The sequence below is a fragment of the Edaphobacter sp. genome (genome assembly GCF_035763405.1).
Classification (GTDB): Bacteria; Acidobacteriota; Terriglobia; order Terriglobales; family Acidobacteriaceae; genus Edaphobacter.
Genome location: NZ_DASUBE010000067.1, coordinates 1 through 57,671, shown reverse-complemented (window position 1 = coordinate 57,671; position 57,671 = coordinate 1). Strand labels below are relative to the sequence as shown.

General features: G+C 58.5%; 46 protein-coding genes, 1 tRNA gene and 2 pseudogenes (1 of these 49 running past the window's edge). 32 read left to right on the top strand and 17 right to left on the bottom strand.

What is annotated here, in order from left to right; translation table 11 throughout:
* A protein-coding gene (locus VFU66_RS06910; protein WP_326445510.1) for a glycosyltransferase family 4 protein crosses the window boundary here: on the bottom strand, positions 1-264 show its 5' end (the start). Its footprint begins 2,091 nt before the window's first position; the window shows 264 of its 2,355 coding nt (coding positions 1-264); its start codon is at positions 262-264; its stop codon lies beyond the left edge, outside the window.
* Between the two features lie 690 nt (positions 265-954).
* Between VFU66_RS06910 and gnd the strand changes: the two genes are divergently transcribed.
* The 5 genes from gnd (at position 955) to VFU66_RS06890 (ending at position 2,891) form a co-directional block, all read left to right on the top strand.
* Positions 955-1,983, top strand: coding sequence for a phosphogluconate dehydrogenase (NAD(+)-dependent, decarboxylating) (gene gnd, locus VFU66_RS06905; RefSeq protein WP_326445509.1), 1,029 nt, complete (start codon positions 955-957; stop codon positions 1,981-1,983).
* Positions 1,983-2,342: a hypothetical protein gene (locus VFU66_RS06900; RefSeq protein WP_326445508.1), complete on the top strand. Its 360-nt coding sequence runs from the start codon at positions 1,983-1,985 to the stop codon at positions 2,340-2,342. The genes gnd and VFU66_RS06900 overlap by 1 nt, the downstream gene beginning before the upstream one ends.
* The gene (locus VFU66_RS15765) at positions 2,339-2,452 is read left to right on the top strand and encodes a hypothetical protein (RefSeq protein WP_414649389.1); all 114 of its coding nucleotides are present in this window, start codon (positions 2,339-2,341) and stop codon (positions 2,450-2,452) included. The genes VFU66_RS06900 and VFU66_RS15765 overlap by 4 nt, the downstream gene beginning before the upstream one ends.
* A gap of 123 nt (positions 2,453-2,575) precedes the next feature.
* Positions 2,576-2,779 (top strand): hypothetical protein, encoded by a 204-nt coding sequence (locus VFU66_RS06895; protein ID WP_326445507.1) that lies wholly within the window; start codon positions 2,576-2,578, stop codon positions 2,777-2,779.
* 37 nt (positions 2,780-2,816) lie between these two features.
* Positions 2,817-2,891: transfer RNA gene (locus tag VFU66_RS06890), tRNA-Asn, on the top strand.
* A gap of 7 nt (positions 2,892-2,898) precedes the next feature.
* Here the strand turns inward: VFU66_RS06890 and VFU66_RS15760 are convergent.
* Both VFU66_RS15760 and VFU66_RS06885 read right to left on the bottom strand, forming a co-directional pair.
* Positions 2,899-3,321: pseudogene (locus VFU66_RS15760) on the bottom strand (tyrosine-type recombinase/integrase); the annotation flags it as partial.
* 244 nt (positions 3,322-3,565) lie between these two features.
* Positions 3,566-4,051: a hypothetical protein gene (locus VFU66_RS06885; protein WP_326445506.1), complete on the bottom strand. Its 486-nt coding sequence runs from the start codon at positions 4,049-4,051 to the stop codon at positions 3,566-3,568.
* A gap of 59 nt (positions 4,052-4,110) precedes the next feature.
* Here VFU66_RS06885 and tnpA point away from each other — a divergent pair, with 59 nt between their 5' ends.
* The 4 genes from tnpA to VFU66_RS06870 all read left to right on the top strand — a co-directional run bounded on the left by tnpA (position 4,111) and on the right by VFU66_RS06870 (position 7,211).
* A complete protein-coding gene (tnpA, locus tag VFU66_RS15755) occupies positions 4,111-4,470 on the top strand; it encodes an IS66-like element accessory protein TnpA (protein WP_414649388.1) in 360 nt (119 codons plus the stop codon).
* Positions 4,467-4,814: an IS66 family insertion sequence element accessory protein TnpB gene (gene tnpB, locus VFU66_RS06880; protein ID WP_326445505.1), complete on the top strand. Its 348-nt coding sequence runs from the start codon at positions 4,467-4,469 to the stop codon at positions 4,812-4,814. Before tnpA ends, tnpB begins: the two co-directional genes overlap by 4 nt.
* A gap of 144 nt (positions 4,815-4,958) precedes the next feature.
* Complete coding sequence (gene tnpC, locus VFU66_RS06875; protein ID WP_414649390.1) at positions 4,959-6,506, top strand: IS66 family transposase; 1,548 nt, start codon at positions 4,959-4,961, stop codon at positions 6,504-6,506.
* An 87-nt stretch (positions 6,507-6,593) separates the two neighbouring features.
* Positions 6,594-7,211 carry a plasmid pRiA4b ORF-3 family protein gene (locus VFU66_RS06870; protein ID WP_326445503.1) on the top strand — a complete coding sequence of 206 codons (618 nt, stop codon included), beginning with the start codon at positions 6,594-6,596 and terminating at the stop codon, positions 7,209-7,211.
* Between the two features lie 431 nt (positions 7,212-7,642).
* Here VFU66_RS06870 and VFU66_RS06865 read toward each other — a convergent pair whose 3' ends face one another.
* Complete coding sequence (locus VFU66_RS06865) at positions 7,643-9,763, bottom strand: hypothetical protein (RefSeq protein ID WP_326445502.1); 2,121 nt, start codon at positions 9,761-9,763, stop codon at positions 7,643-7,645.
* Between the two features lie 805 nt (positions 9,764-10,568).
* On the opposite strand from VFU66_RS06865, the gene VFU66_RS06860 reads away from it, so the two are divergent.
* From VFU66_RS06860 to VFU66_RS06845, 5 genes and pseudogenes are all read left to right on the top strand, one after another.
* A complete protein-coding gene (locus VFU66_RS06860) occupies positions 10,569-11,039 on the top strand; it encodes a hypothetical protein (protein WP_326445501.1) in 471 nt (156 codons plus the stop codon).
* Positions 11,040-11,063: 24 nt separating this feature from the next.
* Positions 11,064-11,126, top strand: a pseudogene (locus tag VFU66_RS15750) (zinc-ribbon domain-containing protein); the annotation flags it as partial.
* A 66-nt stretch (positions 11,127-11,192) separates the two neighbouring features.
* Positions 11,193-12,683, top strand: a complete 1,491-nt coding sequence (locus tag VFU66_RS06855; protein WP_326445500.1) for a WG repeat-containing protein — start codon at positions 11,193-11,195, stop codon at positions 12,681-12,683.
* 121 nt (positions 12,684-12,804) lie between these two features.
* Positions 12,805-14,223, top strand: coding sequence for a tetratricopeptide repeat protein (locus VFU66_RS06850; RefSeq protein WP_326445499.1), 1,419 nt, complete (start codon positions 12,805-12,807; stop codon positions 14,221-14,223).
* A gap of 67 nt (positions 14,224-14,290) precedes the next feature.
* Positions 14,291-15,115 carry a TPM domain-containing protein gene (locus VFU66_RS06845; protein ID WP_326445498.1) on the top strand — a complete coding sequence of 275 codons (825 nt, stop codon included), beginning with the start codon at positions 14,291-14,293 and terminating at the stop codon, positions 15,113-15,115.
* Between the two features lie 191 nt (positions 15,116-15,306).
* Here the strand turns inward: VFU66_RS06845 and VFU66_RS06840 are convergent, their stop codons facing one another.
* Together VFU66_RS06840 and VFU66_RS06835 are read right to left on the bottom strand one after the other, a co-directional pair.
* Positions 15,307-15,579, bottom strand: a complete 273-nt coding sequence (locus tag VFU66_RS06840) for a tyrosine-type recombinase/integrase (protein ID WP_326445497.1) — start codon at positions 15,577-15,579, stop codon at positions 15,307-15,309.
* Between the two features lie 96 nt (positions 15,580-15,675).
* On the bottom strand, positions 15,676-16,083 hold the full coding sequence (locus VFU66_RS06835) for a hypothetical protein (RefSeq protein ID WP_326445496.1): 408 nt from the start codon (positions 16,081-16,083) through the stop codon (positions 15,676-15,678).
* A 360-nt stretch (positions 16,084-16,443) separates the two neighbouring features.
* Here VFU66_RS06835 and VFU66_RS06830 point away from each other — a divergent pair, with 360 nt between their 5' ends.
* From VFU66_RS06830 to VFU66_RS06810, 5 genes are all read left to right on the top strand, one after another.
* Entirely contained in the window at positions 16,444-18,432 is a 1,989-nt protein-coding gene (locus VFU66_RS06830; RefSeq protein WP_326445495.1) for an ulvan lysase-like protein, read from the top strand.
* A complete protein-coding gene (locus tag VFU66_RS06825; protein ID WP_326445494.1) occupies positions 18,433-19,143 on the top strand; it encodes a Crp/Fnr family transcriptional regulator in 711 nt (236 codons plus the stop codon).
* 13 nt (positions 19,144-19,156) lie between these two features.
* On the top strand, positions 19,157-21,724 hold the full coding sequence (locus VFU66_RS06820) for an AMP-binding protein (protein ID WP_326445493.1): 2,568 nt from the start codon (positions 19,157-19,159) through the stop codon (positions 21,722-21,724).
* 31 nt (positions 21,725-21,755) lie between these two features.
* A complete protein-coding gene (locus VFU66_RS06815) occupies positions 21,756-22,364 on the top strand; it encodes a glycerol-3-phosphate responsive antiterminator (RefSeq protein WP_326445492.1) in 609 nt (202 codons plus the stop codon).
* 189 nt (positions 22,365-22,553) lie between these two features.
* Entirely contained in the window at positions 22,554-24,119 is a 1,566-nt protein-coding gene (locus tag VFU66_RS06810; RefSeq protein WP_326445491.1) for a glycerol-3-phosphate dehydrogenase/oxidase, read from the top strand.
* A gap of 17 nt (positions 24,120-24,136) precedes the next feature.
* On the opposite strand, the gene VFU66_RS06805 is transcribed toward VFU66_RS06810, so the two are convergent.
* The 3 genes from VFU66_RS06805 to lpxB form a co-directional block, all read right to left on the bottom strand.
* On the bottom strand, positions 24,137-25,933 hold the full coding sequence (locus tag VFU66_RS06805; RefSeq protein ID WP_326445490.1) for an alpha-L-fucosidase: 1,797 nt from the start codon (positions 25,931-25,933) through the stop codon (positions 24,137-24,139).
* Positions 25,934-26,096: 163 nt separating this feature from the next.
* Complete coding sequence (locus VFU66_RS06800) at positions 26,097-28,088, bottom strand: M1 family aminopeptidase (protein ID WP_326445489.1); 1,992 nt, start codon at positions 28,086-28,088, stop codon at positions 26,097-26,099.
* 45 nt (positions 28,089-28,133) lie between these two features.
* On the bottom strand, positions 28,134-29,339 hold the full coding sequence (gene lpxB / locus VFU66_RS06795; RefSeq protein ID WP_326445515.1) for a lipid-A-disaccharide synthase: 1,206 nt from the start codon (positions 29,337-29,339) through the stop codon (positions 28,134-28,136).
* A 57-nt stretch (positions 29,340-29,396) separates the two neighbouring features.
* Here lpxB and VFU66_RS06790 point away from each other — a divergent pair, with 57 nt between their 5' ends.
* On the top strand, positions 29,397-30,062 hold the full coding sequence (locus VFU66_RS06790; RefSeq protein WP_326445488.1) for a YdeI/OmpD-associated family protein: 666 nt from the start codon (positions 29,397-29,399) through the stop codon (positions 30,060-30,062).
* Between the two features lie 113 nt (positions 30,063-30,175).
* Here VFU66_RS06790 and VFU66_RS06785 read toward each other — a convergent pair whose 3' ends face one another.
* On the bottom strand, positions 30,176-32,203 hold the full coding sequence (locus VFU66_RS06785) for an ABC transporter ATP-binding protein (RefSeq protein WP_326445487.1): 2,028 nt from the start codon (positions 32,201-32,203) through the stop codon (positions 30,176-30,178).
* Between the two features lie 60 nt (positions 32,204-32,263).
* Positions 32,264-33,049 carry a DUF1223 domain-containing protein gene (locus tag VFU66_RS06780; RefSeq protein ID WP_326445486.1) on the bottom strand — a complete coding sequence of 262 codons (786 nt, stop codon included), beginning with the start codon at positions 33,047-33,049 and terminating at the stop codon, positions 32,264-32,266.
* Positions 33,050-33,349: 300 nt separating this feature from the next.
* Here VFU66_RS06780 and hemW point away from each other — a divergent pair, with 300 nt between their 5' ends.
* Together hemW and ltaE are read left to right on the top strand one after the other, a co-directional pair.
* Positions 33,350-34,567 carry a radical SAM family heme chaperone HemW gene (gene hemW, locus VFU66_RS06775; protein ID WP_326445485.1) on the top strand — a complete coding sequence of 406 codons (1,218 nt, stop codon included), beginning with the start codon at positions 33,350-33,352 and terminating at the stop codon, positions 34,565-34,567.
* Positions 34,568-34,582: 15 nt separating this feature from the next.
* Positions 34,583-35,614, top strand: coding sequence for a low-specificity L-threonine aldolase (gene ltaE / locus VFU66_RS06770; protein WP_326445484.1), 1,032 nt, complete (start codon positions 34,583-34,585; stop codon positions 35,612-35,614).
* A gap of 9 nt (positions 35,615-35,623) precedes the next feature.
* On the opposite strand, the gene VFU66_RS06765 is transcribed toward ltaE, so the two are convergent.
* Together VFU66_RS06765 and VFU66_RS06760 are read right to left on the bottom strand one after the other, a co-directional pair.
* Positions 35,624-37,423: an ATP-binding protein gene (locus VFU66_RS06765; RefSeq protein WP_326445483.1), complete on the bottom strand. Its 1,800-nt coding sequence runs from the start codon at positions 37,421-37,423 to the stop codon at positions 35,624-35,626.
* Positions 37,401-37,820, bottom strand: a complete 420-nt coding sequence (locus VFU66_RS06760) for a response regulator (protein WP_326445482.1) — start codon at positions 37,818-37,820, stop codon at positions 37,401-37,403. Before VFU66_RS06760 ends, VFU66_RS06765 begins: the two co-directional genes overlap by 23 nt.
* Before the next feature lie 144 nt (positions 37,821-37,964).
* On the opposite strand from VFU66_RS06760, the gene VFU66_RS06755 reads away from it, so the two are divergent.
* The 6 genes from VFU66_RS06755 (at position 37,965) to phoU (ending at position 43,617) form a co-directional block, all read left to right on the top strand.
* Entirely contained in the window at positions 37,965-38,684 is a 720-nt protein-coding gene (locus tag VFU66_RS06755; RefSeq protein WP_326445481.1) for a winged helix-turn-helix domain-containing protein, read from the top strand.
* Between the two features lie 9 nt (positions 38,685-38,693).
* Positions 38,694-40,076 carry a sensor histidine kinase gene (locus VFU66_RS06750; protein ID WP_414649387.1) on the top strand — a complete coding sequence of 461 codons (1,383 nt, stop codon included), beginning with the start codon at positions 38,694-38,696 and terminating at the stop codon, positions 40,074-40,076.
* Between the two features lie 132 nt (positions 40,077-40,208).
* On the top strand, positions 40,209-41,270 hold the full coding sequence (pstC, locus tag VFU66_RS06745; RefSeq protein ID WP_326445479.1) for a phosphate ABC transporter permease subunit PstC: 1,062 nt from the start codon (positions 40,209-40,211) through the stop codon (positions 41,268-41,270).
* Between the two features lie 3 nt (positions 41,271-41,273).
* The gene (pstA, locus tag VFU66_RS06740; protein WP_326445478.1) at positions 41,274-42,179 is read left to right on the top strand and encodes a phosphate ABC transporter permease PstA; all 906 of its coding nucleotides are present in this window, start codon (positions 41,274-41,276) and stop codon (positions 42,177-42,179) included.
* The gene (gene pstB, locus VFU66_RS06735) at positions 42,179-42,937 is read left to right on the top strand and encodes a phosphate ABC transporter ATP-binding protein PstB (protein WP_326445477.1); all 759 of its coding nucleotides are present in this window, start codon (positions 42,179-42,181) and stop codon (positions 42,935-42,937) included. The genes pstA and pstB overlap by 1 nt, the downstream gene beginning before the upstream one ends.
* A complete protein-coding gene (gene phoU / locus VFU66_RS06730) occupies positions 42,937-43,617 on the top strand; it encodes a phosphate signaling complex protein PhoU (RefSeq protein WP_326445476.1) in 681 nt (226 codons plus the stop codon). Before pstB ends, phoU begins: the two co-directional genes overlap by 1 nt.
* Here phoU and VFU66_RS06725 read toward each other — a convergent pair.
* The 3 genes from VFU66_RS06725 to VFU66_RS06715 are packed head-to-tail and all read right to left on the bottom strand — an operon-like array spanning position 43,614 to position 51,085.
* A complete protein-coding gene (locus VFU66_RS06725; RefSeq protein WP_326445475.1) occupies positions 43,614-47,171 on the bottom strand; it encodes a UvrD-helicase domain-containing protein in 3,558 nt (1,185 codons plus the stop codon). The genes phoU and VFU66_RS06725 overlap by 4 nt on opposite strands.
* Entirely contained in the window at positions 47,164-49,869 is a 2,706-nt protein-coding gene (locus VFU66_RS06720) for a PD-(D/E)XK nuclease family protein (protein ID WP_326445474.1), read from the bottom strand. The genes VFU66_RS06725 and VFU66_RS06720 overlap by 8 nt, the downstream gene beginning before the upstream one ends.
* Positions 49,870-49,876: 7 nt before the next feature.
* A complete protein-coding gene (locus VFU66_RS06715; RefSeq protein WP_326445473.1) occupies positions 49,877-51,085 on the bottom strand; it encodes an MFS transporter in 1,209 nt (402 codons plus the stop codon).
* Positions 51,086-51,118: 33 nt separating this feature from the next.
* Between VFU66_RS06715 and VFU66_RS06710 the strand changes: the two genes are divergently transcribed.
* The 3 genes from VFU66_RS06710 to VFU66_RS06700 all read left to right on the top strand — a co-directional run bounded on the left by VFU66_RS06710 (position 51,119) and on the right by VFU66_RS06700 (position 54,538).
* A complete protein-coding gene (locus VFU66_RS06710) occupies positions 51,119-52,015 on the top strand; it encodes an SCO family protein (protein ID WP_326445472.1) in 897 nt (298 codons plus the stop codon).
* A 68-nt stretch (positions 52,016-52,083) separates the two neighbouring features.
* Complete coding sequence (locus VFU66_RS06705; protein WP_326445471.1) at positions 52,084-52,461, top strand: hypothetical protein; 378 nt, start codon at positions 52,084-52,086, stop codon at positions 52,459-52,461.
* Between the two features lie 208 nt (positions 52,462-52,669).
* Complete coding sequence (locus tag VFU66_RS06700; protein WP_326445470.1) at positions 52,670-54,538, top strand: ABC transporter ATP-binding protein; 1,869 nt, start codon at positions 52,670-52,672, stop codon at positions 54,536-54,538.
* On the opposite strand, the gene VFU66_RS06695 is transcribed toward VFU66_RS06700, so the two are convergent.
* A complete protein-coding gene (locus VFU66_RS06695; protein ID WP_326445469.1) occupies positions 54,535-56,619 on the bottom strand; it encodes a S9 family peptidase in 2,085 nt (694 codons plus the stop codon). The genes VFU66_RS06700 and VFU66_RS06695 overlap by 4 nt on opposite strands.
* Before the next feature lie 139 nt (positions 56,620-56,758).
* Here VFU66_RS06695 and VFU66_RS06690 point away from each other — a divergent pair, with 139 nt between their 5' ends.
* Positions 56,759-57,412, top strand: a complete 654-nt coding sequence (locus tag VFU66_RS06690; RefSeq protein ID WP_326445468.1) for a DUF4142 domain-containing protein — start codon at positions 56,759-56,761, stop codon at positions 57,410-57,412.
* Positions 57,413-57,671: the final 259 nt, after the last annotated feature.

The window sequence follows — 57,671 nt, the reverse complement described above, 5'->3', positions numbered from 1 at the left end:
TTCCTCCTGGGCAAGCTCGAGCCGCACTTGTTCGGGATATTGGTAGCTCGATTCCGGATCGTTGACCGCGATCGTGAAGAGACGGTCGTTGCCATATTCCGCTACGATCGCGGCGCTTAAGTCGGTCGTGAATGTGGCTATGCCGCATTGCCTGGGCAAGTGGTTGCCGATAAAGGCGATGCGCGTTGGCAACGGCAGCGAGTGACTTCCCACAGAGGAGAGGCTTTCGAACCCGTTGTTATGAGGTATTTCCGAGAGAGTCATAGATTCCCACCTTCATGCACGTTGTTTTCATCACCGGCGTATTGTGCGTTCACGATGAGTTTCTTGCCTTGGGATGTCAGCGCCGAAGTTCACCACATTTGGTCGGGCAAATCTGCGCTTGGATACTTTCCAGCAAGATGATCCGAGACGGGAATCATACTGAGCATCGAAGTTCTCCTGAGCCGCACTTGGAGTGCTGGAATCAGCTCGATCGCTGCCGTTTATCGGGACTCCTCCAACTAGTATCGGCGGAATAAAGCGTGGAGGATGGTCAGTATTGCTCAGCAGAGGTAAAAGGCTGGCGCATGAGACGGCCGTAACTACGGCTCTCCAGGGACATTGACTGACAGCACCCGGGAGGCAATGGGGTCTGGCTGTCAGCCGTCAGTACGTGCTGTCTGCAGATTAGAGATGAGCAAAACAAACCAGATTCTCGCTCGGGTTGTTGCGATGCTGTTGGAGCGTGCGAATGCAGGATATATTCCATTGGAGTATGGGCGACGGTTCAGCGTGATAGGCAGGCTCTTCGCGCAAATCCTCTTCTCAAAGGAAGGAGATCGCTCAACGAAATGGAGATCTTACGAGTGCAAAAGCGAGATGCGCCCTGCACACGAGCAGTTCCGGCTGTCTTCAACGTCGAGTGGAGAAATTGCGAGCGATTGAATAGCAGAACGAATGGGAAGGAACTCCATGGAACTGGGCATGATCGGACTGGGCAGGATGGGAACCAATATGGTGCGTCGGCTTCAGAAGGCCGGCCATCATTGTGTCGTTTACGACACCAAGCAGGAAGTCGTGCAGGCGCTCGCGAAAGAAGGCGCGGCCGGGTCGACTTCGCTCGAGGAATTTACCGGGAAGTTGAAAAAGCCTCGTGCTGTTTGGATGATGGTGCCCGCGGCTGCGGTCGATCCAACCTTGAAGACTCTCATCCCGCTCCTCGATCCTGAAGACATCGTCATCGACGGCGGCAATTCCTATTATCACGATGACATCCGTCGCGCCGCCGAGCTGAAACCGAACCGCATTCACTATGTGGATGTCGGTACCAGCGGCGGGGTCTGGGGATCGGCGCGAGGCTACTGCCTGATAATTGGCGGGGATGAAGCTATCGTTCGAGGCCTCGAACCGATCTTCGCAGCGCTGGCGCCGGGAATCGAAGAAGCCCCGCGCACGCCGGGCCGAGAGAAGGTCGGTGGTACCGCCGAACATGGCTATTTGCACTGTGGCCCCAACGGCGCCGGACACTTCGTCAAGATGGTTCACAACGGCATCGAGTACGGAATGATGGCTTCCTACGCGGAAGGCTTGAATATCCTGCGCCATGCCAACGCCGGCAAGCAGAAGAGTGAGGTCGACGCCGAGACCGCGCCGCTGCGTGATCCTGAATACTACGTCTACGATCTGAACTTGGGCGATATCACCGAGGTCTGGCGTCGCGGCAGCGTCATCGCCTCGTGGCTCCTCGATCTGGCCGCCATCTCGCTCCTCGATAGCCCGGATCTCGCCAAGTTTGCGGGCCGCGTATCGGATTCCGGCGAAGGCCGCTGGACCATCAGAGCAGCCATCGACGAGTCCGTGCCGGCACCCGTCCTTAGTGCCGCGCTCTACGAACGTTTCAGCTCGCGTGGCGAGGACGACTTCGCCGACAAGCTCTTGTCTGCCCTTCGCTATCAGTTCGGCGGCCACGAGGAAAAGGCAGCCGCCAAGGGGAGTGCCTGATGGCTCGATCCCAATCGGACGCGCTGGTTCTCTTCGGGGTGACGGACGATCTCGCCCATAAGATGACCTTCCCAGCTCTTGATGCCATGGCGAGACAAGGCACACCCAGGGAGCCAGTCATCGGTGTCGCCCTCCTGAAATGGAGTCTCGAGCGTTTACACAAACGAGTGACCGACAGTATCGAGCGATCGGGCGGAATCGACGACAAGCAAGCCCTTCACTCTCTCCTGGCCTTATTCAGGTATGTGAGCGGCGATTACAAAGCCCCGGCTACGTTCACGGCGATTCAGAAGGAGTTGCGCAGCGCCCGCCATTCGGCGCACACCTGGCTATTTCGCCCTCGCTCTTCGAGACAGTGATCCAGGGACTCAGTAAAGCGAACCCTGCCCAGAACACGCGCGTTATCGTCGAGAAGCAATTCGGACGTGACCTGTCCTCCGCGCGCGAACTCGGCCGGTGGGATAACTGACGGATCAAAACGGACCACACCAACTCACCCGCGTCGCCACTTGGCTGGCACTTCTGACCGCAGGCGCAGGCAACCCGCCTTTGCCGAAAGCCCCATGGTCTGACTTGCCGGGTGCTCATCGGCATGCGAAAGGCCCGCCAAAATCGTAGTGAAATTTGCCACCGCGGTTTTTTCAAAACCGATCATTATCGAGAGCATACCGATAGCAATCGACCGGGAGGGAAGAAGAATGAAGCGATGAACATGAATGCAGGCGGCAAGTCTGAAAGCCGCTTGTTTTCAGCGGTTAAATTGACCGATGCAACCGTCTTTGCTATAAATAGTTAACCGCAGCGCGTCGTCCGACGGGCTCCGTTTTAGGCGATCCTGAGTAGCTCAATGGCAGAGCATTCGGCTGTTAACCGAAGGGTTGTAGGTTCGAGTCCTACCTCAGGAGCCAATTTTCTTCAACTAGTTTGGGCGACTCTCCACAGAAGCAGCATCCGATACCGGGAATTTATGGGGGACTGCGCTGGAATTCCGGCGCTACTGATGCTTTCCATCGCTCTCCGCAACTCATCCAATGTGAAGTGACCGTAACGCGATGCCATACGAACCATCGTCGCGGTACTCGATCCCACGATCTTCGCTACCTTGGCCATCGGAACGCCAGCATTCAACATTCGGGAGACTGCTGTGTGTCGCAGATCGTGAAAACGGCAGGGAAGTGGCTTGATCGTTTCATCAGAGTCTTTCGCCTTTGAGTTTTCTTTGAGAATCTTGCCAGCCCGCCGCTTCCCATGCTTCCTTGATGCTGTCGATTGGCTTGGTTGGTCGGTGTGGTAAGCCTTGGGCGAAAATACGTCGCCAGCGGTCCCATAACGCTCCGAGGGGAAAACATAGTGCTGAGGGCCTGCGGTCGGGGAAGTGACCCGCCCAGAAGCCTAGAGCAGCCATTGCACGCTGGTTTAGAGGCACGATCTGACCTGTGCCGGATGCCGGCTTGTCCTTGCCCCAACGTAAGCAGCGATTCTCGAAATCGACACTCCCCCATTGCAGGTCCGGATGACTCCGAACCTGGCCCCTGTTCCGATTGCCAAAGTCACGAACGGAACCAGCGAACGTGAGCGGGACTTAGCGCAAGCCTGTAGCAGGGCAGTCCCCACGGTCGCTGATCTGCGCGAGCATCTGCCGGATGGCCGCGCTCTTGCCCGTGCCGCTGTCGCACACGATGAGGAAGTGCGTCGCCTCGCGATCGCGCGGGATACGCGCCCAGCAGCTAAGGGCTTTATGGAAGGTTCGGTCGTACCAGCCCTGCTCTTCGTTGATGAACGCAACCCCGTCCGGCAGATGCACCCGCAGCCCTTTTGCGCGGCCCAGCTTCGTGTTGAACTCCGCCGTCGTCGTCAGCTCCGGGCCGCGCAACCTGCGGCCATGTTTCCAGATCATCCGCCGCGCCCGGTCCTTCGGCACGGCCACGGACAAGGCCACCACGAAGAACGCCGGCGAGTAGCCGAACGGCCTCGCCACGTAGCCCCAGATGTCATCGTGGCGGAACACCCAGCGGCCCGTCAGAGCGTGCAACGTACGCTCGTTGTACATGCCCGTCGTCGATTGCAACGTAAGCGTCCAACGGCCCCCACTGGATTTTGTTAGGTGGTAGTACGGAAGATGGTTTTATGGAAGCGCGAGTACGTCGTTCGTTGTCGGAGAAGCGTCGGATAGTGGAGTTGACGTTGCAGCCAGGGATGAGCGTGGCGCGGGTGGCGCAGGCCGAGGGGGTGAACTCGCATCAAGTGTTTCAGTGGCGGCGCGCGTATCGAGAAGGGCGTATGGAAGAGGTGCGAAGCTGCGGTCTTGTCCCGCTTGTCATAGCTGACGCAGATGGACACGAAGGGATGCCCGCGGTTTCTTCAGCAGCGCAAGAGGCTCCAGGCGGCGCGATCCATATTGAGATTCCAGGCCGGGCCATGATTAGCATAGAGCGCAGTGCGGAGCCAGCACTGATACGCACTGTTCTGGAGATGCTGCGCAAGTGATTGAACTGCGGCAAGGCACTCGCATATGGCTTGCGGCAGGCGTAACTGATATGCGGCGAGGTTTTCCTGGATTGAGCGCGCAGGTGCAGACCGTGCTTTCCATGCAGCCATACTCCGGCCATGTATTTGTTTTCCGCGGACGTCGCGGCGACACGATCAAGATTTTATGGTTCGACGGAGATGGTTTGTGCTTGTTTCAGAAGCGACTGGAGCGTGGCCGTTTCATCTGGCCGCAGGCCACGAGCGGAACTGTATCTCTCACGCGCGCGCAGTTGTCGATGTTGCTCGAAGGCATCGACTGGCGCAGACCGGAACGTACATTTTCACCTCCGATGGCCGTATAGGCGAGGGCAATAATCGCCAGTATTCATGCGGCTATTCCTATCTATTTCCACGGCGCAACGTGCCATACTCAGGCCATGTCGGCTGCCATTCACGCAGATCTCGATTCGCTTGATCACGCAGCATTGAAGGTGCTGGCGGTTGAGTTGCAGAGCGCACTGGCCGCCCAAGAAGCAGAGCTGACATCACTGGAAACCGAGTTCTCAGAACTGCGCCAGCAACTCACCGAACAGAGCGACGAACTGCGCTCTCGCAGTGAACAGATCGAGCATCTGAAGCGATTAGTTGAGAAGTTGCGGCACAAGCTCTTTGGACGTAAGAGCGAGAAGATCACGGCACAACTGGAGCAGTTGGAGCTTCAACTGGAAGAGTTGGAGACCGAACAGGCAGCGGCAGAGATAGTCGCTGACGCTGTTGTCCAACAAGCTGGACCTGCTTCGCGCCCTGGGCGCAAGCCGCTTCCCGAGCACCTTCCACGCGAAGTGGTAACGCATGAGTGCCACAGCAACTGCTGTGCGGAGTGCGGCGGCGAATTGCGTAAGTTCGGCGAGGATGTGAGCGAACAGATTGAGTACATTCCAGAGAGCTTCAAGGTGATTCGTCATGTGCGGCCTAAGTTCACCTGCTCCAACTGCGATCGTATTGCGATGGCTCCCTTGCCAGGGCGAGCCATCGAACGCGGACTTGCCGGGCCTGCGATGCTGGCCCATGTACTGGTCTCTAAGTTCTGCGATCACTTGCCACTCTACCGGCAGTCGGAGATATATGCGCGGCAGGGCGTCGATCTTGGACGTTCCACGCTGGCTAACTGGGTTGGTGCTTGCGCGGAACTGCTCACGCCGCTGCTCGATGCGCTCGGCAGGCATGTCTTCAGCGGAACGAAGCTGCACGCCGATGACACGCCGATTCCAGTGTTGGAACCGGGCCGTGGCAAGACCCGCACTGGAAGACTGTGGACGTATGTGCGCGATGACCGGCCATGCGGTGATACCACGCCGCCCGCGGTGTGGTTTACTTACTCGGAAGATCGCAAGGGAGAACATCCACGCACGCATCTGAAGAACTTCAAGGGTGCCTTGCAGGCCGATGCCTATGCCGGTTTTAACCATCTCTATGGCGACGGCATTTACGAAGCGGCCTGCTGGGCGCACGCGCGGCGCAACCTGCACGACATCCACGTACTGCACGCTTCACCGACTACAACGGAAGCACTGAACAGGATCGGAGCGTTCTATGCCATCGAAGAAGATATCAGAGGCAAGCCGGTTGAAGTGCGTCGAGAAGTACGCCAGTCGCTCGCAAAACCGCTGCTCGATGATTTTCGGCAGTGGATGGAGAACACGCTGCGGCAGCTCTCGCCGAAGAGCCAGACCGCGGGCGCGATTCGCTATGCGCTCACGCGCTACGTTGACGATGGCCGGCTGGAGATAGACAACAACACGGCTGAGCGGGCGCTACGCGCCGTCGCTCTCGGACGGAAAAACTATTTATTCGCAGGTTCGGATGCAGGCGGAGAACGTGCCGCCGCAATGTACTCGCTCATCGGCTCGGCGAAGCTCAACGGATTTGATCCAGAACGCTATCTCCGCACCGTACTCGCGCGCATCAACGATCATCCAATTAACCGCATTAACGAACTGCTGCCTTGGGTGCTTTCCAACGAACTCGACGGAACTGCTCACAGGGCCGCGTGATCAGTCCTTATCGAAGTGTCCACCTAATTTTAAGTGGACACTTCGATACTTGAAAAATAAGCGCCACGGCACGGAGTCCAACTCGATATGGCTACCAGGAAGAACACGCCTGCGCTGACAACGAAGAAGAGCATCCACCAGCTCGAGGTTTCGCTGCTCGAAAGCGATCCGGTCATTTGGCGTCGGCTGCTCGTTCCCTCAGATCTGAGCCTGGCACGGTTGCATAAGGTGCTGCAGGCTGCGATGGGATGGGAAGATATGCACCTGCACGAGTTCCGCACCGATCAGAGACGCTTCGGCCTTCCTGAACCCGCGGACCCGTTTATGGAAATACCCGCGGTCGAAGATGAGCGCAGAGCACGCCTCTCCAACGTTCTTCCCACAGCGGGCGCAACGATGACTTACATCTATGACTTCGGAGATGACTGGGTGCATGAAGTCCTATTCGAGCAGCAACTGCTCGCCGATCCAGATGTCGTCTATCCTGCTTGCATCGACGGTCGGCGCGCCTGCCCGCCGGAGGACTGCGGTGGAATCCCAGGATATTACGATCTGCTCAAAGTGCTCGCGAAACCGTCGCATCGCCGCCACAAGGAACTCCGCGAATGGCTGGGCGACGACTTCCTGCCAGAGGCCTTCTCCCTCGAAGAAGTAAACCGCCGCCTCGCACCACCAAAACGCAGTAGAAAGTCCACTTTGGAGTAACCGCAAACGTCAAGTGGTGGCCGTTGGACGCTTACTCTTTAACAGTGAGCAGTTTGTTATTAATATCCTTCTTCATGTTTCATCTCTGAAGGGGATATACCGATTTCGCCTAGATACCCAGCCTGAGATCAACAAATTTCTTATGGAAAACTCAAAAAAAGGTACCCCAGGCTCCCTGGAGGCGGGTAGCTCAGAGGGAGCGATCTCCGGGCGTTAGGATGCGGTAGAAAACAACAATATTCTCCCGATACGGTGCCAGCAGGAATAGAGTTTCGTGACGTTTTCTCATTACTGATTTCAATACGAATGGTTTGCCGTAATGTCTTGAGGATGCCAGTCGATCGACAAGCCGCCTCACTCTGTTGGTATTTAGCACCAAAGTATCTTGGGCTTCGTGTTCTTCACCCATAGATTTCGAGACGACTGGCGAATTACTTGGCAATTAAATCCCAAGTGTAGATATCCTCGCTGGTCAAATCGTTAATGGCCAGCGGTGTGCCGTCCGGAGCGAATCCGATCCAGTTGCTCATGAAGAACGGGCCCTGTTCAACGCCAGCGAGGCTCGCGACTTTCTCCACCGTTCGATCCACCAGCGCCACGCGAAAGATTGCACGGCTTCCGGCGCTGGAAGATGAGAAGTAGACATACTTGCCATCCTGAGACCAGTTTGGATAGATACTTGGCATTTCGGCAAGACGCTGCCACTTCCCGGAACCAAATTCGAACAAGTATAAGTCTTGATCGCCAGCGTGGAGCGCAACTAGAAAACGGCCGTCCGGCGACCAGCGCGGTGAGAAGTAGCCAACGGATTCCGGCACCGTCGAAACCTTATTCGTGTGTATGTCCAGGATGTGGATTCCTCCCGGAGCTGAGACTGTCCATGCTTCGCCAAAGACCACCTTGTTCCCGTCCGGCGACCAGTCGGGATCACCTTCCGATTGGCTGCTGCTTGACAGGAGACGCGTCATCCCACCATCGGCAGGGACAACGAAGATTCGCCAAACCCCGCTAGCGCCGCGCCCCATAAAAGCTATCGTCTGGCCATCCGGCGACCAGCGGGGCATCATTGTTTGCCTGAAACCCTGCGTAAGTTGAAGGCATTCTTTTCCATCCGCGCGGCATCGCCATAGTTCGTTGTCGGCCAGACTTGTGTACGCAATCCATTTCGCGTCTTTGGAAAATGCAAGGGTTCGCGCAGGGATGTCAGGCAATATCGGGACGAATTTTCCAGAGTTGTGATCGTAGCGTACCAGCTTTGCTTTTATATCCTCGGCGCGCAGAAACAGCTTTCTGCCGTTCCTACTGACGAGCGGTCCCCGATAGTTCATCGCTCCGAAAACTAAACGGAAGGGCTGATTTTCCGTGGAAAGCAGAAATCGGGGGCGTTCTCGCTGTGCCCAAATCTGGTAAGCATCTCCTATCCAGGCTTGAAACAGGTAGAACTTCCCATCAGGCGTCCACGTCCCGCAGCATTGGCGGAAGGGCAACCGCGAAAAGAGCCGGTGAGGATTCGTGCCATCGACCGAAACCTCCCATATTGAAGTTTCCTCGGTCTTCGGATCGATTACGCTAAAGCGCAATGTCCTGCCATCCGGCGCCCACCGGAACCAATAGGCATTTCCGGGAACACTGAATAGCCGCTGCTGGGACACCCCTGCCGTATCACTTGAATAGACCCCGCCATTGGCAGAGTAGAGAATCCTTTTTGCATCGGGATACCAGGCAGCGTCGTAGGCCAGAATATTTCCAACCCTCCGTGCGGCGTCGTCTTTGGGCTGAATGTAAACCGGGGCATCTTCGTCGCGGGAGTGTCTGAGGCTTCGGAGAAGCATCGCTTGACCGTCCTGAGACAGGTCGCACAATTCCGGGTTGGGGACACCCGTCACGGCTGCTGTACTCTGACCACCCTTTGCCAGCACCTCCGCAACGCTGTAGCGGCTGTGGTCAAACTGGGGATAGAAGACTCGGGCACCGTCGGTCAGTAGAGGCGACAGGATGCGAGTCTGCGATTGGGTGACTCTGGTGGGATTTGCCACTGTCAGGTCCGACAAACTGGTTCGTAGAGCAAAAGCGGCGGACAGGCAGCAAACGACGATGACGGAAGCCAAGGCTGCCGTTCCGGTCAACCATTGAGATCTGGTTCCAGGGTTCAGTGCGATGAAGGGAGAGACGCCATGACTTTTCCCGACTATCTCCTCTTCTGAAATCCCGTCCGGCATGGATGGAGATTGGGCGGGAATGGCTTCGACCGCATCGCCGTTTGAGACGTCGCCGTTCCTTCGCCACCGGTCAATCTCGTGCGGATACGCAAAAACAGCCTTGCGCTGGCCGCCGGGGATGCGGTGAACAGGCAACCCTCTCTGCTTCTCCCAGCGGATGACGGTCCGGACATCGCGCCCTACATACAGGGCGATCTCTTTCCAGGAGTCCAGCCTGCCATTCTCCGAGCCGCCGTCCGACATGCCATCAAACCTAACCGAATGAAAGGGGTAGCACAACCTGAAAATAGCGGGGAGAGGACTTTGCGATAGGCGAATGTCAGTAAAAACCACCTTCTGTCACTTCCTGCCATGCGACAGTAGACGCCCACCTGGAGTGTACTCCGGAAAGGACACTAGCCAAAGGAGACATTTACTTTCAAAAGATCGTTGGCTGACGGAACTATACGTACATGGTGCTTTAACTCCCTCCCCATAACATCGCGTTCCAATCTTCGACAGGGAGATGGAGTCGTAAGAAAAGGGATTTCCATGAAGAGTAGTAGGATTCGTGGCTTAGTTGTCCTTGACGGCAGTGGCAACTTCTGGCTCTTTGGCGGCAGTAACGGTCTTCTTAACGATTTGTGGAAGTTCAAACAATGGGCGTGGATAAGCGGGACCAACCCCAATAATTGCGGGACCGGATCATTACCGCCCTGTTACCCCTCCGGCGTCTATGGCACACAAGGAGTTCCGCAGCCAGTAATGTTCCCGGAAGTCGCTTTCAGCCCAGTATCTGGTTCGACGCCAGCGTCAACTTTTGGCTCTTTGGAGGCCATGGGTTCAACGATCTATGGCGCTATCAGCCATAGATCGGCGGTTGAAGTGGGCCTGATCGGAAGTGTTTGCCTTTAGGTCGGAATGGGATTTGCCTAGGGGAACCACGATGTCGAAAGTCCCGCAATCTTAGAAAGAATACGTTGAAAGGAGACTGCTAATGATCTGTCTTACCTGTGATAAGCCAAATTCTGCCGGTGTCGCGTTTTGTGAGTTCTGTGGAACGGACTTGCGGCCTAAACTAAGTCCCAGCGGAGAGTCGGTCGCAGCTCGCACGACGCCCGCCCAGTCGACGCCCCCTTCGGCAGCAGAAGTTGCACAGATGGGCAAGTCACTCCTAAGTGCCTTGACGCTTGGAGAGAAGTTTGTCTGCGCTGGAGCAATTGCTGCGGCGTTGGGCTTCTTTCTGCCATGGGTCTCTTCGCCAGATCTCGGCCCGCTCTCAGGGTTGCTCGGCCAGGTGGGTGCCTTAGCACTTAATCACGTCACTCTCTCCGGTGTGGATTTAGCCAAGGTTGTGGGCGCAGTCTACTTCATTTTGTTGGCGGCCATTGCCTCCGGCGTGCTGTTCTACTTCTCGCGAAAGGCTGCCTCCGAGCAGAAACTGCTGATTGGCGGCTTTCAGGTGATGATTGGATCCCTCTTTGGACCGGGAGTTATCGGGGCTCTATTTTTTGTGCCGATGATTCAATCCGTATCTGGGACAGGCATTTGGCTGCTTGGACTGGGTTTCTGCTCCATCGCGGCTGGCGGGTTGATCACCATCGCAACTTTGGCAAAAAGAGTCGGTTGAAGCGACGAGAGAGCGAGGAGTTCGATGTTTTGTCCAGATTGTGGCAGTGAGGTTACGGAAGGACGCAGGTTCTGCGGAAAATGTGGCGGCCAATTGCGTGCGGGCACCGGCGGAAGCAGTGGGGCGACACAGGTCGTTCTGGAGAGTCATGTTGTGGCGGTGGCTCCGCCCCTCCGGCAACCGGCTTCGCCGCTCAGGAAGGCTGCCTATGCGCTGGGCGTTCTGTTGGTGATTCTCGCCAGCGTTGGGTGGTGGTGGTTTCATCGCCCACCGCCGCCGTACAAGGTGCAGGACCCAGGAATTTATCCCTTTCAGAGCGTGAGCGCGGATGGAAAAGCTGGAAAGTGGGGGTTCGTCGACGCCGATGGAAAAATTATGGTTCAGCCAGAATGGGATGCGGTTGCGTGGGAAATAGATATGGGCCATCCGATGGTCTTCAACGAAGGACTTTGCGGAGTCCAGAAGGATGGCAAATGGGGCTATATCGATACCGGCGGGCACTTGGTGATCCCCACCCAATTCGATTCTGTCAGCCCCTTTGTAGAAGGACTTGCGAAGGTCAACTTGGGGAAACAGGTTGGCTTTATCGACAAGACTGGCCACTATGCGATCAACCCGCAATTCGATGACGCCTATTCCTTTCATAATGGATTGGCAGTGGTGCGTGCGGATGGCGGGTGGGGCTTCATCGATAAAACAGGAGCCTATGCGATCAAGCCCAGTTTTCAAACGGTGGATCCGAACGGATTTTGGGACGGTCTTGCGATGGTTTGCCAAGGCAAGTGTGGCTATATCAATCGCGACGGCAAATTCGTAATCAAGGCGCAGTTCGATGGTGAAGGTCCGTTTTCGGAGGGAATGGCGTCGGTCCAGGTCGACAACAAGTGGGGCTATATCAATACGGCGGGAACGATTGTCGTCAATCCCCAGTTTGATCAAGCATCGGCCTTTTCCGGAGGACTTGCGGCCGTTTCCGCTTCCGGACACACAGGCACAATCGACAAACAGGGCAAGTACGTCGTCAATCCGGGGCAATACAATATGGTGCTCACAGAGGGAGGCCCCGAGATGGTCACTTCCAGCGATGGTGTTGGCCTCTTGGGCAGAGATGGCAAATGGATTGTAAAGCCATCCAAAGCGATTTCCTCCATTAGCGCCGTCTTCGAGAAGGTCTTCTATGGAGTGATCAATGGGCAGACTGTCCCAATATCCATGTCCGGCAAGGTGCTAGCCGGCTCCTACAAGGGAGCAATGCTGGATTCACTGGGGCAGGACATCGAGAACGAGAAAAGCGCGCTCGAATCGATCCATATGCTGACCGCGGCGGAAGCAAGCTATTCGAACTCGTACCCGACAAAGGGATTCACCGCTTCCCTTGAGAAGCTGGGACCGGCTCAAGGCACACCGGATGAGAATCGCGCAGGTCTCATTGATGCGGCGCTAGCGACCGGCACGAAAGACGGTTATCAGTTCACCGTACGAATTCCCGACGGGACATCAACCGGCGGGACAAACTTTAACTACTTCATTGAGGGCAAGCCTGCCACTGGTCATGTAGGTCGAATCTATTGCGCCGATTCTTCAGGCACTGTTAACTACGCCTTGCCAGGGAAGGAATGCACGACGACGCCTCCGACTCCGTGAACCCCGGCACTGTGAACAGTGGGGAGAGGGCACCAGCTTATCCCCTGCGGGAACTGTCCCGTCAGTCTCGGGGCAGTCAGTGTATCGGGATCACTATGCGTTGGAGTCCAGGAGGCTTTTCATGAACGTCGAGCACCATTCTCTTCGCCAGCGGATATTTCGTGGCCTTCTGGCCTCGCATTTTTTGCTCTTACTGGCTCTCGTGTTCATTCTTGGGCACCAGACTATTGTGGGGCAGCAGCCCGTTGTCCAGAAGCTCACCCTGAGTCAGATTGAAGGGCTGGTTTCACATGGCGTGCCGGACTCGACGATGAGCGCCCAGATCCAAAAACGCGGGTTGGCCTTCAGCCCCACTCCAGCCCTTATAGAATCTCTCCGCGCCAAGGGTTGCGGCCATTTGACTTTGGCTGTAATCGAGGCATCTGTTTCCAAGGCTTCCCAACCGGTTGACAAGCGTCGCGAAGGGAGGCGTCCTCGCGCCACGCTTGGTGTAGGGATAGTGGACGTCCGCACAGAGCCGGGAAGCGATCTGCTCCTCGACGGCAAGGGAGTTAGGGATGCTGGTCAGGTCAGCGGCGGCCTCGTTCGGCTTGAAGATGTGACTGAAGGCAACCATCTACTGACGGCGAGGAAGGCAGGCTTTCAGGATGCCCATGTAAGCTTCAATTTGCTCAATGGGGAAGACAAGCAAATCTCACTACCTTTGGTGTGGCTGGGAGGCTTTCTCACCGTATCTGCACAACCGACAGAGGCGCAGATACACATCAGAGGTCCGCGGGCCTTCGATGGCAGCATAGAGGACGCGCAATGTCAGGCTGGCAGTTACACCGTCACCTTTTCGGCAGATGGCTACCTAAATCAGACGCGCACCTTCCAGATTGCCGCAGGCGAACATCATGCCGAACATGCACAATTGGTAGTGAACCCCACTTTTATTGCTGGCAGCCTTGCCGATGCGAAGGCCCTGCTCGGCGCCGGCAATCCTGCTGGAGCGATCGAAGACGCTCGCAAGGTTCTCAAGTTGAGTCCAGCAGACCTGAAAGCAGAGGTAATACTTTCCGAAGCTTCCTTTCAAGCTGGAGACATGAATACCTTCGTCAATTCCGGTAGCGGTGCCATCCGTAAGGGGGAAGCAGTCACCGTAATGCTTATGCACGTCCATAACTTTCCGTATCACATGGTTCATGGCACAACGATGACCATATCGGGTTCTGGGATCAATGTGGTGGCTGTCCCCCAGATCAGCAGATGCAAGATACCACCATCGATTCTCTTCAGTCAGATCACACAAGTCGAAGTCCGGCATGATCAGACCGGGTCCATCGAGCTTCACATTTCATATCTTTCGAAACCCCCCGGCAAAAACAAAGGAATTGGTGTGCTCCACGATTTGGATTTTGTGGCAGATGGATCCTCGGTCCGCTCCCAACCCGGTACCACCGTCGTATTTGGCGGAGGAAATACGCAAATTCAATCAAGTGGAAATGCAGAACAGCTTCTCCAGGGTGTCGCGAATCTCATACTCACAATCAAGGGTTAGTCGCTTATGGCTTATTTCCCAGTCAAAGTCTCGTGATTGCCATGCGCGTAATACAGGAGGCTATTTCATGAAGATCGGGAGGTTTTTCCTTTCCCCGCATCGGCCTCTGTGCCTTGGTACAAAGCGTTTACTGGTTCTTCTGACGGTCGCAGTCATGCTTTGGCCCCAAACTACTGCGGGGCAGCAGCCGATCGTTCCGAAGCTCACTCTTAGTCAGCTTGAAAGCTTGGTGTCACACGGTGTGCCGGATTCGACTATGCACATGGAGATTCTCAGGCGTGGGCTGGCCTTCGCTCCCGGTCCCGGCTCGCTCGAATCGCTGCGTTCGAAAGGCGCTGGTTTACAGACATTAGAAGCAATCGAAACGTTCTTCCCAAACTCAACACCTAAGGGTTCCAAATCGCCCGGTTCAGCAGGTGAGGTTTTCCCAAGGAACTTTCCACTACCTACCGGCTATGTCAACGACTTTGGCCAGGTGTTGTCGGCAGAGGCGGTTGCGCGGTTGGATCGCGTTTGCGGCCAACTAGACCACTCCCAGACGAATGCACAGGTAGCTGTAGTGACCATATACACCTTGGATGGGGCGGACATAGCAGCCTTTGCGAAGGGACTGTTTAACAAGTGGAAAATCGGCCCCAAAGGTTCAGACCGTCGCGTCCTGGTGCTGTTGGCGGTGAACGATCGCAAGTATAGAATCGCGGTAGGTCATGGCTTAGAAAGTGCCGTAACAGACACCAAGGCAGCAGAGATTGGTCGTGAGGTTGCTCCTCTGCTCTATGTCAATAATTTTGACGGCAGTGTGACCTTGATTGTCAATCAAATAGCGCGGGTCATCGCCGATGAAGCCAAAGTGAAGCTGGATGATGCGCCGGGACAATTGCCTCAACGCTGAAGCAGATGGTGCAGCTTCGGCGTTTGTGATGTTTACCCTTATTGAAGACCACATCGCTCGCTGTTTATTTGATCGAAGCATGGCCCCAATTTTCTGACACAGGAGCAAGTAGTAAAAGCCATCGGAGGAGATCAGCACTTCCCCAGGTCGTGAGCGCGACCAGCAGGAGGGTCAGGCGCGACAGGGAATTGCTAAACAGCGGCGCGGCCCGAGTCGGGTTTTTTCTGAGCTTCAGCCTTTTCCTGTTCCTGGCAATACTCGGAAAGCCTATCCGCGGCGGCCAACTTATGCGCTGGCGCAAGATGAGCGTAACGAACGGTCATCTTGATGTCTTTGTGCCCGGCGAGCTCTTGCACCGTCCTCAGATAGACCCCGGCCATTACAAGACGCGAGATATAGGTGTACCGAAAGATGTGCCAGGTAATGTCTTTGAGCTTCTGATTCTTCTTTGCAGCTTTCGCCATCGCCAGTTCAAACCAGGCGGAGGTGAAACCGTTGGCTCACCGTAACAAGTGAGGCAGACCTTCGGGGAATTTGGGTTTCGGCGTTCACGCAGTTCCTCAAGTGCCGACACCGCAGCGCTCGTCAAAATGACTATCCAAATATGCCTTGATCGTTTGAGGGGTGACGTTGTCGAGAGGAACCTTGCCAAAGACTGGCAGGAGCTTCCCGACCGTCGAACGGTCGCCGGGGTATGACGCCTTATGCTCTTGGGAGTACACCAAAGCATCTGCCGCGATCTCCTCAAAAAGCACTGCGCGGCGAGCTCGGACCTCCGGCATTTTTGCGCCCATCCGAGCATCTGTCTTGCGACGTTGATAGAGAGCGACAGCGTCCGAACGCCGACCGACCTGCTCGAGGAACCGCTTGCCTTCGATGTAATAGTTGATCCACCAGATGCCGCTTCCGTCCGGCCTCTTGAAGATTCCTTTGATCGCTTTTGGCTTCTTGCCTTTCCCGTTTGCCATCGGCACTCGCCCCTCGTTTAGCTATACTTAACTATGACACCGAAAGCGGGTAGTGGTGGCTGCTGTGGTGGTTGTTCAGATTGAGAAAGTGTGCATCTCAGTGCGTTGCAGTGCAAAACCAAAACTTATAAGTCATTTGTTTACAACAAACGTGAGATCCGATGTGACGCTGTGCAAACAATGAAATTCCCCTGTTAACCGAAGGGTTGTAGGTTCGAGTCCTACCTCAGGAGCCAATTTCTTCCAACAAATTCCGGCATTTCGCTCTTAGGTGGAATATCTCGCGTGAAGTTATTTCCCCATAGGAAATCTCCGCGCGCAGTGTAGCCAGAGTTACGCCTTTCCACTAAGATTTCGCAGATGAGCAAATATAGTTCGGACAAACTACTTACTCGCCGCGATATGCTGCGGCTTTCGGCTGCAAGTGCGTCTGCACTTGGCGTAGGGCTTACGTTTCCAGGGGAGGCTGCGGCACAGCAGCCGGCGCACGGTGTTGGCCGACGGGCCGCGCAGGATCAGGACCTGTATGCGAACCTTTTGCAGACATGGTGCGACGGACTGCTCGCGCATCAGCAGACTGCCATGAAGGATTCCGCACTGTATGGAGGGCTTCTATGCCCGGCCTGCGCGCTGATTCATGGGCGCTGCGGCGATGCAGTCTATCCGCTGCTCCGCGTAGCGCATACGACAGGCGAGGCCAGGTATGTGCGTGCCGCGTTGCTGGTGCATGAGTGGTCTGAGCAGCAGGTGAGCCGTGCTGACGGCAGTTGGATCAACGACGTTACGCTCAGCTCATGGCAGGGCATCACCGTTTTTCATGCCATCTCGCTGGGCGAAGCACTTCATCATCACGGCTCAGTGCTTGATACCGCCACGCGACAACACTGGACAGACCGATTGGCTCGTGCTGCGAAGTTTCTCGACGGCTTCATTACCATCGAAACCGGAAACATCAATTACCCGGTTACGTCGTGCTTCTGCTTTGCGCTGTGCGGGCAGGTGCTGGGCGAGCCGCGCTATCTTGATCGCGCGCGAACTCTGGCCCATACGGTGCTCGATTACTTCACCCCAAACGGTTTTCTCTATGGCGAAGGGCACCCGCTTAAGGCGGTTACGCCTAAAGGATGTCACCCTGTCGATCTCGGCTACAACGTGGAGGAGTCGTTGCCGTCGCTAGCGCAGTACGCGTTGCTGACCGGAGACAAAGCGGTGCTCGAACAAACCGTCAAGGCCATGCGCACGCACATGGAGTTCATGCTGCCGGATGGGGCATGGGACAACAGTTGGGGCACGCGCAACTACAAGTGGAGTTGGTGGGGCAGCAGGACGAGCGACGGCTGCCATCCGGCATACGTATTGCTACGAGCGCACGATCCACAGTTTGCCGAAGTTGCACGGCGCAACCTTGAGCTGATGGCCGCCTGCACGCATGAAGGGTTGCTTTATGGAGGTCCGGACTACTTCGCGCACGGCGACCGTCCATGCATCCATCACACCTTTACTCATGCTAAGGCGCTGGCCGCGGTGCTGGATAGCGGCTTTAACGCTGTGGACGCTCCACATACGACGCTGCCGCGAGACGAGCCGTACGGCCTGCGCTCCTACCCGGAGATCGGCACGCATCTTGCCGCCATTGGAGACTGGCGCGCCACCGTGACTGAATACGACTGGGCCTACGTGGAACATGTTCAGGCAGGTGGCGCATCGGGTGGAGGCCACGTCTCCGGCGGCGCGCTGTCGCAGCTCTACCATCGCGTGCTTGGCCCCGTTCTCGTGGCTAGCATGACGGAGTACGAGATGATTGAGATCTCGAACCAACAGGCGTTCCGCGATGCTCCGCACATGCCGCTCACTCCACGCATGGAGTACGAGGTTGGTGAGACGCACAGCCCGTATACCAATTTGAACGATTTTAGTGCGGAAGTGACCGCAGCAAAAGTCACAGGAGGGATTGATTTCCACGCCAAAGGGAATTTATTGACTGCCGGACGAAAGGCGGTTCCGAGTGGTGATGCCCGATACAGCGTTTCGTATCATCTGACGGATGCAGATGTGAAGATCGTCGCCAGCGCAAGCGTGCCGCGGGTTGCGGGCGGCGAACTGAAGTTTATTTTGCCGGTGATCGCAAAGCGGGGTGAGGCAGTTACGCAGCCCGACAAGGGTACGGTACGCATTGCGAAACGACATGGGGTGCTCTTCATTCGTACGGACGCAGCGAGCGGCTTCGAGGCCGTGCCCAGCGCACGGACGTTCAATCTGGTGCCCGGATTTGAATGCGCTCCTCTGGTAATTCGAATGCAGCCCACGGAGGAGGTGCAAATTCGGTTAGAGTTTGAACAGGGAAGATAGATGAGCCTGACAGAGAACTGCGCGAAAAAGTCGGATGCACTGGAGCGGACCAGGCTGTTTGGCGGTTCAAACTGCCAGGAGCTTGCATGGGTTGCCGAGCGCGCGGTTGAGCAGCACTTGAAGGCGGGCGAGATGCTCTTCTTCTCAGGTGAAGAAGCGCGTGGCCTGTTTGTTGTGGTGAGCGGCAGAATTCGCGCCTTTCAGCATAATGAGGAAGGGCGCGAACAGGTAATGCACATCGATATCGCAGGCGCGACGCTCGCCGATGTTCCCGTGTTCGACGATGGCCCCTATCCCGCGTCGGCCATTGCGGAAGAGGACACGGAGGTGCTCTTCATCGAGAAGAAGGACATTCGCCAGCTCTGCCTGGAGCACCCGTCGTTTGCTCTGCGGGCCCTGAAAACAATGGCCGAGAGGGTACGCAAGCATGCAAAACTTGTTGAAGAGCTGTCATTCCGCGAGGTCGGTCAACGGCTTGCAATTTATCTGATTGGCGAAGCGCAAAAGAAAAGCCTGGATGAAGGCTGCTATGCCAAGTTCCGTCTCACCCTCTCCAATCACGAGATCGCCACGCGCATCGGCACGGTGCGGGATGTGGTTTCGCGCGCGCTGGCCCGTTTGCAAGGCAAGGGATTGGTTCGTGTCAAGGGGCGCGAGGTTGTCGTTCCTGATCTGAGTGCGCTGAAACGCTACGCGGAAAGAAGCCACTGAGGCGGCATATCATGTGGGCGTGCGTCCACACCTGGCAAGCCTCGTAGAAGAGTTCCGTCGGCACGCCGCCGAGACAGCGGTGGTGGAGCATCGAGGAAACAGGCGCTATCGCGTTTCTTACGGCGATTTGGCTCGAATGGCAGGGCGTTTCGCCGCTGAACTCGAACGGCGCGGCATCACGGTGGGCGACCGGGTTGCTCTGTTGGGAGAAAACTCTGCTGCGTGGATCGGCGTCTTCTTTGGTTGCCTGCTGCGCGGCGTCATCGCTGTGCCTCTGGATGCGGCTGGTTCGAACGAGTTTGCCGAACGAATCGTCCTCGATGTTTCGCCAAAGCTGATTGCGGGTGACGCCTCGCTGCTGCAGCAACTTGCGGTGTCCGTGCCGAAGGTGCCGTTTGCTGATTTAGATCGACAGCTACCCCCACAGCCCTTGTTGACTGTCAGCGATGCGGTCTCTGCTGAGACTCAGTTCCAAATCGTCTTCACTTCGGGCACGACCTCGGAGCCTCGCGGCATTGTCCACACGCATCGAAACGTCTTGGCTAGCCTTCAGCCCATTGAGGACGAGATTCGCAAGTATCGGCGCTATGAGCGGTGGGTGCATCCGCTGAGGTTTCTTGAGACGCTTCCGCTCAGTCATGTGTTTGGGCAGTTCATGGGACTCTGGATACCCGTGCTGCTGGGCGCAGAGGTGCATTTCTCCGGACAGCTTGTAGCCTCGCACGTGGTTGAACTGATTTACGACGAGCATATCTCGGTGTTGATCGCTGTGCCTCGTGTCGTTGAGCTTCTGCGTTTGCATCTGCTTGGGCGCATCGATTCACTGACCGGTCAGATGGAGCATGCTTCCGATCTCGCCATTTGGAAACGATGGTGGAGGTTCCGTCGCGTACATCGCACTCTCGGGTGGAAGTTCTGGGCGATCGTTTCAGGGGGCGCCACGCTTGCTCCTGATCTCGAAAAATTCTGGAGCGGTCTGGGGTTTGCGCTGATTCAGGGTTATGGTATGACCGAGACGGCCGCGCTGGTAACGCTGAATCATCCATTCCGCATCGGGCAGGGAACGATTGGACGGACGCTGCCAGGACGTGAAGTACGCATCAGCGACGACGGAGAGATTCTTGTGCGCGGAGACATGCTGGCTCAGGCGACGTGGAGCGGCGGCGCGATGCGGCAGCGCCCCGGTGAGTGGTTTGCAACGGGCGACCTTGCGGCACAGGAAGAGTCAGGAGAGCTGCGGTTCCTTGGTAGAAAAAGCGATGTCATTGTCACTCGTGCCGGAATGAACATTCATCCAGGCGATTTGGAGGAGGCCATGATGAAGCAGTCCGGAGTGCGCGGATGCGCGGTAGTTGCCTGTGAGCTTCAGGGCGGACCGGATCCGGTTGCCGTGGTTCTTGCTTCGGGCAATGATGACGACCTGAATGCTGCCGTCGTGCAGGCGAACCGTTCGCTGGCCGGCTATCAGCAGATTCGTCGCGTGCTTCGCTGGCCGGAATTGCAGTTTCCGTATACGTCTACCGGCAAACTGCTCAGAAAGCAGATAGCGGAGTGGGCTTGCGCGTCGCTGGCAAAGCCGCGCGAAACGGCAGAAGGCGGCAACGACGTGGTGGCTCGCACGATTGCTGAAGTGACTGGCGAGATCGTTGCAGATGGGAATGACAACCAGCGTCTCTCCGAGGACCTGCATCTCGACAGCCTGGGACGTGTCCAGTTGCAGTCGGTCATCGAGCAGCGGCTTGGGGCCGAGCTGGACGACGCGGAGATTGCGGCAGCCGAGACACTGGGAGACCTGCGCTCGATGATCGAGCGGGGGAGTGTAGACAGTTCTTTTGAGGCGGAAGCAGATACGCATCGAGAGCCTGCTGGTGCAGCGAAGCACACACAGGCGACGGCTACATTTCGGTATCCGAAGTGGCCGTGGTCCTGGCCGGTGCATGTGATGCGGGTAGTGTTTTTGGAATTTGTCGCGCGGCCATTGATCTGGCTGTTGGCTGCGCCAGTGGTGAAATATGATGCGGCTCTTCCTGGGGGCCCCGTGCTGGTGATCGCAAACCACGTGAGCGCATACGATGGTGCATTCGTGCTGTACGCGCTTCCGGGGAGGCTGCGGCGTCGTATGGCGGTTGCGATGTCCGGTGAATTGCTTCGCGACATGCGGTGCGGACGAAATCAAGGAAGCATGTTTCTCAATCTGCTGGCCCTGGTTGGATATTGGCTCGCGACTGCACTCTTCAATGTCTTTCCGCTGCCACGAGTGAGCGGCTTCAGACGCAGCTTTGCACATACCGGTGACGCGATGGACCGCGGCTATTCGGTGCTGATCTTCCCTGAAGGCGCGCGGAGCGCCGACGGCAAGCTGCAACCGTTTCGCGCGGGAACAGGCCTGCTGGCACAGGAGTCGCGTGTGCCGGTCGTTCCTGTCGAGATGATAGGCCTCGGCGAGATGCAGGCATCGGGAAGGTGGTTTCGCTCCGGAGAGTTAACGCTGCGCGTCGGGGCAGCAATTCCGATGGACGAAGCCGCCACTCCGGCAGAACTTACCGCGAGGCTAGAGCAGTGTTTTGAGCATCTACGATGAAAGACGGGCAATCGAGATAGACTTGCACAGAGTGAAACGGACAAAACAGGAGACGGTGGGGACCCCGAGCGACAAGCCGCTGTGGGACGAGATCGTCCGCGAGTCGCGGATCATTGCGGCTGTGCGCAGTATGGAGACGCTGGACCAGGCGCTTGACTCGCCGGTGCGCATCGTCTATCTGCTCTTTGGCAGTCCGATGAACATTGCAGGCAGCATCGCTGCGGTGCGCGGGTGCGGAAAGCTGCCGCTGGTCAATGCCGATCTGCTGCAAGGATTTTCGCGAGATGCATCAGCCGTGGAGTATCTGGCCCACTGCGGGGCTGCGGGCATTATCTCGACGCATCACGAGACACTGCGTGCCGCTCGCTCTCGCGGCTTGATGACTGTGCTTCGCACATTCGTGATCGATTCCGCCGCCGTTGATGCCGGACGGCGCTTTCTTGCCAACTTTCAGCCGGATGTCATCGAGCTGCTTCCCGCCATCGCCGCGCCTCTGGTGATCGAACGTATTCGCGCGGCGCATCCAGGCCTTTTTGTGATTGCCGGCGGCCTGTTGAGTGATCTGCACCAGGTGGATGACCTGATCAAGGCCGGCGTGGACGCGGTCTCGCTTAGCGATCCCGCGCTCTGGGTCCTGTAACGCATGGCATGGTTGACAAGCATTTCGGCGCTGGCTAATCTTCAACTTGTAGCGGCATAGTCCAAGAGAGAGCCGCCCCTGATCTGTGACCCGTTGTTTCCAGCTACTCGCCTGTAGCTGGATGCCTGAGGTTGCATTGCATCTGGGGCGGCTTTTCGCGTCTATGCCCGAACTGCAAGGGGGATGAAGATGGACGACCGCGCGGCACGACTGCGGGAGCTGGGACAGGATGGTCAGTGGGACGTGCTCGTGATCGGGGGCGGGGCTTCCGGCCTGGGCGCGGCGGTCGAGGCTGCGGCCCGCGGATACCGTACGCTGCTGGTGGAGCGCGACGACTTCGCCAAAGGAACTTCCAGCCGCAGCACGAAGCTGGTACATGGCGGCGTGCGCTATCTGGAGCAAATGAACGTGACGCTCGTGTTCGATGCGCTGCGCGAGCGCGGTTACATGCTGCGGAATGCGCCGCATCTGGTGCACAAGCTCGGCTTTGTTGTTCCGCTCTACAGCTACTTCGGCGTACCATACTACGGCTTCGGGTTGAAGATGTACGAGTGGCTTTCGGGCAAGCTCTCATTTGGTAAGTCTGAAGTGCTCACGCGCAGCGAGACGCTTGAGCGTCTGCCGACGGTGACTGCGAAGGACCTCAAGGGCGGCATTCTCTATCAGGACGGCCAGTTCGACGATGCACGCTATGCGATTGCGCTGATGCGCACGTTGGAAGATTTAGGCGGCGTGGCGTTGAACTATGCGCAGGTTACGGGGTTACTGAAGCGCAACGAAAAGGTCTCCGGCGTCAGCGTGCGGGACTGTGAGACCGGGCAGGAGTTCGACGTGCAGGCGCGGGCCATCATCAATGCGACGGGAGTGTTTACCGAGCAGGTGCTTCAGATGGACAATCCGGCTAAGGCATCGGTACTGGCAATCAGCCAGGGGACGCACTTTGTGCTGCCGCCGAGCTTCATGCCCGGCGACAACGCGATGATGGTGCCGAAAACCGCTGACGGACGCGTGCTTTTCGCCATTCCGTGGCACCGGCATCTGGTGGTGGGAACGACAGATGTTTCCGTGCCCGTTGGCTCCAGCGAGCCGCGCGCGACGAAGCCTGAGACACAATTTCTGGTGGAGCATATTCGCCGCTACCTTGGCCGCACGGTCGAGTCGCGAGAGGTGCTGAGCATGTGGTCCGGACTGAGGCCGCTGGTTCGGAATGGAAGTGAGGCGACCTCGAAGCTCTCGCGCGACCACCGCGTGATGGTCGCGCCTTCAGGGCTTGTCACGGTGACAGGAGGGAAGTGGACTACGTACCGCAGGATGGGCGAAGACACGATCAACCATGCGGCGAAGGTGGCTGGCCTTGCGCCCGCGCCGTCAACAACTGCAACGCTGAAGCTCCACGGCTGGGTGGAGTGCGGCACGGCTGGGGACGACGAGAGCGAGTGTGTCTACGGGTCTGACCTTGGGGCGGTGCGGGCATTGGGTGAAACAGATCCTAATCTCGATCTCCCGCTGCATCCCGAGCTTCCATACAGGCGGCGCGAGGTGGTCTGGGCGGCTCGGCACGAAAAGGCACGGACGGTGGAAGATATTCTGGCGCGCAGAACGCGGGCACTCTTTTTGAACGCGGCGGCGGCGATGGTGGCTGCGCCCGAAGTCTCGCGTTTGCTGGCGAAGGAACTTGGCCGCGAAGAATCGCTTCGTGTTGCTGACCTCGAGAAGTTTCAGGCGACAGCGCAGGGGTATATCTATCGAGGGTGAGGACAGGTGACCGGTCGTTACCCGACTGTCACCTTCAGTGCGGCTGCGTAATCCACCTTGGGTCGATAGGACTTTGGCAGTTCCACGTGAAGTCCGTCGGCATTCTGCTTCCATCTGAGCTTCTCATCAGTTCCGACCAATTCAACACGTGCAATTCTGCCGGGATTCGTTGAGGCCGCGCTGCCGAGTGACTTCACGACAATAGGCTCCGTAGGCCAGCCGAGAGCGATGGCGTAGATGACGGTGCTCGCCTTGTTGCGTGTGAAGCGGACGTCCTGCGCACCCAGCTTGCTAATACTGTTGCCCTGAAACGAGCCGCTTTTGACGGCGTTAGGCCCTTCGCCGTAGATCTTCCACGGCCGGGTCTCGTAGATGGCTTCGCCGTTCACCTGCATCCAGTCGGTGATGCCGTCGAGGACGGCAATCTCCTTCGTGTCGATGGTGCCGTCCGGCTTGCCCGGAATATTGAGGATGAACGTTCCATTCTTGCTGACGGTGTCGATCATCCAGTGGATGACATCTTGCGGCGGCAGGTAGCCGCCGTACTCACCGGGCTTGTCGAAGAGGCTGCGCCGGTAGTGCCACTGGCCAATGCATGTCTCCGACTGCCAGGGATAGCGCATAATCTCACTGGTCAGGCCACGTTCGTAGTCGGCGACCAGGGCTTTGGCAAGGCGGTCTGGAACCTGCTTGCCGGTCAGCACGGCTTCCATCTTGCCGCTGTGTGTTCCGAGATTGTGATTGTAGAAGTATGCTGCGAGGTTCATTCCGCCCCAGCCAAGCGGCACCAGCGAATTGTCGAAGTAGAGAAGGTCAGGATCGTGCTGGTCGATGAGGTCTCGCGTGCGGTCGTAGAAGTTCTTCACGTAGGAGACATCAGGCAGCGCGTCGAAGGGATGTTTGACACCGTAGATGCGGTGCGGATCGAGCCCCTGCCACCACTGGTCTTTGCCCTCTGTGGCGTATAGCCCACCATCATATGGAATGCCGGCCAGCGGGCCCGCCTTGTCGGCTCCGTGAGCAGTCTGGAACCACCACCAGTTGCGCGCCTCGTGGACCGTCACACCAAACCGCAGCCCCTGCTTGCGCGCCGCAGTCGCCCAGGTGCCGACCACGTCGCGGTGCGGGCCGATGGCGGCTGAGTTCCAGGGTTGGTGTTTCGAGTCCCACGCATCAAATCCATCGTGGTGATTGGCGAGCGAGATGAAGAGTCTTGCGCCTGCTTTCTTATAGCGCGCAATCAACTCGTCTGGTTCCCAGTTCAACAGCGTCCATTGTGGACAGAGGTCCTTGTAGCCGAAGCGAGACTGCGGGCCGTAGTGTTCCAGATGGTACTTGTAGTCGGCTGAGCCCTCTTCATACATCGCACGGGCGTACCAGTCGCCGTATTCTGGAACGCACTGCGGCGTCCAGTGTGCCCAGATTCCGAACTTCGCGTCCTGATACCACTCTGGCGCGTCGTATTGCAGCAGGGAATCCCACGTGGGCTGATACGGGCCCGTGCCTGCGAGGTCGGGTATCGGAGAGTTCATCGGGACGCCGTCAAAGGAGCCGCCCGGGACGGGCAGCGTCGGCGGGTCTCCCCATTCCGTGGGCCGCCACGTTGCTTCGTCGAGTCTCGTCTCGACGATTTTGCCGCCCACGAGCCGATAGAAGACGCGCTCGTGCGGTGGCGTCGCGCAGAACGCGGCATAGTCCTGCGTGTACTTGTTGAAGCCTGTTGGAAGATCCTCGCTCGACGATTGTCCGATGGCTGGTAGGGCGTTGGCTGCCGCTGCGGTTGCAATCAGTTTGCAGAACTCTCTACGCTGCATCAGATTCTTGCTCCTCGACTGTTGGGTTGTGTCGATAAGGTGCACAGCCGGTGGCGGAGCACTCTTCTACGTGGATGCAATTACATCCGGCAACCACCATCTTGTCAACGCTTACAGGAGCGTGGCAGACGATCGGTTTCGGTAGATTAAATCAAGCACCAACCTAGTTGTCGCCACTTTCGCGTTTGTACGGTTTCTGCATCAGGGCGCGGGCTTCGTTGATGGCGCCTTGAGTGTTGTCGTTGGTTTGGATGGCAAGGCGGTATTCATTGACCGCACGATCGCGCTGGCCGGTTACATCGAAGATGCGGCCCAGCTCGATGTGGCTCCAGACCTCAACCCAGCGGGGAACGAGATCGCCGCGCAGCGCATCACGGAAGCTGTTTGCGGCCGACTGGTAGTTGCGCTGCATGAAGAAAACTTCACCGATGCGATAGCTGGCCAGTGAACTGTTTTTGTTGGCGTCCAGCGCCTTCTGGTACTCGATGAGCGCCTGCGTCAGATCGCCTTGCGCGACCTGCTCCTGTCCGCGCAGCACAGCGACGCGGACGGCGAGGTCCGGTGTGCTCTTAAGCAGCCAGTCATCTGGATCGATTTGAATCTGGCGGGGACGTCCGAAGGTCTCGACAGAGTAGTTGGATTCGGTGCCGGTGACATCGACTCGGCGGACCTCGGTCTTGCCGTCGGTCTCGATGCGCAGCTCCACCGGCATCCGGAAGAGGTCGAGGTCCTGCGAGATGGAGCCGACGGTGCGGAATCCCTTGTTATTGCTGAGGCGGAAGACGGTGAACTTATTGGTGAACTGCGGTGCGCCTGTGCCGTCGCACCACTGCGAGAAGAAGGGCACAAGGTTGAGGTTGGACTCAGTCTGGGCAAGCGACTCAAGCTCGGCGGAGCGGATGGATTTGCCGCCATACTGCGTCAGCACGGCGCGGAGGAACTTGTTAAAAGTGTCGTCGCCCATCTCCCAGCGGAGCATGTGGAAGACCATCGCACCTTTTTCGAGCGTCATGTTTTGAAACTGCGGCGAGAACGGGTCGATGGTGGCAAGGCTGGTGAGGGGCTGCGTGTCGTAGGCGAGCGCGGCCGCGGATATATCTTCGATGGCGGACTCGAAGGCGGCCTTACCGGCGGAGTCTCCGAGGTACATCAGCTCGGCATAGCGTGACATGCCGTTGGTAATCCAGGCGTCGTTCATGGTCGCAGGCGAGACTTCGTTGCCCCACCAGAGATGCGCGATCGTGTTCGATATGAGCCGTTGCGCGTTGCGCGCGGAGATGCGGGTGCCGCTGAGGGCGACGATCTCTGGCGCCCAGGCGGCGGTGACGGCGTCTGAGGGCAGCTCGACGAGATTAAGGACGCCTGAGGTGGGCTGGCCGAAGGTGCCGGACATGTAGAGAAACTCGCGCTGCGCGGTGCTGGCGAAGTCAGCGGCTCCGTCCTTGTGCTTGGCTGTGACGAAGACGCGGACGTTGGTCGTTGTCGAGAGCGTGGCTGGGTCGAGGAACTGACCCGCGATGATGGTGCCGGGGAAGCCGGGTTTGGTCCAGTTATAGACGTACTCGGTGCGGTTGCCGGGCAGACTCCTGGGCGCGGCAACACCTCCGCCGGAGCCGACGACGCGCATGTCGCCGGGCACGATGATGTGCATCTCGGCGGTGAAGCGGTCGGTGTAGAGTCCGGTCATGGGGAACCACGCACCTGGATAGAGCAGGATGCTGATCGGGTCGTCAATGGAGGCAAATTTGATGCCGGAGATGGGGCTCGTGTCGGAGCCTTCGAGCGTGCCTGCGTACTGGAAGGTGTAGGTCGCCGTCGTGCCTTTGGGGAGAGGGGCGGCCAGGTTGAAGTGGACAGTGCTGTTGGCGGCCAGACGCTCGGAGTCGAGCGCCTGGCCGCTGGCGTCGGTGACTTTGGTGATCTTGAGGCCGTTGTTCAGCTCGAACGTGGGGGTGGTGAGGTCTTCAAGCGCCGTGAACGTGACGGCGGCAGTAGCTGTAAGTTCGTGGGTGGCTGGCTTCAGCTCGGCGTGGATGACGTAGCCCGTGATGTCGAGCTGCGCGCGCGTAGGCGCTGCCAGGGCGCTGACGGCGAGGAGGCTGGTGCAGAAAAGGATCGCTGCTGAGGTGCGAAGAAGTCGAGCGAAAGAGTCCATGCGGGCTAAAGTCCTCAAAATGATGGTACAGCCGTCAACTGGTTATTAGACGCCGGCAGCCGGGATTCGGCCCTCCGAGGGCACTGGTTGGGGAAGGATCTCTTCGACGGCGTCGGCAACCCGCTGGATGGGGGTGTGGGTGCTGTCGGGGATGAGGCGGCGGCGAACTTCGGCGAGATCGGCGATCATCTGACCGCGCTCGGGCGTGTCATCGAGGAGCTGACGCAGGGTTTCGGCAACATTGGCGGCGGTAAATTGCTGCTGAATGAATTCGGGGACGATGCGGCGGCTGGCGATGAGGTTCACCATGCCGATGGGCAGGTTGCCGTGGGCGTCGAGGTCGTTGGGCGGCCAGATTTCCGGCGGGTAGTGGACCAGGCGCTTGGCGAGCCTGAAGGTGAGCGGGGAGACTTTGTAAACCACAACGAACGGATTGCCGATAACAGCGGCTTGCACCGTGGCGGTTCCGCTGGCGACGACCGAGGCACGGGCATGGAAGAGGGCTTCGCGGGCATCGGAAACCAAGTGCAGATCTTTGAACATCTTTCGAATAAGGTTTGTGAAAATGGATTGGCTGAGCGTAGACGCGACCGGCATGAGGAACTCATAGCCGGGCCCGAGCAGGTCTGCGACTTGCAGCATTGCAGGCAGGTTGGACTCCACTTCCTTCCGTCGGCTGCCTGGGAGCAGGGCAACCCATTGTTTTGCGGGGTCGAGTCCGTGCTTCACGGCGTACTCTTCGCGTGAGATGGTTGGTGTTGGCAGATAGGCTAGCGGGTGGCCGACAAATTCTGCCTCGACATGACGGTGCTGATAGAACTGCGCCTCGAAGGGGAAGATGACCATCATGCGCGTGACGCGCTGCTGCACCCAGCGGAGGCGTTTGCGCTTCCACGCCCAGAGCTGTGGGCTGACGAAGTAGACAACGGGGATATTGAGCTTACGGAGTTCGCGGGCGAGGCGGAGGTTGACGTCGGGGAAATCGATGAGGATGGCGGCATCGGGGCGGCGCTCTTTGATGCTGGCAACGAGGCGGCGGTAAGAACCATAGACACGCGGTGCGTGGCGAATGACCTCGGTGATGCCCATGTGGGCCACGTCTTCAGCGCGAACGATGCGATGCTGGCCCGCTTCTTCCATCTCGCGCCCCCCTAGACCAAACGCAGTGAGGCCCGGAAGCCTGCTGCGAAGCTCGGCGATAAGCTGCGCGCCGTAGTGGTCTCCGCTCGCTTCGCCTGCAGAGAGAAAGATGACCGGGTTGGGTGAGGTTTCGATGGAACCAGTGTAGATTTTTCTGGAGGTGATTGCATGGCTGAGAGAGTGAAGAGGTTCAGGGCTGTGCTCGAGCCGCTCGGGGGCGGACTCGGCTGGGTAGTTGCGCGTGTGCCGTTCGACGTGAAGACGACCTGGAAGAACATGACGCGATTGCGCGTGAAGATCGAGGTGAATGGAGAAGTATTTCGTACTTCGCTATTTCCCGAGGCTGCAAGCGGTGGGCACTTCGTTCTGGTGAATAAACAGATGCAGAAAGCCGCCGGTGTAAAGTTGGGCGGGATGATCGACCTTGCCGTCGAACCGGACTTGGACGAACGAGAGGCGTGGGTGCCTGCGGAGTTGGAGAAGTTCCTGAAGCAGGAAAAGGCTCTTGCGCGGTGGTACCAGAAACTGAGTGAGCCCATGCGGCGGGAGCTTGCGAAGTACATCGATGGAGCAGCAGGAGACGTTGGACGGCGGACGCGCGCCGAACAGACGGCTGAACGCCTGATGCTGGCCATGGAAGGCGAGAAGGACTTGCCGCCCGTGCTGGAGGCGGCGTTTCTGAAAGTGCCTCCAGCGCGCAAGGGGTGGGAGAGGATGACTCTAACGCAGCGGCGACGGCACCTGCTCGGAGTGTTCTATTACCAGGGTCCGGAGGCGAGGCAGAGGCGGGTGCAAAAGGTGGTCGAGGATTGCCTGAGAATGATGCGTGAGTAAGTAACAGCGGATATTCCTATGGGAGAAGCAGGAATGGCGACATAAAAGGGCCGTTCACTGATGCTAGTGAACGGCCTGATTGCATATTTTCCCTCAAATACTGAATCGATCAGTCAGTCTGCACTGAGCGGCTGGAATGCCGTGCTGTCTGCGCCTGCTTCCTGATCTTTGTATTGAAGCTGATAGAGCTTCCAATAGAGACCCCTGTGGGTCAGGAGTTCCTGATGGGTTCCACGCTCACGGAGCTGGCCTTTGTGCATGACCAGGATGGTGTCGGCGGATTGAATGGTAGAGAGCCTGTGCGCGATGAGGATCGACGTGCGGCCCGTGATCATCCGCGATAGGGCCAGACGAACGCGCAGCTCGGTGTCGGTATCGACCGAGCTGGTGGCCTCGTCGAGAATGAGGATGCCCGGCGCGTGGGCCAGTGCGCGGGCGAAGCTGATGAGCTGCTTCTGCCCGGTGGAGAGCGTCGCGCCGCGCTCCTGCACGGGCTCGTTGAACTGTTGCGGCAGCGTGCGGATAAAGTCGCCGATGTTAACTTCGTCGCAGGCGAGTTGCAGGCGTTCGTCATCGATCCATGAGGATCCGAGGCGGACGTTGTCGGCAATCGTTCCGGTAAAGAGGAACGGGTCCTGTAGAACGACGCCAAATCGCTGGCGAAGTTTTTTGAGGTCCTGCTGGCGGACATCGACGCCATCGACCAGAATGCTGCCGCGTTGAATGTCGTAGAAGCGCATCATCAGGCTGGTAATGGTGGTTTTGCCCGCGCCAGTGTGGCCGACGATGGCTGCGGTCTCGTTGGGCTCGATGGTGAAGCTGACACCCATCAGAATCCATTCGATGTCAGCGAAGGTGCGAAGGTCTTCGTCAGAAGCGTTGGCGATGCGGGCGCGTTGCGCGTCGTCGAGCTTCTGATAGGTGAACCAGACATTCCTGAACTCAATGCGTCCTGAGTTGTCGCCTGCGACAGGGTTGGCGGGCGATACGATCTCCGATTCGGTGTCGAGCAGCTTGAATACACGCTCGCTCGCAGCCATGGCTGCCTGCAAAATGTTGTATTTGTCGCTGAGGTCCTGAATGGGGCGGAAGAATCGCTGTGCATACTGGATAAATGCAATAAGCACACCGAGCGTGACGGTGCCGAAGATGCCGGCAATGTGCGCAGAGTGAAGACCAGCAGGCAGCGCGGCAAGGAAGGCCTCGTTGTGCAGCACGGCCCAGCCGCCTCGCCAGATAATGAGCGCAATGGCAGTGGAACTGAGGAACTCTACGATGGGATAGTAAAGCGCGTAGGCAAAGATGGCGTCGGTCCACGCCTTCTTGTTCTCTGCATTCACGGCAGAGAAGTCACCGAAGGCGCGTCGCTCGCGGTTGAAGAGCTGCACCACAGACATGCCGGAGACGTACTCCTGCGTGAAGGAGTTGATGCGCGCGGTGGCGGCCCTCTGGCGTCGATAGCTGTCGCGCACATGACGGCGGAAGACGCGCGTAGCGTAGAGAATGATGGGGATGACGGAGACGGCGAGCAGTGCCAGCGGCCAGCTCATGCGCAGCATGATGATGACGATGAAGGCCAGCACGAAGACATCTTCAAAGATGGCCAGCACGCCGGAGGTGAACATCTCGTTGAGCGCATCCACGTCGGAGGTGACGCGCGTGACGAGGCGGCCGACCGGGTTGCGGTCGAAGAAGGCAGGCGACATGCGCTGCAGGTGCCGGAAGATCTGGCTACGCAGATCGAACATGATTTTCTGGCCCGTCCACTGCATCATGTAGGTCTGAAGGAATTCGAGCGCAAAGGTAAAGAGCAGGGAAGCGAGGTAGAGCGCGCCGATCTGCGCGATACCGGTCATCGCGTGTGGGTTGAGATGGCGGGCAAGCCACGATGGACTGGCCGGCGGCTCTCCGGTCATATAGGTATCGACCGCGACCTTGACCAGCCACGGCCCGGCGACGTCGCTTGCGGCCTTGAAGATAATAGCGAATGCCGAGAGGATGGCCTGAAGCTTATAAGGGCGCAGATAGGTCAACAGACGGCGCATGAGGCGGCCGTCGTAGACCTTGCCTGCTATGTCATCGTCGTGCACGGACTTTTTAGTCCGCTCCTTCTGTTCGCCCTTGTTTTGCTCGTCTGCCATGCGCTCCTTGACATTATTCCAGATGCGCAACCGAGCCATAAGATTCGACGGCTAAAGCAATTATGGAGATACCGTCGAGGAAGCCACGCCAAGCACCGGCCCGGCGTCTTTGCTCTGGGCGAAGACTACAAGGCGCATCGTCGTAGGATTGGCATTCTTCGGCGCCTCAAGAGTGAACACGTGAGCGCCGGAGCTAAGGTCCTTCAGGCTGCCGATATGCTGAAAGGTGCGCACAACGTTCACAAACATGAGGCTGTGGCCTTTGTTTTCGCCGCCGAGAACGTTGGTCGTATCCGAGGAATCGACGAGCGCAGCATAAAGATCGCCCTTCAGCTTCGGCGGAAGCGTGGCAGTCGATACGGAAGCGACAACACGGGTGCCGTCAACGGCAGGTTTAGAGAGCGTCAGGGCCAGCTTTGCGGTGGGAGCCTGGCTTTGAATGGCATCGAGAATGTGCTTTGCGTCGGTCCCCACGAACTGTTTTGTGCCGTCGATCACGATTTGAGGCGTGTAGACATCAGCGACGTGGAGAACGACGCCATACTCTCGCTGGCGCTCAGTGAGCAGTGCCGACGAGAAAGGATCGCGCCAGCCCTGATGGTTCCAGTAATCGACGTGCTCGCTGAGCACAATAATGTCAGCGTTTGGGACGGGCTGAAGCTGATTGAGTTTGGCCAGCAGCGTATCGGCGGGCGGGCAGCTTGAACAACCTTCGGAGGTGAAGAGTTCAACCAGCACCGGCGTGCGCGGCGCAGCTTGGGCGCTTGCAACGTGAACGAGGAGAACAGGCAGAGCCGTAAGCGAAGCGCCGAAGGCCAGCGCGCGAAGCCGAAGCCGATACTTCATGAGCACACTCCCGATACCGTGGTTAGACGTAGCGGTCCTGGTGCAGATTCTTTATTTCGCAAAAACATAGACTGGTCACTTCCTGATGGCTGATTCCGCGACGGCTCGCGCCAACAGCTCACAGATCGCCGATGCCCAGAATAAGGGCAAGCAACGCGATCAGGGCTGCGCTGAAGACAATGGTGCGAACTCTCCCGTCCATAGCTCCTCCTTGCTCCCTGTTGCCGACTCTAGGTTTGATGAAACGATAGTGTCGCGGAATGACGGTCGTCAATCGGGCGAAGACGCAAGCGTGAAAGAATGGAGAAAGGTATTGTCCCGGTGGTCGAACCAGTTGGCGTCTACATCTCGGTGCCGTTTTGCAAGGCGAAGTGCAGCTTCTGCAACTTTGCCTCCGATGCGTTTGGAGCAGAGCGAATGGAGGCGTATGTAGACCGGCTATGTGATGAAATTGTCTCGGCACGAACGAAGGCAGCAAGTGTCAGTGCAACTCTTTCGGAGAAGGCGGATACGGTTTACTTTGGCGGCGGAACGCCTAGCCTGCTGGCGGCGGCCCAGTTTCGGCGGATATTCGATTGTCTGCGAAAGGAATTTGCCTTTTCAGCGAATGCTGAGATCACGTTGGAGTGCGCGCCGGGCCAACTGGCTGACGAGACGCTCGATGAGTTGCTGAAGCAGGGAATGAACCGCATCAGCTTTGGTGTGCAGTCGTTCGTGGACCAGGAAAGCGCGGCTGTGGGACGATTGCACACGCGACAGCAGTGCGAAGACGAAGTTGCGCGTGTGGGTGCAGCGGGAGTCGGCGAAGTGAATCTCGACCTGATTGCCGGACTGCCTTATCAGACGGAGGCGAGCTGGCGCTTCTCGCTCGATCAGGCGATTCACAGCGGCGTGCCTCACCTGAGCGTCTATATGTTTGAGGTGGATGAGGATTCGCGCCTCGGCAAAGAGGTGCTGCGGAAGGGAAGCCGCTATCATGCCGCGGCGGTGCCTTCTGAAGACGAGATGGCCGAGTGGTATCAGCAGGCATGTGGGGTGTTCGAACCCGCTGGCATGGACCAGTATGAAATTTCTAACTTCGCGCACGAGGGCCACTGTTCGCGGCACAATCTGAAGTACTGGCGACGACAGCCGTATATTGGCTTTGGGCTGGACGCTCACTCAATGCTTCCAACCGAGGCCGAAGCCGTGCGATTTGCCAACACGGATGATCTGGATGCTTATATAGGAGGACCGTTTGCCCCGAGAGCCGCGGTCCCTGAGGTTGAAGTCATTAGCACGGAGCAAGCGTTTGAGGAGTCGCTGTTTCTCGGCCTGCGGTTGAATGAGGGCGTGAAACTCGACGGCTTGCGGAGCCAGTTTGGCGAGGCGATGGTGCGAAGTGTCATGCCTGCATTGCTGGAGTGCGAGGGGGCAGGTCTCATTGAGATGAAGGGGCGTCGTGTACGTCTCACAGCACGGGGCCGGATAGTCTCCAATGAGGTCTTCAGCCGCCTGCTGGTTGAGGTTGCAGGGTAGAGTTTCCGAGGGCACATGGACGAAATCATCGATCTGCGAAGTGATACCGTCACCAAACCGACACCAGCCATGCGCGCGGCGATGGCTGCAGCCGAGGTGGGCGACGATGTCTACGGCGAAGACCCCACGGTGAACAGGCTGGAGCGCGAGGCGGCGGAGGTTTTCGGCAAGGAAGCAGCCATCTTTGTCCCGACCGGCACGATGGGAAACCAGATTGCCATCCGCCTGCACACGCAGCATGGGCAGGAGGTTATCTGCGAATCGCGCGCACACGTGCTGGACTGGGAGATGGCGACCATGGCAGCATTTTCCGGCTGTGTGCCACGCACGGTCGTAGCGGAACGCGGCATCCTGACGTGGGACCGGATCAGGCAGGCGATTGCACCGAAGCTGTATTTTCGTGCGCAGACCGGGCTCATCTGCATCGAGAACACACACAATATGGCTGGCGGCACAGTGACGCCGCTGGCCAATCTACAGGAGATATGGACTGGAGCGGACGAGGCTGGTCTTCCTGTACATCTGGACGGTGCACGCATCTTCAACGCCGCCACGGCACTGCGTACGACGGTCGCGGAACTTTCAAGCGGCTTCGATACGGTCATGTTCTGTCTGTCGAAGGGGCTCGGTGCGCCGGTTGGCTCTATGCTCGTGGGCCGCAGGGTCATGATCGAGCGCGCGAGAAGCTTTCGCAAGGCGCTGGGCGGAGGGATGCGTCAGGTAGGCGTGTTGGCTGCCGCCGGTCTGATTGCTCTGCACGATATGCCAGGCAGACTGCACGAAGACCACACCAATGCATGGCTACTGGCTGAGGCGCTTGCTGCGCTGGCGAGCGTCGAGATTGATCCTGCCTCCGTGCAGACGAATATAGTCATCTTCACTCTCCGCAACGGCGGCGACGCAGCGGCGCTGGTTGCCTCGCTGAAACGGAAGGGCGTGCTGGCCAGCGCAATCGGTCCGCACTCGGTGCGGTTGGTGACTCACTACGATGTGGATCGGGCAGCGTGTGAGCGGGCAGTTTCGTTCCTGTTGGACGAGCTGCGGTGAAGCCGGCCGTTACGCTGCGTCACTGGCAACGATGGTTGGATTGGCAGCCAGAAAGACACTGACGACGGTGCCGTGTGCAGCGGTACCAGTGTTACTGGTCAATTCAATCGACCCGCCGTGCTTGTTGATGATGCCACGGCTGACCCAGAGGCCGAGTCCAGTACCGTGTTCTCCCTTTGTAGTAAAGAACGGCTGGAACAGGTGCGGACGGACCTCATCGGAGATGCCTGCTCCATTATCGGCGATGATGACGAGGGCGCCGTCGGGAAGATACTGCCCGGTGTGATTCACGCCCGCGGCCCGTTGTGCGATTTGGATGGTTACTTCTCCGCCTGGCGCAGCTGCTTCGGCAGCGTTGGTAATCAGATTGGTGAAGACCTGCCGCAGTTCAGCAGGATAGGCCGAAACCGCGATGTGTGTGGGGACATCGATGGATACGGTCACGCCCAGATCGGCAAAGCGATGGTCCATGAGCAGAAGAATTTCCTGGAGCATGTCCTTAAGGTCAACCTGGACCGGTGCGCGCGATTCGCGGTAGAGGCCAAGCATGGCGCGGCTGATCTGTGTGACGCGGGCCAACTCCTGCTCGGCCAGGTCCATAAACTGACGAGACTCCTCAACGCTTGCGCCGTTGCGCATCAGGTAGAGAAGATTGGAAACGGAATCGAGCGGGTTATGAATCTCGTGCGCGATTGTGGCAGCCAGGCGGCCGGCGACGGCGAGTTTTTCATTGGCCAATAGAGCGTCCTGCGTGCGCCGCTCCATGGTGATGTCGCGGAAGACGAGGACGATGCCAATGATCGTGCCATGCTGGTTGCGGATGGGCGCACCGCTATCTGCGATATTGATCTCGCTCCCGTCCTTGCGGATGAGGACGGTATGGTTGGCGAGATCGACGATGCGGTCGAGTCTGCGTACCTGTGCAACCGGATCTTCCACAGGCTCGCGCGTACTTTCATGAACAATGCGGAAGACTTCAGCAAGCGGTCTGCCTAGAGCTTCTGCATGGCCCCATCTAGTCATCTCGCACGCCACCGGATTCATCATCTGGATACGGCCGTTCGCGTCGCAGGTAATGACTCCATCGCCGATGGAGGCAAGCGTTGTGCGCAACTGCTGCTCGGATTGATAAATCTCTTCGGCTCTGCGGCCCAGCACTTCCAGTGAAGTACGATATGCGGCAGAGACAGCGTGCAGGCGACTGCGCGTAAACAGGCCAATCAGCACACCGATGGCAAGCGCCAGCACCAGCAGCGCCGCTAGCATGGTATGAACCTGGTGCCGCCAATATGCGATTCGTTCGGCGCGGTTGCGTTCCGCAGTATGAATGATGTTGCCTACATCCTGGCGAATCTCATCCATCAGCTCTTTTCCGTGCAGGTTCAGGTTGACGTCGTTGGTCTTCCCTCCGGCTTCGACGGTTGCGATCAGGGGCAGGGCAAAGGCGTCTCGCCACGTTTGCTGCTTGTTCTGGAGGTCAGTGATGTATTGCATCTCTTCGACGTTGCTGCCGGAGATGTCGTTTAGGCGTTTGAACTCAGCAGGCAAGCGGGCCTCGGCTTCCAGGTAAGGCTGTAGAAACCGTATATCGGAGGTGGTTTCATAGCCGCGCAGCCCGGACTCTTCATCGACGAGCAGTTTAGAGACCAGCGTTGCCTGTGTGATGCGCGCATCGGAGTCCTGAATCAGCCTGACCGTTGCGTTCGCTCCCTGAATCAGCCAGTAGAGCGCCCCCGCCGTGATCAGGAGTGCAATAACAGGCAGCAAAAACACCTGCCGCAGAATGTTATTGAATTGGCTTAGATTCACTGTGCTCTCGTTTGGTGGCGCCATCGGCGGCAGTTGCTGTCTGGAGCAAATTTTCCAGTTTGCTGAGAAGTATGGGAGCGCCTTCGCCCTTGGTCATATACAAATCGACCACTGACAGGACTTCGACCGGAAGACCGATGTAAGCAGAAAGTAAAAGGATTGGAGTGGCCGGTCTGATCTGGCGCATTTTGGCCGCAACCTCGCCCCCGTCCATCCCGGGCATGGAGTAGTCGAGGACAACCGCCTCGACCGGTTCGGAGCGGAAGATGGCAAGTCCATCCGTGCCGTTCGACGCGGTCAAGACCTTGTAACCGGCCCGCTCCAGCAGAATCTTACGGATCCGAAGGCCTACCAGCTCGTCGTCCACACAGAGGATGAGATGAGGTTGCTGTGCCATAGCGTTCCTGTAAAACAACTTCCCTCCAGTATACGGGCCAGTATTTCCCCGCGCTCGTGTAAGGATTCATCGTATGTTTGCAATTCTTCATGCAACTTTGGGTTAACCTGTCAGTAATTTCGAGCAGGAATAGGGGACGCAGACTTGAGTCAGACCATCATTGTGCTGGAAGACGAGCCCGACATCTCCCGTCTGGTGCAATACCATCTGGAGAGCGCGGGATATACCGTTCGACCATATCTGGCTGCGCAGCACGTACTGAGCGACGCGGAGCGGCAGCCGCCCGATCTTTTCCTTCTTGACATCATGGTTCCCGGCGGCGATGGTCTCGACCTGTGCCGCAGACTGCGCCAGAATCCGCTGCTAAGTATCGTGCCCATCATCTTTTTGACCGCCCGGGCTGCGGAGAACGACCGTGTCGCGGGGCTTGAGATGGGCGCCGACGACTACATCACCAAGCCGTTTGCCACGCGCGAACTCGTTGCCCGCGTCAAAGCTGTGCTGCGCCGGTTCGAGCGGCCAACGACTCCTTCCGTGCTCAAGTTTGAAGCCGTGGAGATCGATGCGGGGGCCATGCAGCTTCGCGTCCGTGGAGAGCTGGTGACGACCACCGCGACGGAGTTCCGGCTGCTTGACTACCTGGCCCGCCATCCGGGGCGTGTCTTCAGCCGCGACCACCTGCTCGATGCCGTCTGGGGTGACGCGCGCTTTGTGACTCCGCGTTCGGTCGATGTCTACGTGCGACGCATCCGTGAAAAGATTGAGGACGATGCGGAGAGTCCGCGCTATCTTAAAACGATGCGCGGAGCGGGCTACCGATTTGAGATCCCGAAGACGCCCGCGCAGGTTCCGACTTCGGTTTAGAGGCAGCTTGTGACGCGAGGCCTTTTCTTTTCGCTGTGGATTCGTATTGTGCTTGCTCTGGCCGTTGTTGCCGTGCTGCTGATTTGGCTGGCGCCACCAGGCAGAGGTGAATGGATTGCCTGCGGCGTGTTGCTCCTTGCGTGGGCAGCGATCCATACCTTTTGGGTTAGGCGAGCCATGCACCGGAACATTGCATCGCTGGCGGCTGCGGTCGAGGCCATGCCTGAAAGCAAGATAGCGGAAGAACAGCAGAACTTCAGCGACTTCGACGGTCTTGCCCGCGCACTTGCTGTTGCATCGCAGCGCGTAGAGCGTGCATTGACGGCGGCTGCCGGAAGCCGTCGCGAGTTGGAGGCGATGATCGACAGTATGCAGGACGCGGTCGTCGCCGTGGACTCGACCGGGCGCATTCAGTGGACTAACGAGCACATGCGAAGTTTGTTGCCGGGCAACGCACGTGTAGGCCACGCGCTGGTTGAGATCATCCGCGACCCGGATGTGCTCGATTGTGTCCGCGGCGCGATGGACGAGCGAACGGTGAGCGAGCGACGGTCGAACCTGCTGCTGCCCGGGCGCATCTTTGAAGTGAGTGCCTCGCCCACGCCCGGAGGCGGCGCGGTTGCGGTGCTGCACGATATCACAAGAATTGAACAGGTGGAGCGCACGCAGCGCGATTTCGTGGCGAACGTTTCGCACGAGCTGCGGACTCCGCTTACTTCGATCAGCGGCTACGTAGAGACACTGCTGGACCATGAAACTTCGCTGAGCGCACAGGCTCGAGGGTTTCTGGAGACGATTCTCAAGAACGCCGCACGCATGGGCAGGTTGACCGAAGACCTGCTTGTCATGGCGAGGATCGAATCATCCGACCGGGAACTCCACCGGCTGCCGGTATCGGCAGATCTGTTGGTGCGCGACGCTGTCAGCGCGATGACGGGATTGGCGCAGGATCGCGGGGTCGTGCTGGAAGCAGGCGAAACCACAGATACCGAAGTCATGGCGAACACAGACACCATTCTGCAGGTGCTGAGCAATCTGATCGAAAACGGAATCAAGTATGGGAAGGTCAACAGCCCAAATCGTGCGCGCGTGGTTGTCAGCGCCCGCGACCTGCTACCGGCGGAGACCCCGGAAGGGAAGGCCGCTGTGGAGTTTAGCGTTCGTGACTTCGGCCAGGGGATCGCCTCCGAACATCTGAGCCGCATCTTCGAGCGGTTTTATCGTGTGGATAAGGCTCGCTCGCGCGAGTCCGGGGGAACAGGGCTGGGGCTCGCGATTGCCCGTTATGTCGTCGAAGGTCACGGAGGAACAATATGGGCTAAGAGTGAGTTGAACAGCGGCAGCACGTTCTCCTTCACCCTGCCCAAGGCGCAAAACGTTGCAAACTCATAGTCTTTGCAGTGTTTTCACGATTTGTAACCTTGCTGTAACATTCCACGGTCAAACTGAAAAAGGTCTCAAGGTCAAGTCCAACATGACGCGGGATCGTGGCTACAGCAATCGGAATAGGTATCTTCCATCTGCATGACTACGGAAAGCGAGCCCGGGCCGCTGATGACTGCGCAGGAACCAATGGAAGCAGAGCGCAAGACTGCAATCGAGAGCAGTGCAGATGCATTCGGCGAAGATCGTTCGTCTATTCGCATCTATCTCAGCCAACGCGGAAGCGGCAGGCTGGCGGACAACAGCTTTGCCGCCGTTGTGCTGGCTTCGGCGTGTAGCATCTTCGTGATTGTCCTTTTCATCCTCTTCATTCTGGTGGCACGTTCGCACCTGAGTCTGGTGCAGTTCGGCTGGCGCTTCTTCGCGCATCGGGCGTGGGATCCGGTCTCCGGCAACTTCGGCGCGCTGCCCTTCATTTATGGAACCCTTGCAACGTCCGTGCTGGCGCTGTTGATTGCAGTTCCGCTGGCACTGGGAGTAGCCATCTTTCTCACGGAACTTTGCCCGCGCGTACTTCGTGGCCCGGTTTCCTTTCTTACCGAGCTGCTCGCGGCAATCCCGAGTGTTGTCTATGGTCTATGGGGTATCTTCGTGCTCGTGCCGTTGATGCGTGATGTGGTTGGCCCCTTTCTAACGAAGGCCTTCGGATGGACCGGACTCTTTTCAGGGCCAAACTTCGGTGTCGGCCTGCTGACGGCCAGCATTATCCTCTCTATCATGATTTTGCCCATCGTCTCATCGTTGACGCGAGACATTATGCAGGCTGTGCCGAACAGCCAACGCGAGGCCGTACTTGCTCTGGGCGCTACCCGGTGGGAGATGGTCCGCATCGGTGTTTTGCGCAACGCTCGTATTGGCATTGTTGGCGCGGTCATGCTGGGGCTCGGGCGCGCTCTGGGCGAGACGATGGCCGTGACCATGGTCATCGGCAATAGTCCGACAATCAGCAAGTCGCTCTTTGCACCCGGCTACACGCTGGCCAGCGTCATTGCAAATGAGTTCTCCGAAGCAACAGGAAGCCTTTATTTGAGCGCACTCATTGAGATTGGTCTTGCCCTGTTTCTGGTGACAATCGTGGTTAATACCATTGCGCGACTGATGGTGTGGGCCGTCACGCGCGACTCACCGGCGAGGGTGGGATAGCGGATGAATACTCAATCGCTCAACTCCCGGCAGGGCAACTTTCAGCAAAAACCCACGCGACTTAACGTTGCCCGGCGCACGGCGGCCAACTACTTTATCAGCGGCCTATCCATTCTTGCGACGCTTCTTGTTCTTGCGCCGCTTGCTGCCGTCCTTTTCTATCTGATCTACAAGGGCGCAAGCTCGCTGAACCTTGCCTTCTTCACGCAGATTCCCGCACCGGTGGGCGAGACGGGCGGCGGCATGGCCAACGCCATCATCGGCTCTGGAATCATCCTTCTGGTTGCCAGCCTGATGGGCATTCCCGTTGGCATTGCCGCGGGGGTGTATCTGGCGGAGTACGGCCGAGGCACCATGCTCGGCAATGCAGTACGTTTTACTGCGGATGTGCTCAATGGCGTTCCGTCGATTGTCATGGGCATCGCGGTCTACTCTCTGTTGGTCGTTCAACAGAAGCACTTTTCTGCTTTGGCGGGCGGCGTCGCGCTCGCCATTATGATGGTGCCTACCGTCACGCGTACAACAGAAGAGATGCTCGCCACGGTTCCACATGCGGTGCGCGAGGCTGCCCTGGGTCTGGGTGTGCCGAAGTGGCGGACTGTCCTTTCGGTTTCGCTGCGCACGGCATCGCCTGGAATCATCACCGGCTGTATGCTGGCCTTTGCGCGCGTTGCCGGTGAGACTGCGCCGCTGTTGTTTACCGCCTTCGGCAACCAGTTCTGGAGTCTCAGGATGAACGAGCCCATCGCCGCACTGCCATTGCAGATTTATGTCTACGCCATCTCACCGTATGATGAATGGCACCGATTGGCCTGGGCCGGTTCGCTTGTCCTGATTGTTTTGATCATGGCCTCTGTTACGCTCGTTCGCATCTATGCCAACCGCGGTGTACTCAAGGGAGGAAGCTAGTGGGAGTCGGCATTGTTGTCGAAGATTTGAACGCCTGGTACGGCTCAACACACACGCTACAGGACATCAACCTGCACATTCCAGCCAACCACGCGACCGCGCTGATTGGCCCGTCCGGCTGCGGCAAATCAACGTTTGTGCGCTGCCTGAATCGGATGCACGAGACCAACCCCATTGCACGCGCAACGGGCGTGGTCAGGATGGGCGAGCTTGACGTCTACCGCGACGCATCGCCGGTCGAAATTCGCCGCCGCGTCGGGATGGTCTTCCAGCGGCCCAATCCCTTCCCAACGATGTCCATCTACGACAACGTAGTGAGCGGGCTCAAGCTGAACGGTTTTCGCAATCGCCGTATCCTCGATGAAACCTGCGAGCGTTCGCTGAAGCAGGCGGCGCTGTGGGATGAGGTCAAGGACGACCTGAAAAAGAAATCCGGGGCAAGCCTCTCTGGCGGCCAGCAACAGCGTCTGTGCATCGCCCGCGCTCTTGCGGTCGATCCCGAAGTCTTGTTGATGGACGAGCCCGCCTCTGCGCTTGACCCTGTCTCCACCTCCAAGATCGAAGACCTCATCTTCCAGCTCAAAAGCCAGTACACCATCGTCATCGTGACCCACAACATGCAACAGGCCGCGCGCGTTGCCGAAAACACAGGCTTCTTCCTGAGCGGCAAACTGGTCGAGTTCGACTCCACGCACAAGATCTTCACCAATCCGCACGACAAGCGCACTGAGGATTACATCACGGGGAGGTTTGGCTGATGCGCATCAAATTCCAGCAGAGCCTCGACGGACTGAAGGAGCGCCTCCTCATTATGGCGGGCTTGGCTGAACAGGCTATTCAGCGATCCATCGAGGCATACAGCACGCGCGATGCCAGCATCTGCGAGCTTGTGCTCCGCGCCGAGCCCTCCATCAACCGCCTCGAACGCGAGATTGACCAGATGGCCCTCGACCTTCTTGCCATGGAGCAACCCATGGCCATCGATCTTCGCTTCATCCTTTCGGTCATCCGGATCAATGCGGACCTCGAGCGCGTCGGCGATCAGGCGGTCAACATCGTGGTGCGCGTGCGCGAGATGGGAGCCTTTGCCAATATTGACCTCCCGGTGGACATCCCGAAACTCGCCGCGTTGGCCTCTGCAATGGTGCGCAAGGCATTGCAGGCCTTTATCGAAGGCAACGCCGAGTTGGCAAAGTCAGTTTTGACATTGGACGACCAGGTAGACCAGATGAACGATGCGGCCTTTCGCGCGCTGAGCGCCTTGATCAAAGAAAAACCTGAGCTGACGCCGCAAGCGTTGAACGCACTGATTATTGCCCGTAACCTGGAGCGCGTCGGCGACCACGCCACCAACATCGCGGAAGATGTCATCTTCTGGGTGCGCGGTGCGGACGTGCGGCACAATCCAGTGGATGCATCACTTGGCGATCACATCTAAACCGCAGGGTTCCACCAGATGAGCTTCGGCAGCATCGGATAGTACAACCCCACACGAATCTCCATCGCGTCATCGTCGAGCCGCATCATTCGCGCATAAGCCTCCATCTGCCCTGTGTACTTTGCTTTTTCATCCAGTAGGAACTGGTCTATCCCCTCGCGTCCATGTGTCGAGGTCTTATAGTCCACGATCCACAGGCATTCCGAGCCTTTGAGCAGAGGCTCAGGGCCTGCCCGGAAGATTCTGTCCATCCTCACACTCGCGCGCTCCTCGCGCCATGAGGTCAGGGCGAACTCGCTTGAAGCCTCCTGCTGCGCGGTGAGTATCCAGCGTCCTTCCGGGTTCTCAAGTGCCTGGACAAGTGCAACCTGTACGCTCTTTGTGCGTCGTCTTACCGCAGTCGGCGAGACGCCGTCAGCGCGCAGCACTGCCGCGATTCTCGGCTCCCACTCGGCGATCTGCTGAAGCAAAGCATCCATGGATGTACCTTCTCGTGCGTGCTGTGCCAGCACCTCCAGAAATGCATGAACAGCATTGCCGAAAGCCCGTGCATCGAGCGATCCCTCGGGCCGGATAAAGCGCCTTGCCTCGGATTGTGAATCCGTCAGGTTCGATGTCAAATGCGGAATGGCGCCCAAACGTGCCAGAGGATCAAACTCCAGAGGCAAGCGTCGCAGCATGGGCGCCGCAACAGGTTCTTCAGCAGCGGCCAACGCCAGGATCGCGTCTTCACGATCACCCGAGGCAGACGCGAATTCAATAGGCACGAGGTGTCGTTCCGCGGCAGGCCACACAGCCTTCAAAAGGCTCCCAGCAGGAAGGCTCACTTCGTCTTTTGAATTCTTCTTCGCAACTGCGAACAGATGCAGTTCCTCCTTTGCGCGTGTGCAGGCCACATAGAAAAGCCGCTTCAGTTCCGCAGCTTCGCGGTCAGCATGAACGCCGTTCAGCCAGTCGTTCAGCGATTTCGATCCTTCTCCTTTGCCGGCGATGGGTGCAAGCACGACATGAGCAGAATCATCATCCGATGCAAATTCGTCCCACGTCAGAAGCTGTCTTGTCGTTCTTCGCGGAGGCTTTTCCAGAGCGGGCACAATCACCACGTCCCACTCCAAACCCTTTGCGCTGTGGATGGTCATCAACTCGACGGCGTCGGCGCCGGAGTATGCCTGCGCAAAGAGCTTGCTCATATGCTGCTTCAGGGCCGTCGGATCGACCGTGCCTGTTCGTGTTTCCAGCTCGTCGAGCAGTTGCAGATAGCGGCGCGCATTCGCCGTTTCGTGAGGAGCCAGATACGCATCGCCCCCAAGCGACCGCCAGGTTCGTTCAACGCACTCCGCCGTCGTCATCGCCTGACGCTGTTCCCAGGCCGCTCGCAAAACAGGCCACAGCCGCGTCAGTCTTTCGCAGCTCTTCTCACTGAGCAGATGACCACGTTCGGCAATCACATCGCCCATCGCGCGTTTGGCACACGCAGGGTCGTCCGCACCGGCCAAAATGTGCAACTCCGCCAATTCAAGCCCGCACCACGGCGCGCGCAATACAGCCAGCCAGGCAATGCGGTCTGCTGGATGCAGCAGAGTCCGCGTCAGCGCATAAAGATCGAGCACCTCCTGCCGCTCCCCCAGTTCTTCGATGTCCACTGCGCGATAAGGGATTGGGCCTGACCCATCGGTCTTCTGAAACTCGGCAATGATGTCGGCAAGCACAGTGCGACTGCGAACCAGAACAGCAATCTTCCAGGGCTCGCTGCGGTCTTGCGGAAGTGGCCTGGTACGCCATCGCTCGATGATCTCGCGGATGGCCTGTGCATTCGACCTCGCCTGCGTCTGTTTGCTCGCTCTCAGGTGGTTCCCGGACATGTCATGCCCGTGCCACACAAGGTCAAAAGTGTCCGTGGCAGCGCGCACCGGGGCCGCCTCCACATAGGGAACCTCTTCCGGAGATGCTGCGTTTGCCTCGCGTGGAAATAGGAGCGCAAAGTCCCGATTGAAGGCGTTGACAAGGCCCTCCTGCGAGCGAAAATTGGCGGTCAACTGTAGCCGCCCGACAGTCAACTGTCCAAGTTCTCCGGTCAACATCGTTCGTACGAATCGTTCCACGCGAGCTTGACGAAACAGGTAGATGGACTGCTTCGGATCGCCGACAAGAAACACGGTCTGGCTCTGCCCATCCCAACCCTGTGTCAGCAGCTCGATCAGTCTGTACTGGCCCGTCGAGGTGTCCTGCATCTCATCGACCAGCAGATGTTGCAATCTCATACCAAATGCGGCGGCCAACCCTGCCGAGGCATCCTCATGTTCGAGCGCCGAGGCAGCCAGTAGCCCCAATTCGACAAAATCGCATTCGCCATGCTCAGCAAACACGAGTTGCAACTCCGCCAGTGCACGGCTTAGCACGCGGATAAGTGCCTTCGTCACGACCCATTGTTCGTCAGGATATTTAGCAGGCGGCAAACGAGAGACGCGCCCGATCTCCAGGAGCAGATCGTCTCTCCCGCGCAACTGTTCGTGGATACGTTTCAGCCGGGCCTTCTGACGCGGCTCGATCTCAACGCTCAAATGGTTTGGGCTTGTGGTCCCTCGCCATTTTCCTTCGTTTGTCACAAGCAGATGAATCAGCGCGCGCCAGCGTTCAATATCCTCTGGCTTCGCTAGAGGAGCTTCGTGAACTCCGGCACAGACGGCGAGGGGAGACGGTCCGCCCTTATACCCATCTGCGTGGCCCATCTCTCCAGCGAGAGCCGCGAGTTCATTAAGAACATCTTTAGGAAAAACAGACGAGAGCCGCTCCAGTCCAGCACGAATCATCTGTTCCAGCGTGTGTTGCAATCGAGGGTATACCGCTTCGTCAAGGCGCACGTCATCAGAACCGGTCCCCACTAATGGCAAAAAGTCACCCCATTGGTTCCGAAGCTCAAGTATCTCGGCCAGCAACGTCTCGCAGTCACGCAGGTTCCCATCACGATGCAATAGCAGCGTCCGCAGAGCGCGGTCCAACTCTTCATCCTGGCCGCCAAGCTCCATCCATGTTCGCCGTGCTGCTTCGCTGTACAGCGCCGACGCCTCTTTCACCGGCGACAAGCCGCCGCCGCCGCCTGACAGCACAGGGAGCGACTGCGCAATCTCCGCGCAGACAGAGTCGATGGTGCGAACGTTCAGCCTGTGAGGATGATCCAGCAACTGCCAGCCCAGATGCGCATCGCGCTGCAACACCGCCTGTGCAAGCGCACGGGTTTCACGGTCGAAGTCATTCTTCGATAGGTCCGGTTCCGCCGCGCGCCGTAACTGCTCCGCAATGCGGCCACGCATCTCCGCTGTTGCCTTGATCGTGAACGTGATGGCGAGGACCTGTTCCGGCTGCTCGACGCTCTCGTCGGCAAGGAGCTTCAGAAACCGCTGGATCAGCAGGCCCGTCTTGCCTGAGCCTGCGGGTGCCTCCACAATCCATGAGCGGTGCACATCAAGCGCCTGTCTGCGTGCCTCCCAGTCGGACAGCGCGGTCTCTGCTGACTCCGTGGAAGCCCGCTTCGGAACGAGATACAACTCAGCCAAGCCCGCCTCCCGTAGTCAACACATCCTGCTCCTCTTCAAACTGCGTGGTGTCCAGTCGGCACAGTATTCTCTGCGCGCACTGCTCGCAGGTGGAAGGGTACTTTTTAGGAGCCACCCGCGCTTTTCCGGCGTAAAAATCCTCTGCCAGGTTGTCGAGCACGCGCCGCCATTCGTTCGCCTGATCTGCAAGAGAGGCTTCTTTCATCGGGCGAGTTTTAGATAGCGCGTTTTCAGTCGTGCAGTATCCGGTCAGAGTGAGGTCCTTGCCCGGGCGCACTACACCAAATGCAACACCCTGCAACCGTGCAGGGTCCGAGAGCGTGGCATAGAGAGGAAGCTGCGGCTCATCCGGTCTCTCGCCAAGCCACGCATTCGTCGTAACCTGACCAGTCTTGTAGTCAATCAGCAACTCTCCACCGTCAATCTCGTCGATGCGGTCGATCCGCACGCTCAAGCGGAGCGGCCCAACGTGAACATCGTCAAAACTCTTTTCGCTCTGGCTCACTTCAAATGAGCTGCGACTCAGCTCCAGTTCAAGCCACGGCCTCAACAATCTGCGCAGCCGTTCGTGTTGCACATGAAGGTAAGCAGCATCCCACGGAGTGGCGCCGGACGGTGCGGCCTCCTCCAAGCCTCGCTCGATTGAGCGATCCAGCAGCGCATCGCGCTCAGCTTCGCTCATCGCCTTCAGCGCGTGTTGCGTCTTCACTTCATTCCAAAAAAGTTCAAGGATGTGGTGTACCGCCGTGCCGCTTTGTCGCGCATCCATTCCCGCTTCGTCGGGTTCCAGCTCGGTTGACCACAATCGTTGCTCTGCGAATGCGCGGAATCCGCAAGCCGCCTGTAGCTTCAGCAAATACGCGCCACCGTGCGTGACGCAATCCGGGGGCGTCTGTATCTGTGCGGTATCTTCGACCGTTTCAAGTGCAATGACAGGGAGGACAGGTTCTGCACCTGCCAATGTTTCAACGTCCGACTCGTCCAGCCGCAAGCCTGCAAGTGCGGGGGACGGTCGTTGTTTACCCTCTTCGCACTCGACTGCGAAGCTGAAGACGGCCGTGTCTGCGCCGGCGGCAATGCGCTCCGTAGTGCGTCTGGCATCGTCACTGTCGCGTGCCACGTCTGTTCCCGGCATCCCCAGGTCACGTTGCAGACTCCAGGAAAGCAGGGGATTGGTGCGGACGGGAACAGGCCAGTTGAGGTCTCCAACGCCCAGAAACCACATCGCGTCAAACACTGAACCGGCCGCTTCAAACGCACCCATCACCTGCACGGGAGCATCATGGGACTCCGGCGCAAAGAGGTCCCGGTGCACAATCTGTTCCAGCGATGCCAGCGCATCACCAAACCGAACTCCACCTCCCAGGAAATCAAGCGTCGCCAACTCATCAAGCGCGCTCTCCCATTTCTTGTGCGCCTGAAACTCCACGCTGCTGCTCGTGGAGGCTTCCCAACGGGCGGCCTTTAGCCACGCCCGCATTCTTTCCGTCCACTCTGTGTGGGAGAGACGGTCTCGTCCGTTTAGGATCGTTGCCGCATTCTGCCGCATCGTTTGTAGTGCAGACGGCAGGGAACCAAGTTTCTGCCGGCAAGGCGACCTCTCCGCAGCCGCGCTCAGCCAGTTCAGCGAGACCTCCGGGCGCAGACGCCGTTCTCTGCGCACTTCAAAGGCATCGAACTCTGCGCGTGTGCCTCGCTCGCCAGCGGACATCGCAAAGTACGGTGACAACAGCAGCTCGCTCACCCGGTCGAGCTGCAGTGGTCCCGCCGACCATCGCAGAAGATCAAGCGCCGCTTTCACCAAGGGGACCCTCGCCAGAGGCGTGCCAAGCGAGAACTCAAATGGCCACTCGCTCTCCGGAGCCAGAATGTTCAACATTTCAGGTGCAAGCACCTCGCGAAAGATTCGGCCAATCTCCGTTCGTCGCTTTTCGAGAGAGGGAACAATCACGGCGATCCGCGCATCGGGTCTTTCCTCAAGAAGACGGCGGGCCCATCGCGCCGCCGCGTTGATCTCGTCCAACTCGTCCGCCGTATGCACCAGCAGCAAGCTCTTCGTCGTCGCTGTCAGTTGCAGTTCTTCGATGCTCGAACCCGCTGTGCGAATCGCATCGACAAGCGCACTCTGCGCAGGCGTCAGGCGGTCGAAACCAACCAACACCACCTCGCTAATCCCGAGATGCAGATGCCCGTCATCTGTTGCACGGCGCAATCTCTCGGCAAGCTCAGCACGGGACAGAAGACCCTCGTCTCTGCATCTACGCTGAAACTCAGAGGCCCAGCGTTGAAATGCCCGCGTGTCTGGACTTGGTCCTCCACGAAGCCGCTGCTGACCGTTGTACGCGCACAGTCGCTGCCATGCATCCGCGGCGATCGCGGCAAGCGAACCAGTCGAACGCAGGCTGCGCCGCTCGGGATCGTCCTCCACGATGCGTTGCCAAAGCGTGTGCTCCTGCGTCTTGTTCAGCAACAGTCGAGAATCGCGGCCATCGAGCAACAGCCTGCGCCACAAGCCTGCCATCCATGCGTCCCACGCAACAATCTCCGCAGGCTGCCACGTAGGTGCGCCCGACAGTCTGCGATGTCGGTCAAACGCAAGCCCAAGAGTTCGTGCCGCTCGCTGATTGCCTGTTACGACGAGCGCACCACGGCCCAGTGCAGCGGCAATCTCGTCTGGCAGTGGGTCAATACCATCCATGTCAACGTTATACGCCGTGCTGTTCTGGAAAATCGGTCATCCGCTTTGTCGAAGAAGAAGACATGCTCATCGTTAGTAATGCCAAAGCGGTCAACAGCGGTAGAGCGAGCGCCACCTGCAACGATCCCGTGCCTGTAGACACGATGCCCATCAACCACGGGAGCGCAGCCGCGCCCAGCCCCGAGACCGCGAGCACGATTCCAGCCTGTCGTGCCGTCGGGCTATTGGCCATCAGAAGGGCCCATGTCGAAGGAAAGAACGGAGCCAGACTCAGTCCCAGCAGCACGGAGCACGCTGCAATCAGCAGTGCGGAATGCGAGAGCGCCAGGCCTGCCGTGAAGATGGCAGTCAGCGCAAGACCCCAGCGTTGCACTGTCCTTTCGCCAACACGCAACATAATTGCCGAAGCCAGCGCGCGACCCACCGTCAACGACATCCAAAGCAGCAGTGTCGTGTATTCGCTGATGACCAGCGTCCTGCTACCGTAGCGAAGCGCAAAGGTTGTGAGCCAGCCGCTCAGGCACGTCTCCAATCCTCCATAAAGAAATAGCAGCCCGGCGAAGTACAGATATATTTGCGCACCGAGACCCGATTGCGTCTTATCCGACGTAGCTGTACCGGGAGCAGTCCATTCGAGTTCTTCCGCCGCGCCTCGCGTCTCCGCCAGCAGCGCACCGGCCGCCAGCACAAACGTGCCCGCGAACCACTCCAGTAGATGGCGCAGGGTGAAATGAGGGAGCAGCCACGCAGCCAGCAGAGCCGACAGCATCGCACCCAGGCTGAATGAAAAATTCAGCAACGACAGCGCCGACCCGCGATGCACCGTGAATCTGCGCCCTGCAAGTATGTTGGTCGCCGTAATCACCTGTCCGATTCCGAAACCGGCAACAAACAAAGAGCCGCATCCTACGGCCATACTGGGCGCAACGGCAAAGCACCAGAATCCCGTCGCGCCGGCCGTAAGCCCCACCAGCAAACTGCGTCGCAGGTTGCGCGAAACACTTACCCCTCCCACAAAGGCGCCGCAGAACTTTGCCAGCATCAGCACACCGCTCTGTGCGTCGTTGAGCTTCCATTGCGTCGCCAACAAGGGCAAAATCGGTCCAAGCAGTGCAGTGCCCAGCCCGGCCAGCAGCAGAGCATAGTGCATCAGGCCCAACGATGGAGCAACCTTCGTCCGTTCGCGCAAACCAACCCCCGCCGCATCAAGTCTCACTCAACAAGTATCATCGACGAAGGAGCTTCTTTCGTGTTGCGCAGATCGATATTTCTTGTTCTTTCTCTCTGCCTTGTTGCAGGATGCCGCAAAGCACCGGCCCCGGGCACGCCATCGTCCGCATCAGCCGCCCACAAGGCCTTCATCCTTCGCGGCACCGTCGTCAGCACCGACGCCACCAGCGTCATGCTCGACGGCGAAGCTGTCCCCGGATTCATGGACGCGATGACGATGCCTTACAAGCTCAAAGACCCCAGCATCGTCAGCGAACTTCACACCGGCGACCGCATCACGGCCACCGTTCTCGCTGACCAGGACGAAGCCGGTTTCCACAACGTCGTACTCGACGACATCGTCGTCACCGCGCAGGCGCGCCCCGACTACAAGCCTCCGGTGCAGTACCACGTCCCTTCGCCTGGAGACGCCGTGCCCAACTTCACGCTGCTCAACCAGAGCGGACGTACCATTGACTTTGCCGAGTTCAAAGGCAAGGCACTTCTCATCACGTTCATCTACACGCGCTGCCCGCTGCCGGACTTCTGCGTGCGCATGAGTCACAACTTCGCCGACATCGACAAGGCGCTCGCCGCCGACCCCGCCATCTACGCGAAGACTCACCTGCTCAGCATCAGCTTCGACCCCACCTACGACACGCCGAAGGTGCTGCGCAGCTATGGCGGAGCCTACACCGGCCGCTACACGAAAGAAACCTTCGCGCACTGGGACTTTGCCGCGCCCAGCGAAAAGGAACTTCCCGCCATCACTCAGTATTTTGATGTAGGCGTCACTCCCGGCGATAAGAAGACCCTGAACCACTCGCTCTCCACCGTACTCATCGGTAAAGACGGCAAGGTCGTTGCGTGGTATCCATCGAATGAGTGGAAGCCGGAAGATGTCGTCGCCGCAATGAAGAAAGCCGCCGCAGCCTGAAGGCCATCGCGCAATCGTCCCTGCTCACGTATCCTGAATTCTGCCCGCACTCAAGGAGTCTCCGCACCATGGCAAAACTTACCCTCGGCTTCGGTGTTCTACTGATCATCCTTAGCCTCATCGGTTACATCGGAACCGGAAGCACGCATCCAACTGCGCTCATTCCAGGCGGCCTCGGCATTCTCTTTATCTTCTTCGGCGTCATGGCCAACAGTGAATCGCTCAAAAAGCGGATGCTCTGGATGCACATCTCGGTGACGCTCGCGCTGCTCGGTTTCCTCAGCATGATTCCTGCTCTCGTCGATCTGGTTCGGCTTGTGCGCGGTGTCTATTTTCCCTACCCCGCGGCTGTCGAAGAAAAGTCGGTGATGGGCTTGCTCTGCCTGCTCTACGTGCTCGTCTGCGTGCGTTCGTTCATCAATGCGCGCCGCGCTCGCGTCTCATAGGCTGCGCCTGCGCAGAATTTGCATCTCCTCCTTCGCCGCACTCATCCGATACCAAGCAGTGTAAGCAGGTATGTGCAACTGCGCCCTCGCGGCACAGATTGTCATGCTTTTGTTCGGCGGCAATTTACTTGTCGTCGTTGAAGACTTGCCAGCGTAAACTGCCTATAGCGATATGGCTTCGTATGGCCCATCCAGTTTCGGCGGAGGCATGAAGGCGGTGGATCGGCCAGCGCGCGGCCATGGCCGCGCAGGCGCGTCCGAGTCGGGTTCGCGCCCCAAGCCGAAGCTCAAGAAGGTGCTGCCGGAGATCTGGAAGCTCGTCAAACCGCGCCGCGCGCTGCTCGCGGGCAGCTTCCTTCTCATGGTCATCAACCGCCTTTGTAGTTTCGTTCTTCCCGTCTCATCCCGCTATCTCATCAACGACGTGATGTACCGGAACCAGATGCGGTTGTTGCCTTGGATCATCGGCGGTGTTGCCACCGCGACCTTGATTCAGGGCATCACCTCCTACTCGCTCACGCAACTGCTCTCCAAGGCCGGTCAACGTCTCATTGCTGAACTCAGAATGCAGGTACAGGCCCACATTGGCCGCCTGCCTGTAGCCTTTTATGACGAGAACCGCACCGGTACCATGGTCGCCCGCATCATGACCGACGTCGAAGGCGTCCGCAACCTTGTCGGCACCGGGCTGGTTGATTTTGTCGGAGGCATCCTCACTGCCATCATTGCCTTCTTCATCCTCATCCGAATTAACCCGCGGATGACCGGACTGACATTCGCCATCCTCCTCGTCTTCGGCCTTATCCTTCAGCGGGCATTCAAGACCATCCGCCCCATCTTCCGCGAGCGCGCAAAGATCAACGCCGAAGTCACCGGACGCCTCACCGAATCGCTCGGCGGCGTCCGCGTTGTCAAGGGGTACCACGCAGAAGCCAGTGAGGCTAAGGTCTTCGCGGGCGGTGTTCAGCGGCTGCTCGAAAACGTGATCAGCTCTCTCACCGCACAGTCGCTCATGACGCTTTCCTCGACGGTCGTCCTTGGAATCGTCGGCGGCCTCATCATGTACCTCGGTGCCAGGGAGCACGCCGCGGGCCGTCTCAACGTAGGCGGTTATGTCGAGTACACCATGCTGCTGGCGTTCATGGTTGCGCCCATTGTTCAACTCGTCTCCATTGGCACTCAGCTTACCGAAGCACTTGCCGGCCTTGACCGCACTCACGAAATTCTCTCCGAAAGCCAGGAAGACTCCGAGCCGACCCGCACTCACAACCTCGCCACCATCCACGGCGACATCGCCTTCCGCGACGTAACCTTCGCCTACGAACCAGGCAAGCCCGTCCTGCACGGCATCAGCTTCGAATCGAAGCCCGGCACCGTCACCGCGCTGGTTGGCTCGTCAGGCTCAGGTAAATCCACCATCATCTCGCTTATCTGCGCCTTCCACACAGCCACCACCGGACAGGTGCTCGTCGATGGCATCGACCTCGCCACCATCCGTCTCAGCAGCTACCGCCAGCAACTCGGCGTCGTGTTGCAGGAAACCTTCCTCTTCGACGGCACCATCCGCGAGAACATTCTCTTCTCGCGCCCCAACGCTACCGAAGAGCAGTTGCTAAACGCATGTCGCATCGCCCGCGTGGACGAGTTTACCGAGCGTTTCCCGGAAAAGTACGACACCGTCGTCGGCGAGCGCGGCGTCAAACTCTCCGGCGGCCAGCGCCAGCGCCTCTCCATCGCCCGCGCCATCCTGGCCGACCCGCGCATCCTCATCCTCGACGAAGCCACCAGCTCGCTCGACTCCGAATCTGAAGCCATGATTCAGCATGGCCTCAGCTACCTCATGCAGGGCCGCACGACCTTCGTCATCGCGCATCGCCTCTCCACCATCCGCCGTGCCGAGCAGATACTTGTCGTCGAGCATGGCGAGATCGTCGAGCGCGGCAACCACGAATCGCTCTACGCCCTGGGAGGCCGATACTACGATCTCTACACCCGCCAGCACGGCCTCGAAACCAACCTCTTCCTCGCTCCCGGCGAAGGCGATAAGATCGAAGACCCCGAAATATCGAAGGTCTAGCGCTCCACACCCAACTGCGTCAGCAGAAACGCATAGTCAAACGCAATCTCCTTCAGGTAGTCATACCGTCCCGAAGCCCCGCCGTGTCCTGCGTCCATATTGATGTGCAGCAGCAGGGGAGTGCCGTTCGTCTTCAGCGTCCTCAGTTTCGCCACGTACTTGGCAGGTTCCCAGTACATCACCTGCGAGTCGTTCAGGCTGGTCTTCACCAGCATCGCCGGATACGCGCCTGCCCTCAGGTTGTCGTAAGGCGAATACGAGCGCATATACGCGAACGCATCCGGCTCATTCGGATTGCCCCACTCCTCGTACTCACCAACGGTCAGGGGCAGGGAAGCATCGAGCATCGTATTCATCACATCCACAAACGGCACATGCGACAGCACCACGCTGAACAGGTCAGGCCGCTCATTCACGACCGCGCCCATCAGCAAACCGCCCGCGCTCCCTCCTTCGATCGCCACACGGTCCTTCGCGCCGTACCCTTCAGCAACCAGGTATTCAACCGTAGCGATAAAGTCCGAGAACGTATTTTTCTTCACCTGCATCTTCCCGGCATCGTGCCACGAGTCGCCCAACTCGCCACCGCCCCGAATGTGCGCATAAGCCATCACCACGCCGCGGTCCAGCAACGACAGCCGCGACGCGCCGAAGCTTACCGGCAGCGGATACCCATACGAGCCATACCCATACACATACAGCGGATTGCTCCCGTCACGTTTGAAGCGGTCGCTCCGGTAGACCACCGACACCGGCACCTTCACGCCATCGCTCGCCGTCACCCATAGCCGCTCCGAGCCATACCGCGCGCGGTCGAATCCTCCCGGCACCTCCTGCTGCTTCAGCAGCTTCGACGTGCCCGCATGAATGTCGTAGTCGTACACCGACGCAGGCGATACCAGCGACTGGTATGCATACCGAAACATCTGCGTATCGAACTCCCGGTTCACCTGCGCTCCCGCACTGTAGGTCGGCTCAGGAAACGCAATCTCCCGCGACTCACCCAGCCCGCCGTCCGCGCCAATGAAGTCCACGGTTAGCACCGGAAGCCCAAGGCGCCTCCGCGAACTCACGCAAAATGATTGAAATACCTCAAAATCTTCAAGTGGAACATTGGGATCAAGCGAAACCAGTTCCACCCACGACTCCCGCCCTCCTCCGTCCACCGGAACCGTGACCACGCGAAAGTTCTTGCCCGCGTCGTTCGTCCGTATGTAGAACAACCCATCACGGTGCTCGACGTAATACTCCTGCTCGTCCACACGCGGAGCAATCACCAGAAACACCCCACCCGGAGTCGTGGCATCCAGATAGCTGCACTCGGTCGTCGTGTGACTGCCGCACTCCATCAGCAGATACTTTCCGTCGCGTGTCTTACCTACGGCCACGTTGAACCGCTCATCGCGTTCCTCATACACAAGCGCATCGTCCGCCGCCGCGTCTCCCATCCGATGGCGAAAGACCTTGTTCTGCCGCTTCGTCACCTCGTCCTCGGTCGTGTAGAAGAGCGTGTGCGAGTCCGCTGCCCAGGCAATCGAGCCCACGCGCTCAGACGTGTCCGCAAGGTCGGCACCAGTCGTCAAATCACGAACGTGCAGCGTGTACTGACGAAAGCCCGTGTTGTCGGTTGTGTAAGCGAGCTTCTTGCCGTCCGGGCTGACGGTCATCGCGCCAAGCGCCATAAACGGCTGTCCCTCAGCCAGCTTGTTCACATCAAGCAACACCTGCTCCGGCTCTGCGTCGTCATACGCAGGGCCTGTGGCGAGCCGGCGGCAATAGATGGCGTACTGGCTACCCTCGACGGTGCGGGTGTAGTAGTACCAACCACGATCGCGGTAGGGAACCGACTCATCCGTCTCCTTAATGTGCGACAGCATCTCCGCATAGAGCTTCGCCTGAAGTTCCTCAGTCGGCTTCATCACGTCCGCGGTGTAGGCGTTCTCCGCCTCCAGATACGAAATCAGCTCAGGCGCGGACTTGTCCCGCATCCAGCGGTAATCGTCTTCAAGCGTCTGGCCGTGAATCGTCGTGGGAGAAGGGACTTTACGGGCAACCGGGGGCGTCACAGCAGTTTGCGTCATTCCATCAAGGCTCCGTAGCCAGAATACAGGGCTAGGTGGAACCATGCAGGGCAACCTTCGGGCCTTCCACATGCACAAAATGAAGTAGACGAATGTAGGCCGGATGAGACTACACTAGTCCGCCAAAGGAGTAAGGGCCATGCAATGCATCCAGAGGCGAGTGGCAGTCTTCAGCGCGGTGATCGTATTTTTCCCCGTAGTTCTGTTTGCCCAGATGGACTCCGGGATCATGCAGGCATCCAACGGCCAGTCACTCCCGCCGGGCCAGCAGCCTGCGTCCATGCAAGACTCAGGCCCTAACGCAGGCGATGTCGGACAGTCGGTCAAGGACAGGATGTTTCTGCGCGGCGCAACCGAGGCAGGCATCGCAGACGTGAAGTTCAGCCAGCTTGCCATGGAGAAGACTTCAAGCGACGATGTCAAAACCTTCGCCCAGACCATGGTCGACGACCACACCAGGCTCAACCAGAACCTCGCTCGCGTCGCGGACTCCATGGGCATCACGCTGCCGAAGCACATGAACAAGGAGGACGAAGCCCGGTACGCCAAACTCCAGTCGCTCTCCGGCACCGACTTCGACACGGCCTACCTGACCCTCATGGTCAAAGACCATCACCGCGCCATGCGCGTCTTCCGCATGGAAGCCAACACCGTCAACGATCCTTCGCTGCGCGACGCCGTAGGCGACGGCGAGCACGTCATCCACGGCCATCTCGTCATGGTGAACAAACTGGCGCGCGAGAAAGGTATTCCCATGCCCGAGCACAAACAGGGGCCTCCGCGAACGCATTAGGAAACCTCCCCGGGTATGCTACAAACACAGCTTCACAGGCTGCGGAAAAGCCCTTTGGGGTTGCTTTTGGGGATGAACGTGGGGCTTCAGCCCATGAAAAAGTCACCAAATACAAGGGGCTTTAGAGGGTGCTGAAAAAGTCAGTTTTGCTTAAGGGCACGGCTTCAGCCGTGCCGCTAACGCTGCAAAATCAACGCGGCTTTAGCCGCTGAGGTACGCTTTCTTCCCGGCGAGACACTTTTTCATCACCCTCTTTAGC

Excerpts from the sequence above, each read along its gene's own strand:
- VFU66_RS06720 (WP_326445474.1), bottom strand. The coding sequence starts at position 49,869 with ATGGATGGTATTGACCCACTGCCAGACGAGATTGCCGCTGCACTGGGC.
- VFU66_RS06870 (WP_326445503.1), top strand. The coding sequence starts at position 6,594 with ATGGCTACCAGGAAGAACACGCCTGCGCTGACAACGAAGAAGAGCATC.
- VFU66_RS06860 (WP_326445501.1), top strand. The coding sequence starts at position 10,569 with ATGGGCAAGTCACTCCTAAGTGCCTTGACGCTTGGAGAGAAGTTTGTC.
- VFU66_RS06695 (WP_326445469.1), bottom strand. The coding sequence starts at position 56,619 with ATGACGCAAACTGCTGTGACGCCCCCGGTTGCCCGTAAAGTCCCTTCT.
- gnd (WP_326445509.1), top strand. The coding sequence starts at position 955 with ATGGAACTGGGCATGATCGGACTGGGCAGGATGGGAACCAATATGGTG.
- VFU66_RS06810 (WP_326445491.1), top strand. The coding sequence starts at position 22,554 with ATGGACGACCGCGCGGCACGACTGCGGGAGCTGGGACAGGATGGTCAG.
- VFU66_RS06895 (WP_326445507.1), top strand. The coding sequence starts at position 2,576 with ATGCGAAAGGCCCGCCAAAATCGTAGTGAAATTTGCCACCGCGGTTTT.
- VFU66_RS06840 (WP_326445497.1), bottom strand. The coding sequence starts at position 15,579 with ATGGCGAAAGCTGCAAAGAAGAATCAGAAGCTCAAAGACATTACCTGG.
- VFU66_RS06705 (WP_326445471.1), top strand. The coding sequence starts at position 52,084 with ATGGCAAAACTTACCCTCGGCTTCGGTGTTCTACTGATCATCCTTAGC.
- VFU66_RS06805 (WP_326445490.1), bottom strand. The coding sequence starts at position 25,933 with ATGCAGCGTAGAGAGTTCTGCAAACTGATTGCAACCGCAGCGGCAGCC.
- phoU (WP_326445476.1), top strand. The coding sequence starts at position 42,937 with ATGCGCATCAAATTCCAGCAGAGCCTCGACGGACTGAAGGAGCGCCTC.
- ltaE (WP_326445484.1), top strand. The coding sequence starts at position 34,583 with ATGGACGAAATCATCGATCTGCGAAGTGATACCGTCACCAAACCGACA.
- VFU66_RS06835 (WP_326445496.1), bottom strand. The coding sequence starts at position 16,083 with ATGGCAAACGGGAAAGGCAAGAAGCCAAAAGCGATCAAAGGAATCTTC.
- hemW (WP_326445485.1), top strand. The coding sequence starts at position 33,350 with ATGGAGAAAGGTATTGTCCCGGTGGTCGAACCAGTTGGCGTCTACATC.
- VFU66_RS06690 (WP_326445468.1), top strand. The coding sequence starts at position 56,759 with ATGCAATGCATCCAGAGGCGAGTGGCAGTCTTCAGCGCGGTGATCGTA.
- tnpA (WP_414649388.1), top strand. The coding sequence starts at position 4,111 with ATGGAAGCGCGAGTACGTCGTTCGTTGTCGGAGAAGCGTCGGATAGTG.
- VFU66_RS06900 (WP_326445508.1), top strand. The coding sequence starts at position 1,983 with ATGGCTCGATCCCAATCGGACGCGCTGGTTCTCTTCGGGGTGACGGAC.
- pstA (WP_326445478.1), top strand. The coding sequence starts at position 41,274 with ATGAATACTCAATCGCTCAACTCCCGGCAGGGCAACTTTCAGCAAAAA.
- VFU66_RS06830 (WP_326445495.1), top strand. The coding sequence starts at position 16,444 with ATGAGCAAATATAGTTCGGACAAACTACTTACTCGCCGCGATATGCTG.
- VFU66_RS06850 (WP_326445499.1), top strand. The coding sequence starts at position 12,805 with ATGAACGTCGAGCACCATTCTCTTCGCCAGCGGATATTTCGTGGCCTT.
- VFU66_RS06825 (WP_326445494.1), top strand. The coding sequence starts at position 18,433 with ATGAGCCTGACAGAGAACTGCGCGAAAAAGTCGGATGCACTGGAGCGG.
- VFU66_RS06845 (WP_326445498.1), top strand. The coding sequence starts at position 14,291 with ATGAAGATCGGGAGGTTTTTCCTTTCCCCGCATCGGCCTCTGTGCCTT.
- VFU66_RS06790 (WP_326445488.1), top strand. The coding sequence starts at position 29,397 with ATGGCTGAGAGAGTGAAGAGGTTCAGGGCTGTGCTCGAGCCGCTCGGG.
- VFU66_RS06785 (WP_326445487.1), bottom strand. The coding sequence starts at position 32,203 with ATGGCAGACGAGCAAAACAAGGGCGAACAGAAGGAGCGGACTAAAAAG.
- VFU66_RS06800 (WP_326445489.1), bottom strand. The coding sequence starts at position 28,088 with ATGGACTCTTTCGCTCGACTTCTTCGCACCTCAGCAGCGATCCTTTTC.
- VFU66_RS06780 (WP_326445486.1), bottom strand. The coding sequence starts at position 33,049 with ATGAAGTATCGGCTTCGGCTTCGCGCGCTGGCCTTCGGCGCTTCGCTT.
- pstC (WP_326445479.1), top strand. The coding sequence starts at position 40,209 with ATGACTACGGAAAGCGAGCCCGGGCCGCTGATGACTGCGCAGGAACCA.
- VFU66_RS06760 (WP_326445482.1), bottom strand. The coding sequence starts at position 37,820 with ATGGCACAGCAACCTCATCTCATCCTCTGTGTGGACGACGAGCTGGTA.
- VFU66_RS06700 (WP_326445470.1), top strand. The coding sequence starts at position 52,670 with ATGAAGGCGGTGGATCGGCCAGCGCGCGGCCATGGCCGCGCAGGCGCG.